56 protein-coding genes (2 of these 56 cut by a window edge) are annotated in these 55866 nt (G+C 62.9%); 24 read left to right on the top strand and 32 right to left on the bottom strand.

The annotated features are described in order from the left end of the window. The 3 genes in view from ACXAEK_RS20700 to folD are tightly spaced (at most 60 nt apart) and all read left to right on the top strand, a layout consistent with a single transcriptional unit that may run on beyond the window. A protein-coding gene (locus ACXAEK_RS20700) for a formate--tetrahydrofolate ligase (RefSeq protein ID WP_475039697.1) crosses the window boundary here: on the top strand, positions 1–1153 show its 3' portion. Its footprint begins 524 nt before the window's first position; only the last 1153 of its 1677 coding nucleotides appear in the window; the start codon falls outside the window, past its left edge; its stop codon occupies positions 1151–1153. A gap of 60 nt (positions 1154–1213) precedes the next feature. Further along, a complete protein-coding gene (locus ACXAEK_RS20695; protein ID WP_475039695.1) occupies positions 1214–1519 on the top strand; it encodes a chorismate mutase in 306 nt (101 codons plus the stop codon). Between the two features lie 37 nt (positions 1520–1556). After that, complete coding sequence (gene folD / locus ACXAEK_RS20690; protein ID WP_475039693.1) at positions 1557–2447, top strand: bifunctional methylenetetrahydrofolate dehydrogenase/methenyltetrahydrofolate cyclohydrolase FolD; 891 nt, start codon at positions 1557–1559, stop codon at positions 2445–2447. Between the two features lie 87 nt (positions 2448–2534). On the opposite strand, the gene ACXAEK_RS20685 is transcribed toward folD, so the two are convergent. The 4 genes from ACXAEK_RS20685 to ACXAEK_RS20670 all read right to left on the bottom strand — a co-directional run bounded on the left by ACXAEK_RS20685 (position 2535) and on the right by ACXAEK_RS20670 (position 6538). Next, complete coding sequence (locus tag ACXAEK_RS20685) at positions 2535–2942, bottom strand: PaaI family thioesterase (protein WP_475044812.1); 408 nt, start codon at positions 2940–2942, stop codon at positions 2535–2537. Between the two features lie 74 nt (positions 2943–3016). After that, entirely contained in the window at positions 3017–3667 is a 651-nt protein-coding gene (gene pdeM, locus ACXAEK_RS20680) for a ligase-associated DNA damage response endonuclease PdeM (RefSeq protein WP_475044811.1), read from the bottom strand. A 37-nt stretch (positions 3668–3704) separates the two neighbouring features. Next, complete coding sequence (locus ACXAEK_RS20675; RefSeq protein ID WP_475044809.1) at positions 3705–6131, bottom strand: ligase-associated DNA damage response DEXH box helicase; 2427 nt, start codon at positions 6129–6131, stop codon at positions 3705–3707. A 38-nt stretch (positions 6132–6169) separates the two neighbouring features. Then, positions 6170–6538, bottom strand: a complete 369-nt coding sequence (locus ACXAEK_RS20670; RefSeq protein WP_475044807.1) for a winged helix-turn-helix transcriptional regulator — start codon at positions 6536–6538, stop codon at positions 6170–6172. Between the two features lie 91 nt (positions 6539–6629). Between ACXAEK_RS20670 and ACXAEK_RS20665 the strand changes: the two genes are divergently transcribed. Further along, positions 6630–7400 carry a nuclear transport factor 2 family protein gene (locus ACXAEK_RS20665; RefSeq protein WP_475044805.1) on the top strand — a complete coding sequence of 257 codons (771 nt, stop codon included), beginning with the start codon at positions 6630–6632 and terminating at the stop codon, positions 7398–7400. A 41-nt stretch (positions 7401–7441) separates the two neighbouring features. On the opposite strand, the gene ACXAEK_RS20660 is transcribed toward ACXAEK_RS20665, so the two are convergent. The 14 genes from ACXAEK_RS20660 to ACXAEK_RS20595 all read right to left on the bottom strand — a co-directional run bounded on the left by ACXAEK_RS20660 (position 7442) and on the right by ACXAEK_RS20595 (position 20073). Continuing rightward, positions 7442–8749 (bottom strand): ATPase, encoded by a 1308-nt coding sequence (locus ACXAEK_RS20660; RefSeq protein WP_475044804.1) that lies wholly within the window; start codon positions 8747–8749, stop codon positions 7442–7444. Positions 8750–8884: 135 nt separating this feature from the next. After that, positions 8885–9397 carry a prepilin peptidase gene (locus ACXAEK_RS20655; RefSeq protein WP_475044803.1) on the bottom strand — a complete coding sequence of 171 codons (513 nt, stop codon included), beginning with the start codon at positions 9395–9397 and terminating at the stop codon, positions 8885–8887. 3 nt (positions 9398–9400) lie between these two features. Beyond that, positions 9401–10249: a tetratricopeptide repeat protein gene (locus ACXAEK_RS20650; protein WP_475044801.1), complete on the bottom strand. Its 849-nt coding sequence runs from the start codon at positions 10247–10249 to the stop codon at positions 9401–9403. Between the two features lie 29 nt (positions 10250–10278). Beyond that, on the bottom strand, positions 10279–10869 hold the full coding sequence (locus ACXAEK_RS20645) for a tetratricopeptide repeat protein (protein ID WP_475044800.1): 591 nt from the start codon (positions 10867–10869) through the stop codon (positions 10279–10281). Next, complete coding sequence (locus ACXAEK_RS20640; RefSeq protein ID WP_475044798.1) at positions 10869–11852, bottom strand: type II secretion system F family protein; 984 nt, start codon at positions 11850–11852, stop codon at positions 10869–10871. Before ACXAEK_RS20640 ends, ACXAEK_RS20645 begins: the two co-directional genes overlap by 1 nt. A 10-nt stretch (positions 11853–11862) precedes the next feature. Then, positions 11863–12831: a type II secretion system F family protein gene (locus ACXAEK_RS20635; protein ID WP_475044796.1), complete on the bottom strand. Its 969-nt coding sequence runs from the start codon at positions 12829–12831 to the stop codon at positions 11863–11865. Beyond that, positions 12831–14264 (bottom strand): CpaF family protein, encoded by a 1434-nt coding sequence (locus ACXAEK_RS20630; protein ID WP_475044795.1) that lies wholly within the window; start codon positions 14262–14264, stop codon positions 12831–12833. Before ACXAEK_RS20630 ends, ACXAEK_RS20635 begins: the two co-directional genes overlap by 1 nt. A gap of 23 nt (positions 14265–14287) precedes the next feature. After that, positions 14288–15517, bottom strand: coding sequence for a CpaE/TadZ family protein (locus ACXAEK_RS20625; protein ID WP_475044793.1), 1230 nt, complete (start codon positions 15515–15517; stop codon positions 14288–14290). A gap of 154 nt (positions 15518–15671) precedes the next feature. Further along, positions 15672–16301, bottom strand: coding sequence for an OmpA family protein (locus ACXAEK_RS20620; RefSeq protein WP_475044791.1), 630 nt, complete (start codon positions 16299–16301; stop codon positions 15672–15674). Positions 16302–16316: 15 nt separating this feature from the next. Continuing rightward, entirely contained in the window at positions 16317–17723 is a 1407-nt protein-coding gene (locus ACXAEK_RS20615; protein ID WP_475044790.1) for a type II and III secretion system protein family protein, read from the bottom strand. Between the two features lie 215 nt (positions 17724–17938). Further along, complete coding sequence (cpaB, locus tag ACXAEK_RS20610) at positions 17939–18796, bottom strand: Flp pilus assembly protein CpaB (protein WP_475044789.1); 858 nt, start codon at positions 18794–18796, stop codon at positions 17939–17941. Positions 18797–18920: 124 nt separating this feature from the next. After that, positions 18921–19097 carry a hypothetical protein gene (locus tag ACXAEK_RS20605; protein ID WP_475044788.1) on the bottom strand — a complete coding sequence of 59 codons (177 nt, stop codon included), beginning with the start codon at positions 19095–19097 and terminating at the stop codon, positions 18921–18923. Between the two features lie 251 nt (positions 19098–19348). Then, positions 19349–19549: a hypothetical protein gene (locus ACXAEK_RS20600; protein ID WP_475044786.1), complete on the bottom strand. Its 201-nt coding sequence runs from the start codon at positions 19547–19549 to the stop codon at positions 19349–19351. 323 nt (positions 19550–19872) lie between these two features. After that, positions 19873–20073 (bottom strand): hypothetical protein, encoded by a 201-nt coding sequence (locus ACXAEK_RS20595; RefSeq protein WP_475044785.1) that lies wholly within the window; start codon positions 20071–20073, stop codon positions 19873–19875. 356 nt (positions 20074–20429) lie between these two features. Between ACXAEK_RS20595 and ACXAEK_RS20590 the strand changes: the two genes are divergently transcribed. After that, on the top strand, positions 20430–21239 hold the full coding sequence (locus ACXAEK_RS20590) for a lytic transglycosylase domain-containing protein (RefSeq protein WP_475044784.1): 810 nt from the start codon (positions 20430–20432) through the stop codon (positions 21237–21239). 10 nt (positions 21240–21249) lie between these two features. Here the strand turns inward: ACXAEK_RS20590 and ACXAEK_RS20585 are convergent, their stop codons facing one another. Continuing rightward, on the bottom strand, positions 21250–21816 hold the full coding sequence (locus ACXAEK_RS20585) for a TetR/AcrR family transcriptional regulator (RefSeq protein ID WP_475044783.1): 567 nt from the start codon (positions 21814–21816) through the stop codon (positions 21250–21252). A 723-nt stretch (positions 21817–22539) separates the two neighbouring features. On the opposite strand from ACXAEK_RS20585, the gene ACXAEK_RS20580 reads away from it, so the two are divergent. Next, positions 22540–23022, top strand: coding sequence for a hypothetical protein (locus ACXAEK_RS20580; protein ID WP_475044781.1), 483 nt, complete (start codon positions 22540–22542; stop codon positions 23020–23022). A gap of 53 nt (positions 23023–23075) precedes the next feature. Here ACXAEK_RS20580 and ACXAEK_RS20575 read toward each other — a convergent pair whose 3' ends face one another. From ACXAEK_RS20575 to tldD, 5 genes are all read right to left on the bottom strand, one after another. Beyond that, positions 23076–23705, bottom strand: a complete 630-nt coding sequence (locus tag ACXAEK_RS20575) for a 3-oxoacid CoA-transferase subunit B (RefSeq protein ID WP_475044779.1) — start codon at positions 23703–23705, stop codon at positions 23076–23078. Beyond that, positions 23705–24430, bottom strand: coding sequence for a CoA transferase subunit A (locus tag ACXAEK_RS20570; protein WP_019298342.1), 726 nt, complete (start codon positions 24428–24430; stop codon positions 23705–23707). Before ACXAEK_RS20570 ends, ACXAEK_RS20575 begins: the two co-directional genes overlap by 1 nt. A 427-nt stretch (positions 24431–24857) precedes the next feature. Continuing rightward, positions 24858–27506 carry a type I DNA topoisomerase gene (gene topA / locus ACXAEK_RS20565; protein ID WP_475044777.1) on the bottom strand — a complete coding sequence of 883 codons (2649 nt, stop codon included), beginning with the start codon at positions 27504–27506 and terminating at the stop codon, positions 24858–24860. Between the two features lie 157 nt (positions 27507–27663). After that, positions 27664–28842, bottom strand: coding sequence for a DNA-processing protein DprA (gene dprA / locus ACXAEK_RS20560; RefSeq protein WP_475044776.1), 1179 nt, complete (start codon positions 28840–28842; stop codon positions 27664–27666). Between the two features lie 238 nt (positions 28843–29080). Then, complete coding sequence (gene tldD / locus ACXAEK_RS20555) at positions 29081–30502, bottom strand: metalloprotease TldD (protein WP_475044775.1); 1422 nt, start codon at positions 30500–30502, stop codon at positions 29081–29083. A 194-nt stretch (positions 30503–30696) separates the two neighbouring features. Here tldD and coxB point away from each other — a divergent pair, with 194 nt between their 5' ends. From coxB to ACXAEK_RS20500, 11 genes are all read left to right on the top strand, one after another. Continuing rightward, the gene (gene coxB, locus ACXAEK_RS20550; RefSeq protein WP_475044774.1) at positions 30697–31542 is read left to right on the top strand and encodes a cytochrome c oxidase subunit II; all 846 of its coding nucleotides are present in this window, start codon (positions 30697–30699) and stop codon (positions 31540–31542) included. Positions 31543–31639: 97 nt separating this feature from the next. Beyond that, positions 31640–32581 (top strand): heme o synthase, encoded by a 942-nt coding sequence (gene cyoE / locus ACXAEK_RS20545; protein ID WP_475044772.1) that lies wholly within the window; start codon positions 31640–31642, stop codon positions 32579–32581. Position 32582: 1 nt separating this feature from the next. Beyond that, complete coding sequence (locus tag ACXAEK_RS20540; protein ID WP_475044770.1) at positions 32583–32747, top strand: cytochrome C oxidase assembly protein; 165 nt, start codon at positions 32583–32585, stop codon at positions 32745–32747. After that, positions 32747–33334: a cytochrome c oxidase assembly protein gene (locus tag ACXAEK_RS20535; protein WP_475044768.1), complete on the top strand. Its 588-nt coding sequence runs from the start codon at positions 32747–32749 to the stop codon at positions 33332–33334. Before ACXAEK_RS20540 ends, ACXAEK_RS20535 begins: the two co-directional genes overlap by 1 nt. 23 nt (positions 33335–33357) lie before the next feature. Next, complete coding sequence (locus tag ACXAEK_RS20530; protein ID WP_475044767.1) at positions 33358–34167, top strand: cytochrome c oxidase subunit 3; 810 nt, start codon at positions 33358–33360, stop codon at positions 34165–34167. 115 nt (positions 34168–34282) lie between these two features. Next, positions 34283–34945, top strand: coding sequence for an SURF1 family protein (locus tag ACXAEK_RS20525; RefSeq protein ID WP_475044766.1), 663 nt, complete (start codon positions 34283–34285; stop codon positions 34943–34945). A gap of 20 nt (positions 34946–34965) precedes the next feature. Continuing rightward, positions 34966–36354 carry a threonine synthase gene (gene thrC / locus ACXAEK_RS20520; protein WP_475044765.1) on the top strand — a complete coding sequence of 463 codons (1389 nt, stop codon included), beginning with the start codon at positions 34966–34968 and terminating at the stop codon, positions 36352–36354. Continuing rightward, complete coding sequence (locus ACXAEK_RS20515) at positions 36351–37613, top strand: M16 family metallopeptidase (RefSeq protein ID WP_475044763.1); 1263 nt, start codon at positions 36351–36353, stop codon at positions 37611–37613. Before thrC ends, ACXAEK_RS20515 begins: the two co-directional genes overlap by 4 nt. Beyond that, positions 37613–38203 carry a GNAT family N-acetyltransferase gene (locus ACXAEK_RS20510; RefSeq protein WP_475044761.1) on the top strand — a complete coding sequence of 197 codons (591 nt, stop codon included), beginning with the start codon at positions 37613–37615 and terminating at the stop codon, positions 38201–38203. The genes ACXAEK_RS20515 and ACXAEK_RS20510 overlap by 1 nt, the downstream gene beginning before the upstream one ends. A gap of 258 nt (positions 38204–38461) precedes the next feature. Next, on the top strand, positions 38462–39286 hold the full coding sequence (locus tag ACXAEK_RS20505) for an MBL fold metallo-hydrolase (protein ID WP_475044759.1): 825 nt from the start codon (positions 38462–38464) through the stop codon (positions 39284–39286). A gap of 41 nt (positions 39287–39327) precedes the next feature. Further along, a complete protein-coding gene (locus ACXAEK_RS20500; RefSeq protein ID WP_475044757.1) occupies positions 39328–40746 on the top strand; it encodes an FAD-binding oxidoreductase in 1419 nt (472 codons plus the stop codon). 220 nt (positions 40747–40966) lie between these two features. Here the strand turns inward: ACXAEK_RS20500 and ACXAEK_RS20495 are convergent, their stop codons facing one another. The 5 genes from ACXAEK_RS20495 to ACXAEK_RS20475 form a co-directional block, all read right to left on the bottom strand. Then, positions 40967–41506: an adenine phosphoribosyltransferase gene (locus tag ACXAEK_RS20495; RefSeq protein WP_008556837.1), complete on the bottom strand. Its 540-nt coding sequence runs from the start codon at positions 41504–41506 to the stop codon at positions 40967–40969. 144 nt (positions 41507–41650) lie between these two features. After that, positions 41651–42280, bottom strand: a complete 630-nt coding sequence (locus ACXAEK_RS20490; protein WP_475044755.1) for a LysE family translocator — start codon at positions 42278–42280, stop codon at positions 41651–41653. A gap of 65 nt (positions 42281–42345) precedes the next feature. Next, positions 42346–43356, bottom strand: a complete 1011-nt coding sequence (locus ACXAEK_RS20485) for a DUF418 domain-containing protein (protein WP_475044754.1) — start codon at positions 43354–43356, stop codon at positions 42346–42348. A 118-nt stretch (positions 43357–43474) separates the two neighbouring features. Further along, complete coding sequence (locus tag ACXAEK_RS20480) at positions 43475–44338, bottom strand: S-methyl-5'-thioadenosine phosphorylase (protein ID WP_475045329.1); 864 nt, start codon at positions 44336–44338, stop codon at positions 43475–43477. 199 nt (positions 44339–44537) lie between these two features. After that, positions 44538–46082, bottom strand: coding sequence for a hypothetical protein (locus ACXAEK_RS20475; protein ID WP_475044753.1), 1545 nt, complete (start codon positions 46080–46082; stop codon positions 44538–44540). 132 nt (positions 46083–46214) lie between these two features. Here ACXAEK_RS20475 and ACXAEK_RS20470 point away from each other — a divergent pair, with 132 nt between their 5' ends. Next, the gene (locus tag ACXAEK_RS20470; RefSeq protein ID WP_475044751.1) at positions 46215–47858 is read left to right on the top strand and encodes a SulP family inorganic anion transporter; all 1644 of its coding nucleotides are present in this window, start codon (positions 46215–46217) and stop codon (positions 47856–47858) included. A 291-nt stretch (positions 47859–48149) separates the two neighbouring features. Here ACXAEK_RS20470 and ACXAEK_RS20465 read toward each other — a convergent pair whose 3' ends face one another. After that, positions 48150–48791, bottom strand: coding sequence for a CatB-related O-acetyltransferase (locus ACXAEK_RS20465; RefSeq protein ID WP_475044750.1), 642 nt, complete (start codon positions 48789–48791; stop codon positions 48150–48152). A gap of 8 nt (positions 48792–48799) precedes the next feature. Then, complete coding sequence (locus ACXAEK_RS20460; RefSeq protein WP_475044748.1) at positions 48800–49405, bottom strand: flavin reductase family protein; 606 nt, start codon at positions 49403–49405, stop codon at positions 48800–48802. A 123-nt stretch (positions 49406–49528) separates the two neighbouring features. Here ACXAEK_RS20460 and ACXAEK_RS20455 point away from each other — a divergent pair, with 123 nt between their 5' ends. The 4 genes from ACXAEK_RS20455 (at position 49529) to ACXAEK_RS20440 (ending at position 52087) form a co-directional block, all read left to right on the top strand. Continuing rightward, the gene (locus ACXAEK_RS20455; protein WP_475044747.1) at positions 49529–50017 is read left to right on the top strand and encodes a GNAT family N-acetyltransferase; all 489 of its coding nucleotides are present in this window, start codon (positions 49529–49531) and stop codon (positions 50015–50017) included. A 46-nt stretch (positions 50018–50063) separates the two neighbouring features. Continuing rightward, positions 50064–50837, top strand: a complete 774-nt coding sequence (locus ACXAEK_RS20450) for an EcsC family protein (protein WP_475044745.1) — start codon at positions 50064–50066, stop codon at positions 50835–50837. 68 nt (positions 50838–50905) lie between these two features. Further along, the gene (locus ACXAEK_RS20445) at positions 50906–51418 is read left to right on the top strand and encodes a DUF1178 family protein (RefSeq protein WP_475044744.1); all 513 of its coding nucleotides are present in this window, start codon (positions 50906–50908) and stop codon (positions 51416–51418) included. A gap of 27 nt (positions 51419–51445) precedes the next feature. Next, positions 51446–52087, top strand: coding sequence for an SDR family oxidoreductase (locus ACXAEK_RS20440; RefSeq protein WP_475044743.1), 642 nt, complete (start codon positions 51446–51448; stop codon positions 52085–52087). Between the two features lie 307 nt (positions 52088–52394). On the opposite strand, the gene ACXAEK_RS20435 is transcribed toward ACXAEK_RS20440, so the two are convergent. Continuing rightward, complete coding sequence (locus ACXAEK_RS20435) at positions 52395–54161, bottom strand: trypsin-like peptidase domain-containing protein (RefSeq protein WP_475044741.1); 1767 nt, start codon at positions 54159–54161, stop codon at positions 52395–52397. 255 nt (positions 54162–54416) lie between these two features. Here ACXAEK_RS20435 and ACXAEK_RS20430 point away from each other — a divergent pair, with 255 nt between their 5' ends. Continuing rightward, positions 54417–55358, top strand: a complete 942-nt coding sequence (locus ACXAEK_RS20430) for a glycine--tRNA ligase subunit alpha (RefSeq protein ID WP_475044740.1) — start codon at positions 54417–54419, stop codon at positions 55356–55358. A 17-nt stretch (positions 55359–55375) separates the two neighbouring features. Next, positions 55376–55866, top strand: partial view of a DUF6446 family protein gene (locus tag ACXAEK_RS20425; protein ID WP_475044738.1) — the 5' portion only. 43 nt of this gene lie beyond the right edge of the window; only the first 491 of its 534 coding nucleotides appear in the window; the start codon lies at positions 55376–55378; its stop codon lies beyond the right edge, outside the window.

Here is a 55866-nt window from a genome sequence, read left to right as displayed (position 1 = left end):
CCTGCGCACCATCACCGCGTCCCTGGGCGGTGTGTCCAACGGCTTCCCGCGCGAAGCCGGCTTTGACATCACCGTGGCCTCCGAAGTGATGGCGATCCTGTGCCTGGCGAACGACCTCAAGGACCTGGAAAAGCGCCTGGGCGACATCATCGTGGCCTACCGCCGCGACAAGACCCCGGTCTACTGCCGCGACATCAAGGCAGAGGGCGCAATGACCGTTCTGCTGAAAGACGCGATGCAGCCGAACCTGGTGCAGACCCTGGAAAACAACCCGGCCTTCGTGCACGGCGGCCCGTTCGCCAACATCGCACACGGCTGTAACTCGGTGATCGCCACCAAGACCGCGCTGAAAGTGGCCGACTATGTCGTGACCGAAGCCGGCTTCGGCGCTGACCTCGGCGCCGAGAAGTTCATGAACATCAAATGCCGCAAGGCAGGCATCGCACCCTCCGCAGTGGTGCTGGTGGCCACCGTGCGCGCGATGAAGATGAACGGCGGCGTGGCCAAGGCAGACCTTGGTGCCGAGAACGTCGAGGCGGTGAACTCCGGCTGCGCCAACCTCGGCCGCCACATCGAGAACGTCAAATCCTTCGGCGTGCCGGTTGTGGTTGCGATCAACCACTTCGTGACCGACACCGATGCGGAAGTGGACGCGGTCAAAGCCTATTGCGCCAACCACGGCGTTGAGGCAGTTCTTTCGCGCCACTGGGAGCTGGGCTCAGAAGGCTCCGCGCCGCTGGCCGAGAAAGTGGTTGAGGTCGTCGATGCGGGCCAGGCCAACTTTGCGCCGATCTACCCGGACGACATGCCGCTGTTCGAAAAGATCGAAACCATCGCCAAGCGCATCTACCGCGCCGACGAGGTGCTGGCGGACAACAAGATCCGCAACCAGCTGAAGGAATGGGAAGACGCGGGTTACGGCAACCTGCCGGTCTGCATGGCGAAGACCCAGTACTCCTTCTCGACCGACCCGTCCCTGCGCGGCGCGCCGACCGGCCATTCGGTTCCGGTGCGTGAGGTCCGCCTGTCTGCGGGCGCCGGCTTCATCGTTGCGGTCTGCGGCGAGATCATGACCATGCCGGGCCTGCCGCGCAAACCGGCGGCGGAAACCATCCGCCTGAACGAGGACGGCCAGATCGAAGGCTTGTTCTAAGACGCAAAATGCGCTTTTTGCGGCCCGGGGGAGCACCCCGGGCCGCAAGAGTTTTAAGACATGAGCACAGAAACACCGCCGCAGGACTGCCAGTCGATGGCAGAGGTGCGGGCCCAGATTGACCGGCTCGACCGGGACCTGATCGCCCTGCTGGCCGTCCGCGCCGGCTATATCGACCGGGCCACCGAACTGAAGCAGCTCAATGGCTGGCCGGCGCGGATCCCTAGCCGGGTTGAGGAAGTGGTCATGAATGCCCGCGCCGCCGCGCAAGGGGAGGGGCTGGACCCCGATCTGATCGAAGGCCTGTGGCGGCAGCTGGTGGACTGGTCGATCGCCCGCGAGGCGCGGGTTATTCGTGAGGAATAGGCAGGCTTCCGGCCTGCGGCAAAAAGGAAGAGATCAAATGGCAGCAACTCTGATTGACGGCAAGGCCTTTGCGGCCAAGGTGCGCGGCCAGGTGGCGGAGCACGTCGCCCGGCTGAAAGAAGAAAACGGCATCACCCCGGGCCTGGCGGTGGTTCTGGTCGGCGAGGACCCGGCGTCCCAGGTTTACGTGCGCTCCAAGGGCAAGCAGACCGTCGAGGTCGGCATGAACTCCTATGAGCACAAGCTGGAGGCGGACACCTCGGAAGCCGACCTGCTGGCGCTGATCGATCAGCTGAACAACGACGCATCGGTGCATGGCATCCTGGTGCAGCTGCCGCTGCCGAAACACCTGGACGAGGATCTGGTGATCAACTCGATCGCGCCGGAGAAGGACGTGGACGGCTTCCACATCTCCAACGTGGGCCTTCTGGGCACCGGCCAGAAATCGATGGTGCCCTGCACGCCGCTGGGCTGCCTGATGATGCTGCGCGACCACCACGGCAGCCTCTCGGGCATGGATGCGGTTGTGATCGGCCGCTCCAACATCGTCGGCAAGCCGATGGCGCAGCTTCTGCTGGGCGACAGCTGCACCGTGACCATCGCGCATTCGCGCACCAAGGACCTTCCGGATGTGGTGCGCCGCGCCGACATCGTGGTTGCTGCGGTGGGCCGCCCGGAAATGGTGCCGGGCGACTGGATCAAGGAAGGCGCCACCGTCATCGACGTGGGCATCAACCGCATCGAGCGCGACGGCAAGAACGTGCTGGTCGGCGACGTCGACTTCGCCTCCGCGGCTGAGCGCGCCGGCGCCATCACCCCGGTGCCGGGCGGCGTCGGTCCGATGACCATCGCTTGCCTGCTCGCGAACACCGTCACCGCCTGCTGCCGCGCCAACAACCTCCCCGAGCCTGAAGGCCTCACCGCCTGAAGCGCAGACCGTTGAGGTCCGAACAAATCTGCCCCGCCGGAAACCCTCCGGCGGGGCTTTGCGTTTGCGAATTTGAAAGGGAATGTGTCAAGCGGACACGGGCACCATGGTCCCCTGCAGGAGGGCAACCAGCTTTTCCTCTTCGCCTGTAACCGCGTGGACCTCTGCTGTGACGATCACCAGACGCCGACCCGGTTTAATGACTTTGCCTGTGGCTCGCAGATAGTCCCCTGCGCCCGGGGCTAGCAGGTTGATCTTCATCTCCGCCGTCATCACTTCGCTGCTCTCAGGCATCATGGACAGCGCCGCATAGCCGGCCGCCGTGTCGCCGATGGCAAAGCTGAGGGCCGCATGGGCCACATCGTGCTGCTGGCGGCTGCCGGGCAGGATCGGGGCGGTGATCACCACTTCGCCCGGCGCGACGCTGGCGACCTCCGCGCCCAGTGTCTGCATCATGCTTTGCTTGGCGAAACTGCGGCGGATGCGGTCGTCCATCTATGCTGTCCTTCTGTTGCTGGTGCCCAGCATAGAGACGGCACAGCCGCATTGAGCCTGTGACGCTGCGCCACTTAGCGGGGCATGGGCACCGGCAGCGCCTTAGGTCCAGTCAGGATCGCCAGCGCGTCCCTTTCCATCAGCGCGGTGAGCGCGGGGTCGGTGCTGCGCAGGCCGCCGGTATAGGTGCCGAAGGCCGGCAGGATCAGCCGCGACTGGTCCAGGAGAAAACAGGGGCGGGAAGTGCTGCGCAACCGCGCCTTGGGGTGATAGTGGCCGGAGACCTCTGCCACTGCCAGGGGATTGGCGATATGGCGGAAGGTGAGCGGAGCAAGATGCAGCTCTGCCATCTGTTCGCCGCCCAGATCCACAGGCGCCGGGTCGTGATTTCCGGTGATCCAGATCCAGCGGCGGTTCTGCATCAGGGAGGACAGCTGGGATTTCTCTGCTTCCGGCAAGGCCTTCGAGGCGGTGTCATCGTCGAAACTGTCACCGAGGCAGACCACCGTTTCCGGCTGCAGTGCAGTCACCAGTTCAGCAAGGCGCGCGAGCGTGTCCAGGGTCTCATAGGGCGGCAAGGCGGTTCCGCCGCGCCGGATGTGGCGTTCTGATTTCCCCAGATGCAGGTCGGAAACGCAAAGCAGGCGCTGCTCTGCCCACCAGAGCCCGCCAGAGCCGAGGGCAGTGAGGCAGGCGCCTGCGAGGGTGAAGTCAAATCCGGTCATGGCTTGGGTCTATCTGTCCCGATGGCACAGGCAAGGGTTATTGCAGCCGGTCCAGCCCGGACTGCCGCATCAGCGCCGCGGCTTCCTGCTGCAACAGTTTCTCCTCCGCCGCGCCCTTGACCGGCACCTTGCCAACCTCCAGCAGCAGGGGCGCCGCGAGGGGGGAAATCCGTTCCAGCCGCCGCAGCGTGATGCGGCCGCGGGTCCGCTCCAGCATCTCCTCAATGCGGCCGAAATCCACCAGACCGCGCAGGGCTTCCTCGCGGGTGATGTCCATCAGCAGGTGATCCGGATCGTATTTCCTGAGCGTGTCATAGAGGATATCGGAGGAGAACGTCGCCTGCCGCCCGTTCTTGCGTGCCCCCGGGGTGTTGCGTTCGATCAGGCCCGCAATGGTGGCCGCACCGCGGAAGGCGCGTTTCATCACAGCATTGCCGGCCAGCCAGCCCTCCAGCCCGTCGCGCAAGGCGTCCGGGTCGAACAGCGGGGCCGGGTCAGTGACTTCCTGCAGGCCCCAAATCAGGGTGGCGTAGTCTGTGGCGACAAAGCCCAGGGGATCAAGCCCCAGTTCCTCCATCCGCTTGGTCAGTAGAAGGCCCAGGGTTTGCTGGGCGTTGCGGCCGGCGAAGCCGTAGATGCAGATGTGCTCGCGGCCGTCATGCGGGAAGCTTTCGATCAGCAATTGGCCTGCGCGGGGCAGTTCGGAGACCTCCCGTTGCAGCTCCAGCCACTCGGCGGTGTGGCCAGGCAGGGCGGGCCAGCTGTCCTGTTTGAACATCTTCAGGATACGCGCGCTGAGCTGGGTGGAGGTGGCGAATTTGGTGCCGGAGAACACCGCGATCTTGGGCTTTCGGCCGGGGTTGCGGGTGACCTCCACGGTCATTTCGCGCAATCCCTCGTAACGAACGGTTTGGCCGCCGATCAGGAAGGTGTCGCCGGGGGTCAGGGTGGCGGCAAAGGCCTCCTCGACCTCGCCCAAAGGTTTGCCGCCGCGACTGCGTTTCAGGCGGACCTTGATCAGGTCAGCGTCCTGAATGGTGCCGAGGTTCATGCGGATGCGGGCGGCGGCACGCGGGTCGCGCAGCTGCCATTTGCCGTCCGGGCGTTGCAGCAGGCGCTGCCATTGATCGTATGCTTTCAGCGCGTAGCCGCCCGTGGCGCAGAACTCGAGACAGGCGTCGAACTCCGCGCGGGGCAGGGCGGTATAGGCCCCGGCCCGGGTCATTTCGGCATAAAGGTCATCTGCGTCAAACGGGCCTGCGCAGGCAGCAATCAGGATGTGCTGGCACAGCACGTCACGGGGGCCGGGCCCGCGCGGCGCGCCGTCCAGATCGTTTTCGCGCACGGCCTCCAGCGCGGCGCGGCACTCAACCACCTCGAACCGGTTGGCAGGCACCAAGAGTGCCTTGGACGGCGCGTTATAGCGGTGGTTGGCGCGGCCGATGCGCTGCACCAGGCGTTTGACGTTCTTGGGCGCGCCGATCTGGATCACCAGATCCACGTCGCCCCAGTCGATGCCGAGGTCCAGCGAGCCGGTGCAGACGATCGCGCGCAGCTCTCCCCGCACCATCGCTGCCTCCACCCGCTCACGCTGAACCCGGTCAAGCGAGCCGTGGTGAATGCCGATTGGCAGCGCGTCCTCGTTGGCAAGCCAGAGGTTGTGAAAGAAGATTTCCGCCTGGGCGCGGGTGTTGTGGAATATCAGGGTGGTCTTGTGCGCCTTGATCTGTTCCATCACGGCGGGGATCGCATAGGCCGCGCCGCCGCCGGCCCAGGGCGGGGCCTCTTCGGTTTCCAGCATCCGGATGTCCGGCGCAGGACCGGGATCGGCCAGCACGATGTCGCAGGGGTCCGGATGGCGGGCCAGGTAGCTGGCGATGGCCAGCGGGTCGTCCACCGTGGCGGACAGGCCGACCCGGCGCAGGTCCGGGCACAGCGTCTGCAGCCGCGCCAGCGCCAGCATCAGCTGGTCGCCGCGCTTGCTTTCGGCCAGCGCGTGGATCTCATCCACTACCACTCGCTTCAGCCCCTTGAAGGTCCGCGCGGCGTCCGCGTAGGAGGTGAGCAGCGCCAGGCTCTCGGGCGTGGTCAGCAGGATATGCGGCGGGTCGGCGCGCTGCCGCTTCTTGCGGGAGGCAGGCGTGTCGCCGGTGCGGTCATCTATGCGGACCGGCAGGCCGATCTCCTCAACCGGCGTGCGTAGGTTGCGCTTGATATCTGCGGCCAGTGCCTTGAGCGGCGAGATATAAAGCGTGTGCAGCCCGTCGTGTGTCCCATCGGCCAGCTCCGCCAGTGTTGGCAGGAAACCCGCCATGGTCTTGCCGCCGCCGGTGGGGGCGATCAGCAGGGTGCAGGGCGCCCCGGCCCGGGCCAGCATGGCGTGCTGATGCGGGTGGATGGTCCAGCCGCGGACGGCGAACCAGTTCTCAAGCGCTTCAGGCAAGGCGGGGGCGGTGTCACTCATCCTGCGGAATGTGGGAGGCTTTGCCGGTCATTGCAACGTCATTTGCTGTCATAAACGGTCCGCGCCTGCAGCACCTGCTGATGCCGCCCGGCGGCCCAGATGGTCAGGGATTTCATGTGCTCCAGCAATTCCTGCCCCAAGGGAGTGAGCGCATAGGACACTGCCACCGGCGGGCCGGGATCGACGCTGCGGGTGATATAGCCGTCACGCTCCAGCTTGCGCAGGTTTTCGGTCAGCACCCGCTGGGTCACATCGCCGATGGTGCGCCGCAGCGCGCCGAACCGCAGCGCGCCGTCCTCCAGCACCAGCACGATCAGCATCTGCCATTTGCCTGTCACCTGCGACAGAACCTGCCGTATCGGGCAGTCCTCTGCCTGTTCCTTGGAGAGGGCGGTTACTGGAAGCATACCTGGTTCCTATATAGTGCGTAATTGATATCAGGTGCAAAAAGAATACCACATTGGGGCGTCACGACAATGCGATTCGAAAGGACATCCGATGAGTGCGAAAGAAATCGTTCTGAATGCCGTAGCGGCGATTTTCACCGCGTTTGACCCGGAGGCGGCAGAGCAGTTGCTGGCACCGGGTTACATCCAGCACAACCCGATGGTGCCAACCGGGGCTGCGCCCATTATCGGTTTCATTCCGGCGCTGAAGGAAAGCGGTGTCACGATGGAGGTCCACCGGGTGATTGCCGAGGGCGACATGGTGGTGCTGCACAGCACCTACGATAATGCGCAGGCCTTTGGCGCGGAGACACTGGTGGCCTTCGACGTGTTCCGAGTCGAGGGCGGGAAAGTGGCCGAACACTGGGACAACCTGCAGCCGCCCGCCGCGCCGAACGCCTCTGGCCGCACCTTGACCGACGGCCCGGCCGAGGTCACGGATCTGGACAAGACGGCGGAGAACAAGGCGCTGGTGCAGGGGTTTGTGACTGACGTCCTGCACGGCAAGGCGCCGGAGAAGATCACCAGCTACGTCTCGACGGAAACCTACCTGCAGCACAACCCGAATATCGGCGACGGGCTGGAGGCCCTTGGCGGAATGATCCAGCATCTGGCGGAAACCGGCCAGGCGCTGGCTTATACCAGCACCCCGATTGTGGTGGCCGAGGGGAACTTTGTCTTCACCGCCTCAGAGGGCAGCCTGGGAGAAACACCGATGGCGTTCTTTGATCTTTTCCGGGTGGAGGACGGCAAGATCGTCGAGCATTGGGATACCGTCAGCCCGATCCCGGCAGAGATGGCGCACGACAACGGCAAGTTCTGATAGCACTCAGCGAAAAGGGCGGGGATGATCCCGCCCTTTTTTTACTTCACGATGTGCTCGTCCTTGACGAACATATTGGCCCAGGCGCGGTCGATCAGTTCCGGCGACATCTGGTAGGGGATGCCTTCGAACTCGCAGATCGAAATCATCTGGTCGATCAGAAACACCGGCTGGTAGTTGGCGTAGATGTTGTTGATCGTCGGGTATTTCTTTTTCAGCAGATGCACCAGCGCGGCCTCGTCCAGCGGCATGCCCTTCTTGCGGGCCACCATGGCAAAGATCTTGAGGAAGTTCTCCTGGTTCGGGCCGTCGATCTTGATCTTGAAGAAGATCCGGCGCAGCGCCGCCTGGTCGAAAATCTCATTCGGGTGGAAGTTGGTGGAGAAGATCACCAGCGTGTCAAACGGCACCTCGAACTTCTCACCCGATTGCAGCGCCAGGATATCCTTGCTTTCTTCCAGCGGCACGATCCAACGGTTGACCAGGGACTGCGGCGGTTCCGCCTGACGGCCAAGGTCGTCGACGATGAAGATGCCGCCAGTGGATTTCAGCTGCAGCGGCGCCTGATAGGTACGTGCAGTGGGGTTGTAGACCAGGTCCAGCATGTCCAGCGACAGTTCGCCGCCGGTGATCACGGTGGGGCGCTCGCACATCACGTACCGCTCGTCAAAGCGGCGGCGGCGGCGCAGGGCGTTGGGATCTTCCGCTTCCTGTTCAACCGCGGTGTGCACGATCGGGTCATAGACGGTTATCACCTGGCCTGCGTATTCGATGGCGCGCGGCACATAGACATGATCCCCCAGCGCATCGCGGATGCCGTTGGAGATCGAGGATTTACCGTTGCCCGGCGGGCCGTACATCAGGATCGAACGACCGGCGCTGACTGCGGGGCCGAGGTGATCCAGCAGGCTGTTGGGCAGCACCAGATGCCCCATCGCATTGGTCAGCTGGTCGCGGGTCACCTGGATGTTGCGGATCGACTGGCGCTTCACCTGCTCGCGGTAGACTGCCAGCGGAACCGGCATGGCGCCGAAATATTCCGACTGGCTGAGCGCATCCTGGGCGCGGGACTTGCCGGCGTCAGTCAGCTGGTAGCCCATTTCGTTGCCGCTGTTGGCGTTCAGCGTGCCGGTGGCCTCCAGCAGCTTCTGCTCGCGGGCCATGTCCACCAGCTCCTGGGTGACGGAGGAGGGCAGGCAGATCGCCTCGGCGATCTCGCTTACGTTTTCCACGTTTTTACGGAAAATCGTTTTGAGCAGAATGTCCCGCATCATCACCAGCGGCAGCTGCATCTGTTCCAGCCCCTTGGGGGCGGGTGGGGCCACAACGGTGAGGTTCTGCATGTTCATGGCGGTGCCTGTCCCTGAAATCCATATCTGGCCCCGGCGGGCGGGGCGCTCCTGGAAACAGACTATTCAGGACTGTGGCAACAGCGGGGCAGAGCTGCAGCATTTCCGCGGAGGCGGCAGAAATCAGGGAGAGTTTTACAGGCCCGCGGGCTGGCTGCCGAACAGCGCTGCCAGGATCAGGTAGAGCGCCAGAGTGCCGCCCAGGCACAGGCCCATGGGAAAGCTCTTGCCGGTTTCCCAGCTTTGCCAATCGGGCGCCAACCGCCGCAAGGGAGTGTATTTGGCGATCCTGTGGGCGGTGAACCCTGCCAGCAGGGTTGCGGCAAAGATGATCATCAGAAGCCGCAGATCGCCAAGGGCAAAAAACGGGGCAGCGGCGCCGGCGAATTTGGCGTCGCCTGCACCGACGGCGCCGGCAGAGTAGAACAGGAAGCCCAGGGCGATGCCCGCCGGCAGATGCAAAATGTGCCAGCCATAGTCCGCCCAGCTGGGCATCACCAGCGCCCCAACAGTGACATAGATCACTGCCAGAACATCGACCGCCCAATTAGGGATGCGCATGCCGCGCAGGTCCGTCAGCGCAACTGTATAGCACAGCGGCAGCACAAAGGGCAGGAACCACAGGGCAGCATGGGCCGGGAATTGCATGGATCAGCCGTTCTCCAGGGCCGCCAGCGAGCGGGAGGCTTCCTCGAAATGCTGCGGGTGGGTGTCGATCGCCTCGCGCAGGAGGTTTTCGCCGATGGCGACGTCGCCTTGCTTGACTGCCGACAACGCCAGCGTGTGCAGCAGCAGGGCGCGTTCGGTTTGATCCAGCGGGATCACCGGCAGGGTGTAATTGCGTTGCGCACCGCGGGCCAGCACCAGGTTGTTCTTGGCCGTGAACAGGCCCTGATCCTGACGGATCGCCTCGCCGAACAGGCGCTCTGCGCCGGCAAAGTCGCCGCGGGTCAGTTTGGAATAGCCCCAGTTGTTCATTACCTTGGCAGGTTTGGTGGTCAGACCGGCTGCGATTTCATAGAAGCTGTCGGCGCGCTTCCAATCCTTGCCGGCATCCGCGACCACGGCCTCCAGCCGGTAGCGTTCATAGGTCTCATGCGTCGGGGGCACCTGATCGAGCTGTGCCTTGGCTGCATCCCATTCGCCGCTGCGCACCAGTGCGCCGGCCAGTTGCACGTGATCTTGGCTGGTGGCGCCCTTCATCGTCACCACCTTTTTCCAGGCGGCGGTGCCCTCGGTGTTGCGCTTGGCGCGGATCAAGGAATGGGCAAGGCCGCGCTGCAGCTCAATCCGCTCCGGGTCGTTCTTGAGCGTGCGCTGGAAATGGGCAACTGCCTCATTCGGGTCGGCCACGGTCAGCATGACATCGTTGAGATTGCTCTCGTCGATGACATTCACTTCCTGGAAAGCCCGTTCAACGGTTTCATCGCCTTTCTCCGCGCAGGCCGACAGGACCAGCGCCCCTGCAAGAGAAGCGGATAGAAAAATCTGCTGGCGCATTGGTGCGTCCTTTTTACTGCTCTGCCTCTTTATGGTGCTTGGCGAATCAGGTAGCTGCCGCTGCCTTGCCGCACCAATTTGTAGTCTTGTTTTTGAGGCTCAGTATGCGCAGGATTTTCCAGTTTTGCGAGTGCCAGGCGTAAATTATCGCGGATTGCGTCACTTTCGCCATTGTCAAGCGCATAGGCACGCTGGAACACCTGCACCGCTTCGGCGGTTTTGCCGCGTTCCATCAGCGCCACGCCCAGGTTGTTCATCGGTTCCGGCCAGGACGGGTCGGCATCCACCGCCTGGCGCAGCAGCTCCTCTGCCTGGCCCAGCCGCCTGAGACCCAGTTTGGCCGAGCCCATGCCGGACAGCACCTCGGCGGTCAGCCCGTGGTCAAGTGCTGCGCGGGTAAAGGCCTGCAGCGCCAGTTCGTGTTCGCCTGCGGCCATCAGCCGGTTGCCGACCACCAGCCCGTCTTCGGCCTGGCCGCGCGTATCATCGCCCGGCGCCCAGGGGCTGCTCTTGTCCTGTTTCAGCCCGCCCGGCGCGCAAGCTGCCGCCAGCGCGAGGGCGCTGGCGGCGGCGGTGGCCTTCAGCAGACGGGCAGCGGCTGCCCGTAGCGTTTTGGTCATTACTGGGGTCCTGCGTTGCCCATATTCATGATGCCCTGTACCGACGGGCCGACCAGGATGATCAGCAAGGGCGGAACCGTCAGCCCCATTGTGGCAAGGGTCATCTTTACGGGCAACTTGTTTGCGGCCTCTTCGGCGCGCATCACGCGCTTGTCACGCATTTCCCCGGCATAAACCCGCAAGGCGTCGGCGATCGAGGTGCCGAAACTGGAGGACTGGATCATCACGGTGACAAAGGAGGACACGTCCTGCACGCCGCAGCGGGTGCCCATGTCGCGCAGCACCTTGTCCTTTTCCTTGCCCGCCTTCATTTCATAGGCGACGACTTCGAATTCCTCGGCCAGCTCCGGGAAGGAGGCGTGCAGTTCCTTTGCAACGCGGACGATTGCCTGGTCCAGCGACTGGCCCGCCTCGACGCAGACCAGCATCATGTCCAAGGCGTCCGGGAACCCTTCGGTGATCTTCTGCTTGCGCTCCTCGATGCGGCGGGTGATCCAGTATTTTGGCAGCAAATAGCCTGCAGCGCCCGGACCGATGATGCGGATGGCCATCTGCTGGCTGTCATAGTCCGTGTCGGCCTTCAGAACGTAGACAAAGAACAGACCGGCCAGCAGGCCGACAATGCCCAGGGCAAACTGCGCGAAATGGAACAGGCGCACCGAGTCCTTGGAGTGATAGCCTGCCTGACGCAGCTTCAGCTCCATGGCTGAGAGTTCTTCCTCGTTCTGCGGTTCCAGGAAGCCTGCGAATTTCTGCAACTGCTCGTTGCGGTTGCCCTGACGCAGCCGCTCCTTCTTGGGTGTGTTCCGGGTTTCCGGCGCCATGTTTTTTTGCAGCTTTTTCAGCGGGTCCTCGGGCTGATTGAGCAGCAGGGGGATCGCCAGCAGGATCATGAACAGCCCGGCGATGCCCAGCACCAGGAGCGGGCCGAATTCGCCAAGCTGCGACGTCAGAAAGCTGTCTATGCCGGTCAGAAAATCCACGGTCGCCTCCTTAGACTTTGATGTTTGTCAGCATGCGCATGACAAAGAGGTTGGCTGTCAGCATTGCGCCGACTGCGAAACAGGCCGGGATAAACCAGGGATGGTCCAGCACGTTGTCGTAGTAGTTGGGATCCTTGACCAGGATGCCGATCAGGCAGAACAGCGGGAAACCCGACAGGAACTTGCCCGACCACTGCGCCTCGGCGGTGATCGCCTTGACCCGGCGGAACAGGCGGAAGCGGGCACGGATCACCTTGGCGAGACCGGCCAGAACCTCGGCCAGGTTACCGCCCGATTGCTGCTGGATGGTCACGGCAACGGCGAGGAAGCGCATGTCCTGCATGTCCAGGCGTTCGGCCATTTCCTTGAGTGCCTCGCCGACATCGCGGCCATAGGCGCATTCGTCGGAGATGATGCCGAACTCCGTGGCCAGCGGGTCCTCAACCTCATTCGCGACGATCTGCACCGCAGAGGTGAACGGGTGGCCGACGCGCAGGGAGCGCACCATCAGTTCCACTGCGTCCGGCAGCTGCTCCTCAATCATTGCCATCCGCTTGGCGGCTTTTTTGTTGACCCAGAAAAACACCGCGCCGATGCCGATAATAACTGAGCCCAGCACGCGGACGGGCAGGGGGGCAGAGGTGCCGATGCTGAGACCGACAAAGGCAACTGCGGCTAACCCGGCCATAATCAGGATCAGCTGTTTTGGCGAAAAGGCGATCGCAGCCTTCTGCGCGCGCTCGGAAAGCAGCGAATAGAGCGGGATCGACTGCGACTTGGCATGCTGGCCCAGCTCCTTGCGCAACTGCTCCAGCACCTGCTCGCGGTTGCTGCCCTTCTCCATCATCTCCAGCCGGCGGTTGACCTTGCTGTTGAGGCTGATGGATTTGCCGAAGGTAAATAGATACAGGCCTTCAACCAGGGCCAGAACCCCAAAGAAGATCAAGCCATAGATAAGCGGTTCAGCACTCAGTTGCATCAGCGCGGCTCCATCACGGTGGGTTCATAAATCGACGGCGGCAGGTCATAGCCCCACAGGCGGAAACGCTCCGAATAGTGGCTGCGGACACCAGTGGCAGTAAAATGACCGATGATCTTGTTGTCCGGCGTCAGCCCGACGCGCTGGAACCGGAAGATTTCCTGCATCGAGATCACATCGCCTTCCATACCGGTGATCTCAGTGATCGACGTCATCCGGCGCGAGCCGTCCTGCAGGCGTGAGGCTTGCACGATCAGGTTCACCGCCGAGGAGATCTGGCTGCGCACCGCCTTGATCGGCATTTCAATGCCCGCCATGGCAATCATGTTTTCCAGACGCGAGATACCGTCCCGGGCAGAGTTGGCGTGGATCGTGGTCATCGAGCCGTCGTGACCGGTGTTCATGGCCTGCAGCATGTCGATCACTTCCTCGCCGCGGGTCTCGCCGACGATGATGCGGTCGGGGCGCATCCGCAGAGCGTTCTTCAGACAGTCGCGCGGCGATACCTCGCCCTTGCCTTCGACGTTGGGCGGGCGGCTTTCCATGCGGCCCACATGGGTCTGCTGCAGCTGAAGTTCCGCCGTATCCTCGATAGTCAGGATGCGCTCAGCGTTGTCGATGAAGGACGACAGCGCGTTCAGCGTGGTTGTCTTGCCCGAACCGGTGCCGCCAGAGACGATCACGTTCAGGCGGGTTGAGACAGCAGCCTGCAGATAGGCGGCCATTTCCTCGGTGAAGGCGCCGAAATTCACCAGGTCGTCAATGCCCAGCTTGTCCTTTTTGAATTTCCGGATCGACACCAGCGAACCGTCTACCGCGATCGGCGGCACCATCGCGTTGAAACGCGAGCCATCGGCCAGCCGGGCGTCTACATAGGGATTGCTCTCATCGACACGGCGTCCCACGGCAGAGACGATTTTGTCGATGATCCGCATCAGATGCTTCTCATCTTTGAAGGCAATGTCGGAAAGCTCAAGCTTGCCGCTGCGCTCCACAAAGATCTGCTGCGGGCCGTTGACCAGAATGTCGCTGACGGTGTCATCCTGAAGCAAGGCTTCCAGCGGACCGAGGCCGGTGACCTCGTCGTAGAGTTCCTTGTTCAGCTGCTGCCGGTCTTCGCGGTTCAGAACGATGCTCTTCTCGGCCAGGATTTCGGTCGCGATATTGGCAATCTCAGAACGCAGCTCTGCTTCGCCCGCGCGTTCCAGGGCCGCGAGGTTCAGGTTTTCCAGAAGCTCCCGGTGCAGCTGGATCTTGATTTCGCTCAGGCGTTCCTTGCGCTTGCGCTCCTTGTCCATCGGCTGGGCCTCGGCCGCCTTGCGCTGGACCGGCTTACGCAATGATGCCGCAGGCTTGGCGGCGGCTGCCGCCGCCGCTGGTTCAGGTGCGGGAGCGGCAGGTTTGGCCGCTTGCTTTTTGTACTTGGAAAACATCAACTCACCCCAGTTCAAGCCGCTCAGGCGGCTTCTGCTTCTCTCCGGCCCAGCTCATGAAGTGAGGCCGCGAGCTTGGCGATTTCCTTGCGCAAGGGATTCTTTGCTGCCGAAACGGCCAGCGGCAGCCCATGGTCGCAGCTCTGCAGAACCTGCTTGCCGCCATCGGGCAGTTGCAGGTCGATAGAGATGCTGAGCGATTCCGCCATCCGCTTGACCCGGCTTTTGCCGGCGAGGTCGGTAAATTTCGGGGCCCGGTTCAGGGCAAAGCGCAGCTTTTCGAAGGGCAGGTCCTCCGACTGAAGCGCCCGTTTCATGCGCAGGGCATTTTGCGCGGAGCGCATGTCCAGCTCGATCATCGCGAAATAGACATGGGCCATGTTCAGCACGGTTTCCGACCATTGCACCAGAGTGTGGGGCAGGTCGATGACAACAAAGTCGAAGTGGCTGCGCGCCATTTCCACCACCCGGGTGATGTCTTCCGGCGACAGGATGTCCAAGGGCACCAGCTCCGACGGCGCGGTCAGAACCTGCAGGCGCTCCTGGAACGGCAGCAGGGCCTGGCCGAACAGGTCTGCATCCATGCTTTCGGTTTCGCTCAGCATTTCCATTACCGCCTCGCGGCGGGGCAGGTCCAAATAGGTTGAGACCGAGCCGTGCTGCAGATCCAGATCGAGCAGGCAGACACTGGGTTCATCATGCTCGCTGAGGGCGGCAAGCTCCCACGCCAGGTTAACAGCCATGGTGGTGGAGCCGGTACCGCCGGCCAGCCCGTGGCACACGATCACGGCGCCCTCGCGCTGGCTGCCGGATTGCAGCTGATGCGGGTTCTGCGCCACCTCCGGTTCAGGTGCTTGCAGCCGGTCGATTGCGGACTGCAGCTCCTGTTCCGGCAAGGGGTAGGGGACAAATTCATCGGCCCCTTGGCGCAGCAGCGTGTGCAGCGCCGCGGGCGTCACGTCCTCGGCTATCAGGATCACCTTGATGCCGCGTGATTTCGCCTGGGTGATGATCTCACCCAAAAGCGGCAGGTCGCCCTCATCCGCGCTGTCGATGGCCAAGGCGACAAATTGCAGCGGCTCTGCCCCGGACTGGCCGAAAAAGGCCAGCGCCTCGGTAAAGCCCAGATCACCCCAGGCCTCTCCCAGAGCGGCTTCCATGTCTTCGATCAAAAGATCGAAATTCTGCACGTCGCGGCTGATCGTGCAGGCAACAATCGCAGGTGTCTCTGTTTGCGGCATTCCGCTGCTCATCGCCATCATCCTTGTTCCCACCGGCGGTCCGGACACAGGTCACAGTCCGCCTCTAGGAAACAATTTCGGTGGCAATCTAGGCGATATTGGGGCCAAAAATCCCCAAATGTGGGGAATTGTTACTAGTTCGTAACCGCTGGGCCGCGAAAACCGCTTACTGCAGGGCGCGCTCGATCGACTTCTGCTCGGTCAGGGTGGTGGCCGGAACTGCGCTTTCCAGATATTCGCGGTAGATGATCTGGGCGTATTTCCCGTCCAGCACCGAGGGATGGCGCTTGAGGAAGCCGCTGACCTCAGTCACGGTGCGGCGGTTGCGGCGTTCGCGCTCCGGCGTCGGGATCAGCGGCTGGGTTTCGCCGTGGGAGACCACGGCCTCCAGCCGGTTGCGGCTGATACCGCGCGAGACCAGGTAGTTGACCGCGGCACGGGCCCTGCGCAGGCCAAGCGACTTATTGTAGGCATTGCTGCCGACCGCGTCGGTATGGCCGAAGACGCGGAAGCGCACTTCGGGGAATTGCTTGATCCAGCGCGCCTGCTGATCCAGCGCACTGCGGGCTGCCGCATCCAGGCGGGAGCTGTCAAAGTCGAAATTAATGGTGCTGGGCACCTCTTTGGCGAACCTGCTGGCCAACTGGATCGCATAGCTGCGCTCGCCGCTCATCACCGCCGCGTTGTTGAAGGTGGCTTCACCGAAGGCGCCCTTGCGGTTCAGCTCTCGCCCGGCTTCCCGCTCGCAGGCAGCTGCGGTCAGGAGAAGGCCGAGAATTGCAGCGGTTCTGATCATCTGTGCCACTCCTTATCAGTCCAGCACGTAGCCGTAAGAGCCATTGAAGTCCTGCTTGGCCACCTCGGCAGCCGGGCCGTTCTTGGTGCGGGCCGTGCGGCCGAACAGGAACAGGTCCTTTTCGCTGGGCGGGGCCACCCGGTCGGTCGGCAGGGTCAGCGCTTCGCCGCGGGTCGGAGTGACCAGATGCGCGCTGACGATAATCACCAGCTCGGTCTGCTCGCGCTGATAGTCGGCGCTGCGGAACAGCGCGCCCAGAACCGGCACATCGCCCAGCCAGGGCAGCTGCGCGGAGTTGTCGAGGAATTCATCGCGGATCAGTCCGGCAATCGCAAAGCTCTCGCCATCGCGCATTTCCACCGTGGTTGACGTTTCCCGGCGCGAAAAGGCGTCGATGGTCAGGCCGTTCAGCTCCAGCGAGTTGGTCGGGTCGATCGCCGACACCGCAGCGTTCAGTTCGAGATTGATAAGATCGCCGTCGACCACCCGTGGGATGAAGTTCAGCTCAATGCCGAAGGGCTTGAATTCAATGGTGATCACGCCGTCTTCCTGCGCGACCGGAACTGGGTATTCGCCGCCGGCCAGGAACTTCGCTTCCTGTCCCGACAGGGCAGACAGGTTGGGTTCAGCCAGGGTGCGGACCACGCCTTTTTGCTCCAGCGCTTCCAGCAGCAGGCTGACCTGGACGGAGCCTGCGTTGAAGCCGAACAGGAAGGCACCGGTGTTGGCATTGGCGGCGGGGATGTTGCCGGCCAGCGAGTTGGCCAGCGCGCCGGAGGTGTTCAGGGTGTTATAGCCGCCGGTGCGGCCATTGCCGGTGCCGCCGTTGAATCCCAGCGAGGCGCTGAGGGATTTCGAAACCGAGCGCTGCATTTCGGCAAAGCGGACCTTGAGCATGACCTGCTGCACGCCGCCGACCGACATCAGGTTACTGACCCGCTCAGGTGCGTAGCGTTCGGCCAGATCCAGAGCCCGCTGAAGGCGTGCGGCGCTGGACACGGTGCCGGACAGCACAATGCCGTCATTGGCGGTGCGCACCTCGATCTTCTCGTTTGGCAGGATCTGGCGCAGGCGTTCCTTGAATTCGGTCACATCCGCAGCCACCCGCACGTTCACGTTGGTGATCAGCCGGCCGGAGCCATCAAGCAGCGTCAGGGTGGTCAGGCCAGGCGATTTGCCCAGCACATAGATGGTGCGGTCTGAGAGGGAGGAAATATCCGCAATACTGGGGTTTGCGATGCTCAGCTCTGCAAAGGGTGTTTCGCTTTCCACAACCACAGCGCGGTTCATTGGCACGTCCAGCGTTGCCGCCGTGCCCTTCTTCACCACCCGCAGAGATTGCGCCGATGCCCCATCCGCCTGCGGCATGCCAATTAGCGATAGCCCCATAAGGGCCGCCGCCACGAACCGTTTAATTGCCATGTGACCTGCCTTTCCGATCACGCCTCAAAATCCGGGTCTTTTTGCCCGCTCTTTGGGCCACTGTGGTGCAGATCCCGAATTATTGCAAGAATCAATGGCTTCGGCGCCGTTCCTGAGGGGTTTGCATTGTGGGGCAAGCGCAACAGGCAAAACAACCGCCCTTCGAAGTGAAAGGGCGGCTGAACCTGTTAACGGTCTGCAAGGAAATGATATTCCTAGTTGGTGCAAGGGATCGGGATTTCCACAACCTCAGCGCCGCGGCGGGTCCTGATGGTGCAGACTTTTTCCTTTTCTACTTCCTGAGGGGCTTCCAGCGCACCCAGTCCCAGCAATGTGCGCTGGTCCACTTCAACCACCGAAGCGATGGTGTCGTCGCCTGCACCGACCAGCGCCAGGGACAGGCGCCCGGTGGTCTGCGCCTGCGCCAGCGCCGCCACCTGTTTGGGCAGGGCCGCAACCGTAACGGTGCGGGCGATGATGGCTTCACTGATGTCGCCGCCGGCGCTCTGGTCCACGGCAACCAGCTCCACATTGGTCTCAATCAGCCGGGTGACTTCGCCGTGGGTTCCGCTGGAACCCGGCATCATGCCGGTCCAATAGACATCGACCTTGTCGCCTGGACGCAAGAAACCCGAAACGCCCGAGGACACATCAACCTTGATCGCAAAGGCCCGCATGCCGCGCTGCAGCCGGGAGGTGATGCCGGCATCCTCGCCAGGCGCGGTCACCTTGACCGCCATGATGGCCTCGTCCTTTTCCATCGCGCGCAGTACCACGCGCAGCTTGTCGCCGCTTTGCGGCGGGAAAAGGGTGTCCAGAGCGGTAAAGGCGCCATCGGGAATGGCGTTCTCCGGCCAGCGCACGGCGCGTACGGCTTCCTTGGACAGGCGTTCGCCGTACTTCAGGGGTTTGGTGGCGACAAAGACATCGACCGTCGGGACCGTTTCAGCCCGGGCGGCGCGTTCGCGGGCCAGTTCGTTCTGATAGGCCGAAATGTATTTCTTGGCCATCATGACCGCGCCGCCCGCGAGGGCGACACCGACAATCAGCACAAGTCCGAAAACTGCACGCATTGTGTTACCTCTCATCAACCGAAGCCGGGTGTCCGCGGGGCGGTTCCGGCCAACGGATTTTTAAACATCTGCGGACTTTGGCCAGGGCAGCGGCGGATGGCAGCCACCCGTCAGGCAGCGTGCCTTAGCCAAAGTTCCAGTTGCTCATGTAGGCCGCCAGCGCATCCGCCAGCCCCAGGGCGCCGTCCTGCATCAGGCCGGCGATCAACGCGGCCAGTCCGGCCACGGCGGCTGCCAGAATAACCCAGTCCACTGTGATTGCGCCATCTTCGCTGGCAATAAATGACCTAAACTTCTTCATGTCGCGGACCTCGCTGCCCTAATTGATCAGCTGCGGTTCCGCTTGCTGCAAGCAGCTCCGCCCACTGTTAAGGTTATTAAGCTTTATGAATGGGGCCTTAATTGGGCGCAAACCTGTGCATTTCGCCCTAAAAGCCTGGTATTTGATAGACTTTTCAAATTGTTTCTTCAGCCCCGGCTGCTGCGTTTGGCTGGCAAAGGAAAGGCCGCCCTCCGAAGAGGGCGGCCAATCTTGCGATCAAGCAGTGCGGCTTAGGTGGTGCCGCCGGTGCTGGACGACGGAGCCTGGTCGGACAGGAAGTCGCCAGTGCTGCTGGTTAGGTCGGATGCGCCGTCCTGGATGGCGGTGTAGACAACACCGGCCAGAGCTGCGACGGCAGCGGTCAGAACAACCCAGTCGACGGTCACGGCGCCGGATTCTTCCTTGCGGAAATTCTTGAAGAATTTGATCATGGTTGGTCCCTCCAAAGGATCTCAGAAATTGTCGTGTCCCGCCGTCTCGCCAGGGTCTGCACTCTCACCTGCTTGGCCCCTGTCCGGCTTGGATGAGTACATATAGCCAGCGGAGAATGGCAGGAATTAGGCCGAAATCCGGAATTGCCGCCCAATTTTTACTTTTTGGCAAGAAAATTTGCAGCCAAGGGCAGAGGTGCATTGAAGCCGTTGAAAAAACAGTTCCGGCCTGAGACTTGCAAACCTCTCAGGCAGCGGGGGCTGGCAATAGAAAAGGCCGCCCTCCGAAGAGGGCGGCCAATCTTGCGATCAAGCAGTGCGGCTTAGGTGGTGCCGCCGGTGCTGGACGAAGGTGCCTGGTCGGACAGGAAGTCGCCGGTGCTGCTGGTCAGGTCGGATGCGCCGTCCTGGATGGCGGTGTAGACAACGCCGGCCAGAGCTGCGACGGCAGCGGTCAGAACAACCCAGTCGACGGTCACGGCGCCGGATTCGTCTTTGCGGAAGTTTTTGAAGAATTTGATCATGGTTGGTCCCTCCAAAGGATCTCAGAATTTTCGTCATCCCGCCATCTCGCCAGGGTTTGCACTCTCACCTGCTTGGTCCCTGTCCGGCTTGGATGAGTACATATAGCCAGTGCAGCGTGGCAGGATTTGGGCCGAAACCCGGAAATTCCCGCCTAATTTTTACTTTTCGGCAATGATTTCTGTACGGCATTGATTTTGCTGGGTTAAAATTCAGTTACCTGCTCGTGTCCCGTGGTAATTCGGCGCCAGTCAGAGCGAAATAAGGCGGTTGCGCCAGATTCTGGGGCGCAAAAGCTGGTGTTCGGGCTCTAAGTTTTTCATTTTGAAGCAAGCAGAAACCAGAGGCAGGCAAAGAAATGCCGTTTCGCAACGCAGTATTGGCCCTGGCGGCCTGCGCAGTGCCGTTTGCCGCGGCGGGGCAGCAGGTGCCGCCCCGGCCTTTCCCTGAATTCGAAGCCAAGCGTATAAAGCCGCCAGCACCTGGAGCAGGCAAGCGAATAACCGTGCAGATTGAGCCGCAAGCCGTGCAGGAGCCCCCGGCCTCTGATGCAGAGACGGCAGACGGAACATCACCTTTGCCAGAGGGGCGTTACGGCTGGTTCTGGGACAAGATTGCCGCTGGTCTGGAGGACAGCGGACCTGGGCGGCTGGATGACGCGCTGCAAGCGCTGCGCGGCTCCAAGGAGCTGACGGGGCCGCGGCTGCAGCTGTTGCAGGAGATTGTTCAGGAACGCGGAATACAGATCCTGACAGAGAGTGTTGGCACAGAGGTCTCACCAGCGCTGGTGCTGGCCGTGATCGCCGTCGAATCTGCGGGCCGCGCCGATGCCGTCAGCGCAGCGGGGGCGCAAGGGCTGATGCAGCTGATGCCTGATACGGCTGCCCGGTTCGGCGTGAGCGACGCGCTGGAAGCGCAGCAGAATATTTCCGGCGGTGTGAAATACCTGGACTGGCTGATGGGAGAGTTCGGCGGCGACCCTATCCTGGTGCTGGCAGGGTATAATGCAGGCGAAGGCGCGGTACGCGCCCATCAAGGGGTGCCGCCTTTTGCCGAGACCCGCGATTACGTGCCTAAGGTGCTGGCCGCCTATCAGGTCGCGCGGGGCCTATGCATGACTCCGCCGCAGTTCCTGTCTGACGGCTGCGTGTTCCGGACCGCCAAATAGGGGCGGTTCGTCATTCCAGCAGAGCGTCGGTAAGCAGCAGCCTTGCGGTATTCAGCGCGTCTTCTGCAGGGGCGGGGGTGACGGACATGGCTGCCAGGATGATCGCGCCTTCCTTCAGCATGAGCAGTTTACGGGCCAGGGCTGCTGGATCCGCAGCACCTGCTGACTCTGCCAGACGGGTGAAATGATCCAGCAGAAGCTGCTTATGTTCTGTGGATTGCCGGTACACTGGATGGCTGCGGTCCTGGAACTCCGAACTGGCCTTAACAAACATGCAGCCGGCAAACTCGGGCTTTGCGAACCATTCTTCCAGTGCCGTGAACATCGCAAGAAGCTGCCCGGCCGGGTCCGGTGACAGAGCCTCCATCCGCCGGTAAAGCCAGTTCCGGAAGTTTTCATCCCGCAGCCGCAACACTGCGATGATGAGCTCATCCTTGGTGCGGAAATGCTTGTACATGGATGTCTTCGAGACACCGGTTTCCTTGACCAGCGTATCCATGCCCGTCGCGTGAAAGCCGCTGCGGTAGAAAACCTCCAGGGCCTTTCGGACCAGTTCATCTCGTTTGTTCGGGCGCATGATTCGTCCTTTTGCGTACTGATCTGTACATATGTTTGCCGGTCTGCCGCCGCAAATAAAAAGTTTTTGTGCGCAAAAACAATGTGAAGCGAGGCAAGCTGTCTTTATTCTACAGCACTCTGCCTTTGGTTTTGAATTGGTTTACAGATCGGTACATACATGTAATGTAAGTTAACAGATTGGTACACTTTTAATCAGGGAGATTGTCATGAGACGCCTCTTCAAGCCAATGGCCTCGCCGCTCGGGCCGGTAATCCTGGCATCCTGCATCGCCGCAGCATTGACTGTTCCAGCGGAAGGAACCCAGCCCGTCAGCCCTGCCGGGTTGTGTTCGAAGGTGATTTCAGACGAGAGCAAGGCATGACCTGCCTGCCGGGACCGGGAAGACCAGGACCGGAGGGGCTGCAATGAAACGTGACGTGCTTCTCGCTGTATGCGCCGCGGTACTCGCCGGCGGAGCGTTGCTGCCAGTGACACTCCCGCGGGCGCAAGGAGGCGCAGAGGCTGTGCAGAGCTTGGCGGCAGAGCAGCGCTAGACTGTGCACAGAGGAGCCGCTTTGCCTGTAAAAGCCAGCAGCCGTTGCGGGGCTAGGCCTCTCTCCGGCTGCTGGTGCCGTGAATTTCGGGACATTTTTCGGAAGCTTCGCTCTGAAACCATCTTTTTGCCTGATTTTATTGATTTTCACCACCTGATTTAGACCATTATGTCATTGGAGGCAGGTATTGGACTTAGGGATTGATCCAACGGCAGTGGCCGCGGGCTCGCAAGAATTGACCGGCAATATCGTCTTGATCGGAACAATTGCGTTTGTCGGGTTCTTCGGCAGGTTGGTTTTTGTGGCCTTTGCACCGGGCATCGCCAAGGCTAGCCCGTTCCGCAACTTTTCGGCCCCCGGTTTTCTTGTGCTGGCGGCGGTATTGTTTGGCGGCGGGCTGTATGTGTCCGGTAAGATGGTCAAGGCCCAGGTTCTGTTCAACCGGCATGTAGTTGACCCCGTCATTGTCACTTGGCTGGACCGTGACAGCTGCGACCCGGCGGACGGCAGCTATTGCGTGGTTGTCTTTGAAGATGGACAAGAGAAGATCGTCAACTGGTACGACAAGCAAGTCTATATGTGGGAGATCGTCAACCCGCCGGAGGGCGCCGTATGGACCGCGCTGCGTCCCAGGATGCGGCCGGGAGAGAGCCTGCCAGCTGGAGTTTGAAAAAAAGCCCGCCTGAAACTGGCGGGCTTTTTCATATGCGGTTTTACCGGGGATCAGTCGGCGATTGTGGCCTGGGTTGCCGCCCGCAGCTCGTCCTCGCTGACGCCCTCGGCCAGCTCGACAATCTTCAAGCCGCCGTCCACGACGTCCAAAACGCCGAGGTTGGTGATAATCCGGTCCACTACACCCTTGCCGGTCAGCGGCAGGGTGCATTCCTTCAGCACCTTGCTGTCGCCGTGCTTGTTGGTGTGGTCCATCACCACCACCACACGGCCGACGCCCGCAACCAGGTCCATGGCGCCGCCCATGCCCTTCACGAGCTTGCCCGGGATCATCCAGTTCGCCAGGTCGCCGTTCTCGGCCACTTCCATTGCACCCAGGATCGCCATCGCGATCTTGCCGCCGCGGATCATCGCAAACGACTGCGCCGAGTCGAAATAGGCGGTCTGCGGCAGTTCGGTGATGGTCTGCTTGCCGGCGTTGATCAGGTCGGCATCCTCTTCGCCTTCATAGGGGAAGGGGCCCATGCCCAGCATGCCGTTCTCCGACTGCAGGGTCACTTCCACACCTTCGGGGATGTAGTTGGAGACCAGCGTCGGAATGCCGATGCCAAGGTTCACATACCACCCGTCCTGCAGTTCCTGTGCGGCGCGCGCCGCCATCTGATTGCGGTCCCAAGGCATTATGCTTGCTCCTTCTTCTGACGGACGGTGCGCTGTTCGATGCGTTTCTCGTGGTCGCCCTTGATGATGCGGTGCACGTAGATGCCGGGCAGGTGGATCGAGTCCGGGTCCAGCGAGCCGGTGGGCACGATTTCCTCAACCTCAACCACGCAGACCTTGCCGCAGGTGGCGGCCGGCGCATTGAAATTGCGGGCAGTCTTGCGGAACACCAGGTTGCCGGTCTCATCCGCTTTCCAGGCCTTGACGATGGCGAGGTCGGCAAAAATGCCTTCCTCCATGATGTAATCCTCCATGGCACCGTCCGGCCCGGTGGGGAACTGCTTTTCCATCTTGCCTTCGGCAATCACGGTGCCAACGCCGGTCTTGGTGAAGAAGCCCGGGATGCCCGCGCCGCCGGCGCGCATCCGCTCCGCCAGGGTGCCTTGCGGGTTGAATTCCAGCTCCAGCTCGCCGCTTAGGTACTGGCGCATGAATTCGGCGTTTTCCCCCACGTAGGAGGAGATCATCTTCTTCACCTGCCGCGTTTGCAGCAGGATGCCGATGCCGAAATCATCGACGCCCGCGTTGTTGGAGGCGAAGGTCAGGTCCTTGGTGCCTGCGTCCTTGATCGCCTGCAACAGCAGTTCGGGGATGCCGCAGAGGCCAAAGCCGCCTGCGGCGATGAACATGCCGTCGTGAAGCAGCCCGTCGAGCGCTTCAGCGGCGCTGGAATATACCTTTTTCATGGAGATCTCCCATTATGCCGGTTGCGCTGAGTTCTGGCCCTCTGCCGGTTCGGAGTCAATGAATACGGAGAAGGATGCGTATTTCTACGGAAGGCAGGCAGAGTGGGGCTCCCGCGCCTTTCAGGCTCAATTGCCAGCAGCAATGGAGCCAGCAGGCTTGGGCCTGGCGCCGCTTCGCGGCGCAAGAAAGGGTTTGCTGAGAAGCCCTTCAAGGGCAGGTCTGCCCTTGAAGGGCGTTTGCCAGTGTGTCCTAATTTCCCAGCGCCTCAAGGGCAAGCCGCTGGCGCGGCGGCTGCGCCGCCCTTGACCCGCTGCGAAACGGAGGGCGGGGTACCCGGCCTGCGCCGCACCAGCGGCGCCGGGCCCAACGGGTCAGGGCGCATGGCAATGCTCCCGGAGTTGGCGGGAGATCCCCGCCGGCGCCCAGTCACTCCTTGGCGGCAGCTTTCTTCGGTGCAGCCTTCTTCTTGGCGGCGGGCTTCTTCGCCGCCGTCTTCTTTTTACCGCCCTTGGAGGACTTCTCGGCAATCAGCTGCACCGCCATTTCCATGGTCACGTCCTTGGGCTCCACGTCCTTGGGCAGGGTGGCGTTCACCTTCTCCCATTTGACGTAAGGCCCGTACCGCCCGTCCATGATGTTGATGGCACCGCCGCTGTCAGGGTGTTCGCCAAGCTCCTTCAGCGGTTTGGCTGCAGCCCGGCTGCCGCGGCGGCCCGGGTTGGCGCGTTTCTCGGCCAGCATCTCCACCGCGCGGTTCATGCCAATCTCAAAGACGTCCAGCGTCTCCTTGAGGTTCACGTAAACCGGCTTTTCCTCATCCGGCAGCTGGTGTGCGATATAAGGCCCGAAGCGGCCCAGGTTGGACTGGATCGCGCCGCCGTCCGGGTGCTGGCCGATCTCGCGCGGCAGGGTCAAGAGGGTTAGCGCCTGCTCCAGGGTGATCTCATTCGGGCCCCAGCCGGGCAGGAAATCCTTGCCCTGCTTGGGCAGCGAGGAGCGCGGCGGCTTCTTGTTCTCGGGCGTCGCCTCGCCGCGCTGGACATAGGGTCCAAAACGGCCGGATTTCAGGTGGATCTCGTCGCCGTCGTCCTCACCCAGAATACGCTCATAGCCCTCGGCGCCTTCACCGGAAATCGGCCGGGTGTAGTTGCACTCAGGATAGTTGCCGCAGCCGACAAAGCCGCCGGTGCGCGAGGTCTTGAGGTGCAGCTGGCCTGCGCCGCATTTCGGGCAGGTGCGCGGGTCTGAGCCGTCTTCACGCGGCGGATAAAGCTGCGGTGCCAGCGCGTCGTCCAGCACGTCCAGCACCTCGGTGATGCGCAGCTCGGAAGTTTCGGCTATGGCGGCAGAGAAATCCCGCCAGAATTTGCCCAGAAGCTCCTTGTAGTCGCCGTCGCCGGCGCTCACGTCATCCAGTTCTTCCTCCAGATTGGCGGTGAACTCGTAACCGACGTATTTGCGGAAGAAGTTCAGCAGGAAGATGGTGACGATCCGGCCTTTATCCTCGGGGAACAGGCGGTTCTTTTCCTTGCGGACGTATTCCCGGTCCTGGATCGTGGTGATCACGGAGGCATAGGTGGAGGGGCGTCCAATGCCCAGCTCTTCCATCCGCTTGACCAGCGTTGCCTCGGTATAGCGGGGCGGCGGCTGGGTGTGGTGCTGCAGCGCCAGCACAGCGCCGTCTTCGGACAGAACCGAGGCGTCCTTGCCGGCCTTCTCAGCCTGCGCCGCCAGCGAGGACGCGAATTTCAGCGCCTCGCCCTGCATGATCTGCGGCAGGCGCTTGTCGTCCTCATCCGCCACGTCGTCGCGGCCTTCCTCGTAAACGCGCATGAAGCCGTCAAACAGCACCACCTGACCGGTGGCGCGCAGCACGACCTGCTGGTCACTGGAGCCGATATCGACGGTGGTGCGCTCCAGCCGGGCGCCTTCCATCTGGCAGGACAGGGTCCGCTTCCAGATCAGGTCATAAAGCTTGCGCTGATCGTCGTCGCTGACCTTCAGGCTGGCGGCATCGCGGCTCATGTCGGTGGGGCGGATACACTCGTGCGCTTCCTGGGCGTTCTTCGCCTTGTTCTTGTAGATTCGCGGCGAGGACGGCACGTATTCGGCGCCATAGCGTTTTTCGATCTCGGCGCGGGCTTCCTGCACCGCCTCCGGCGCCATGTCGATGCCGTCGGTCCGCATATAGGTGATGAGGCCGGCCTCATAAAGCCGCTGCGCCGCGTTCATGGTCTGGCGCGCACCCATGCCGAACTTGCGGCTGGCTTCCTGTTGCAGGGTCGAGGTCATGAAGGGGGCAGAGGGGTTGCGGGCCGCGGGCTTTGCCTCCACCGACAGCACCGACAGCTTGCGCGAGGCTACGGCCTGCACCGCCATTTCAGCAGAGGTGGAGTTTTTCAGGCTGTATTTGTCGAGCTTGTCGCCGCCCATGACGGTCAGACGGGCCTCAAACTCCTGGCCGCGGGGGGTGGCCAGCTGGGCGCGCACGGACCAGTATTCCTGCGGGTTGAAGGCCTCGATCTCCATCTCGCGCTCGACGATCAGGCGCAGGCAGACGGATTGCACCCGGCCGGCTGAACGCGCACCGGGAAGCTTGCGCCACAAGACCGGCGACAGGTTGAAGCCCACGAGGTAATCGAGTGCGCGCCGGGCCAGATAGGCCTCCACCAGCGGCATGTCGACCTGGCGCGGGTTCTGCATCGCCTCAGTCACCGCTTCCCTGGTGATCGCGTTGAAGGTCACCCGGCTGACGGCGGTGTCCTTCTTGATCGAGCGCCGCTTGGTCAGTGCCTCCTGCAGGTGCCAGCTGATCGCCTCTCCCTCGCGGTCGGGGTCAGTGGCGAGAATCAGCGCATTGTCCTCTTTCAGCGCGTCGGCGATGGCCTTCACGTGTTTGCGGGAATCGTTGGCGACCTCCCAGGTCATGCCGAAATCATTGTCGGTATCGACCGATCCGTCCTTGGGCGGCAGGTCGCGCACATGCCCGTAAGACGCCAGAACCGTATAGTCGGGGCCAAGGTACTTATTGATTGTTTTTGCTTTGGCCGGGGATTCGACAACAACAACTGGCATAAATTCTGATACCTCTTCGGACCGCTTTGCCGGGTTCTATGGCGGGGCAAGATGTGGGGTGCAAGGGGAGATTGTCAATCCGGGTATAATGGCCGCGGCACCGGAGGGGCCGCATTTGCTGCTTTTTGCCGGGGCGGATTGGACTGCGCTGCCGGGTTCAACCGTCCTCCTCGGGGAGTGCCTTGGACAGCAAGCCGCCAGGCTGCCGGCGGATGGCGCCTTCCAGCTCCAGATCGGTCAAGGCCGGGACGACCTGCTGCGGCGGCAGCGACAGATCGCGGATCAATTCTGTTTGTGTTGTCGGGGAGGGGCCCAGCCTGCCAAGGATCTGCTGATGCAGCGCGTGGGTTTCGGCAAGGCTGCGACGCTGGGGCGGCGGCGGCGGCAAGTCTGCCATTGCCTGCTGCAGTGTTTCCGGTGCGAATGGAACTGCCGTCGCGGCTTGCGGCGGCAGTGCGGCCAGAACATCAGCGGCATCCCTGACCAGCAGGGCGCCGTCCCGGATCAGCCGGTTGCAACCGGAACTGCGGGCGTCAAACGGATGGCCAGGCACCGCCAGCACCTCGCGGCCGTAATCCAGTGCGTCCTGGGCAGTGATCAGGCTGCCGGATTTCGCAGCCGCCTCCACCACCACTACGGCGCGGGCCATGCCGGCGATGATCCGGTTGCGCTTGGGAAAGTCGCGGGCCTGGGGGGTGAGGCCCATTGGCTGTTCAGAAAGGCGCAGCCCGGTTTCGCTGATTTGCTGCGCCAGCTTGGCGTTTTCTGCCGGGTAAATCACATCGGCGCCGCCGGCCAGCACGGCAATTGTGCCGCTGCCCAGGGCGGCCTGGTGCACGGCGGTATCAATGCCGCGGGCCATGCCGGAGACCACTGCGAAACCGGCTTCTCCCAGGTTCTGCGCCAATGACCGCGCCATCCTCAGCCCGAGGGACGAGGCATTGCGTGCACCGACCATGGAAACCATCGGGCGCTTCAGAATTGACAGGTCGCCAATTGCCCATAGCAGAGGGGGCGCGTCCTTCAGCCCGGCGAGGAGTTCGGGATACTCGGGATCCAAAAAGCACAAAAGCCGCGCTTTGGCGGCTTTTGCGGCCTTAATTTCGGCGTCCACCGCTTTGGCAGGGCATGTTTCATACCCCTTGATGCCTGCGGAGCGTGCCACTTCGGGCAGCGCATCCAGCGCGTTCTGCGCTGAACCATATTCGGCGAGCAGCCGGTGAAACGTCACCGGTCCTACCCGCTTGGAGCGCAACAGACGAAGCCAGGAATACTGCGTATCTTCCGTGGTGGGTGGGAGTGGGGGGTGAGTGGAAGAATGTGCTTCTTCAGTCATCCGCAGCTCCGCCTGTTTGCAGGATTAGGATTAACCCTAAGGCGGTTAACAGTTGGTGAACGTGCGGCGGTTTTTGGTCAAAGCCATGAAAATTTTCATAAGTGTAGAAAATAATTGGAAAATTGCTGGCCTCGCGGGAAGCTGAGGCCTCACGGGGCAGCAAAACGAGCCGGAAGTATTGGCTTCCGGCCCGTTTTTTACGGCAAAATCATGGTTTTGCAGCGAAATTGCGTTTCCTTCAGGCTGCCGAACCGCCCACGGTCAGACCGCCCATCAGCACAGAGGGCTGGCCAACACCGACCGGTACCCATTGGCCGGCCTTGCCGCAATTGCCCATTCCGGGGTCCAGCGCCATGTCATTCCCAAGGCCGCGAATCTGCTTAAGCGCGGTCGCGCCGTCGCCGATCAGAGTGGCGCCCTTAACCGGTTCACCAACTTTTCCGTTCCTCACCCGGTAGGCCTCGGTGCAGGAAAACACGAACTTGCCATTGGTGATATCCACCTGGCCGCCGCCAAAGCCCACCGCCCAGATGCCGTCCCTGATGCCCGCGACAAGTTCGCCGGGATCAGCCTCGCCGCCCAGCATGTAGGTATTGGTCATCCTCGGCATCGGCGCATGGGCATAGCTTTGGCGCCGGCCGTTGCCGGTGGGAGAGACCCCCATCAGCCGGGCGTTCTGACGGTCCTGCATAAATCCGACCAGCACGCCGTCCTCGATCAGCGTCGTCTTCTGGCTCGGCGTGCCCTCGTCGTCGACAGTGATCGAGCCGCGCCGGTCCGGGATGGTGCCGTCATCCAGCACAGTGACGCCCTTGGCGGCGATCTGCTGGCCCATCAGGCCCGCAAAGGCGGAAGATCCCTTGCGGTTGAAATCGCCCTCCAGCCCGTGGCCGATTGCCTCGTGCAGCAGGATGCCGGGCCAGCCGGGGCCAAGCACTACGTCCATTTCGCCAGCCGGGGCTGGAACCGCATCAAGGTTAACCAGAGCGATGCGCAGCGCCTCCTGCACCTGGGCTTGCCAGTGTGCGGGATCGACCAGGCCATCAAGGCCCAGCCGCCCGCCGCCGCCAGCCGAGCCGCTCTCGCGGCGGCCGTCCTTTTCGACGATGACGGACACGTTCAGCCGCGCCATCGGGCGAATGTCGCTGACCCGCACGCCATCAGCGCGCAGGATCTCCACCTCCTGCAGCGAGGCCGCCAGTGACGCAGAGACCTGCACCACGCGTTGATCCAGATCACGTGCATAGGCATCAATTTCGCGCAGCGTCTCCACCTTGACCGGGAACGGCATGGCGCTGATCGGGTCGGCGTCGGTGTATAGCTTTTTGTTGGTGGCCTGGGGCGCGTCTGCATAGGTGCCGCCGCCGCCGCCAACCGCCAGCTTTGCGGTTTCCGCGGCTCGTTTCAGCGACCCAATAGAGACATCAGTAGAATGCGCGTAACCGGCCACATCGCCGTTCACAGCCCGCAAGCCGAAGCCTTCAGAGGCATCGTAGCTGGCACTGCGCAGGCGGCCGTCATCAAAGGACAGCGCCTCCGATTTGCGGCGCTCGGCAAAGATCTCTCCATCCTCCGCACCGTTCAGCGCATCGCGCAGGGTGGCCAGCGCCTCATCCTCCGGAAGCGCGGTTTCAAAGGGACGGAAGGCTGGGTTTTCCATGGCACGGTCCTCAGATTTTTTTGATCTAAATCAAGAAAGCGACGGTTTGACGCTTGGCTGCCTCTTTATCTGTACGCCCGAATATGATTTTAAGCAGCGTCAAAGACAACGGGGCAGGTGCGTTTTGTGGAATCATTGATTACCGTATTTCGTGCTGCCGCAGGAACAATGCGATCAACCGATCAGGACAGAACATGAAAAACGCTTTGATGCTTTCGGGCCTTTTCGCCGGCCTTTCGAGCCTTCCAGCCACAGCGCAAGAAGGCCTGAAAACCATTGGTAAGCCGGTCGACGGCGGCCTGAACTTCCAGCCGGCGGCAACGTCGCTGATGGACGGGATCCACCGGCTGGATTGGATGATCCTGGTGATCATTACTGTGATTTGCGTTTTTGTGGCCGGTCTGCTGCTTTGGGCGATCCTGCGTTTCAACAAGCGCGCCAACCCGACCCCGGCAAAGTTCACACACAACACCCCGATCGAAATCGCCTGGACCGTGATCCCGATCCTGGTGCTGGTGTTCATCGGCTCCTTCTCGCTGCCGCAATTGTTTGCCCAGCAGGAAATTCCCGAGGGCGACATCAACATCAAAGTAACCGGGTACCAATGGTATTGGGGTTACGAGTACACCGACCATGAGTTCGGCTTCGAAAGCTTCCTGCTGCCCAAGGACCAGCTGGCGGCAAACGGCTATGCCGAAGATGAGTACCTGCTGGCCACCGACACCGCGGTTGTTGTGCCCTCGGGCAAGACCATCGTGATGAACGTGACCGCAGCGGACGTGATCCATTCCTGGACCATCCCCGCCTTTGGCGTGAAGCAGGACGGCGTTCCCGGCCGTCTGGCACAGCTGTGGTTTAACGTCGACGAGGGCAAGGAAGGCATCTACTTCGGCCAGTGCTCTGAGCTGTGCGGCAAGGACCACGCCTATATGCCGATCACCGTCAAGGTCGTGACCCAGGAAGAATATGATGCCTGGCTGAAAGGTGCGATCGACGAATTCGCGGGCGTCCCGCAGACCTATCAGGTCGCCTCCAACTGATAGCTGTCTATATGGGGCTCCAAAGGAGCACCATATAGATCAGAAAGAAGACCGGGGTGCGCAGGAATGCGCACCTGTTGCCGCCAAAGGACCCAAGATGAGCGACGCAAGCATCAACGCAAGCCGGGCATATGAGGACGAGGCCAGCTTTGGCGATTATTTCGCCCTGCTGAAACCGCGCGTGATGTCCCTGGTGGTGTTCACAGCACTGGTTGGCCTGCTGGCGGCGCCGGTTGGCGTGCATCCCGTTGTCGGCTTCTGCGCCATCCTGTTCATCGCCATCGGCGGCGGCGCATCCGGTGCGCTGAACATGTGGTGGGATGCCGATATCGACAAGGTGATGAAACGCACCAAGGGCCGCCCGATTCCGGCCGGCAAGGTTGAGCCGGGCGAGGCGCTGGCTCTGGGCCTGGCACTGTCGGGCCTGTCGGTGATCATGCTGGCACTGGCCGCCAATGTTTTTGCGGGCGCTTTCCTGGCTTTCACCATCTTCTTCTACGTGGTGATCTACACCATGTGGCTGAAGCGGGCGACGCCGCAGAACATCGTCATTGGCGGCGCCGCGGGCGCCTTCCCGCCGGTAATCGGCTGGATTGCGGCCACCGGCACCATGTCGGTGGAACCCTGGCTGATGTTCCTGCTCACCTTCATGTGGACGCCGCCGCATTTCTGGGCGCTGGCGCTGTTCATGCGCTCCGATTATGACGACGCGGGCGTGCCGATGCTGACCGTGACCCACGGCCGCCGCTCTACCCGGATCCACATTCTGGCCTATACCGTGCTGCTGGCCGTGCTGGCTGTTGGCACCGCGTTCTCCGGCATTGGCGGACCGATTTACCTGGCCGCGGCATTGGTGATGAACGCGCTGTTCCTGCACGGCGCCTGGAAGATCACCCGCCGCAATGAAGACGATTCCGAGGCCGACAATTTCAAGGTGGAGCGCAGCTTCTTCAAACTGTCGCTGCTCTACCTGTTCCTGCACTTCGGCGCGATCCTGGCTGAAGCCCTGCTAAAGCCCTATGGCCTGGGAGGCTGGTAATATGGCTTTGCGCAAGGATCATGAAATCCACAAACGCCGCTCCGGCCTGAACCTGGGTGTCGGCATCCTGCTCGCGGCCTTCGTGGTGCTGATCATGGCGCTGACCATGGTCAAGGTGACGTCAGCCAGCTTCAAATTCCCCGGCGCACAGGAGGAACAGAACTGATGGCACTGCAGGGTCCCCGGAAAACCGTGGTCCAACTGGTGGGCGTGGTTGTCCTGATGGGCGGCCTGTCATGGGCTTCTGTTCCGTTTTACGACTGGTTTTGCCGGGTGACCGGCTTTGGCGGCGTCACCCAAGTTGCCAACGGCGGCTCTGATACCGTTCTGGACCAAACCATCAAGGTGCGTTTCGACGGCTCCAAACAGCGCGGCATGCCGTGGGAGTTCAAGCCGGTGGTGCGCGAGATGGAGGTCAAGCTGGGCGAAACCGGGCTGGCTTTCTATGAGGCTTACAACCCGACCGACCGCCCCGTCGCGGGCCAGGCGTCTTACAATGTGGCGCCCTATCAGGCCGGTTACTTCTTCGAAAAAATCGACTGCTTCTGCTTTACCGAGCAGGTGCTTCAGCCTGGGGAACGGGTGCAGATGCCCGTGACCTTCTATGTTGACCCGGAAATCATTGACGACCGGGACGCAAAATACGTGCATACGATCACGCTTTCGTACACGTTCCATGAAATCGATCTGCCCGAGGGCTATGCCGCTCTCGACACCGGGGATAACACCGGGGCAGGCACAACCACGAACTAGGCCGCTAGGTGAGGGACACTTAAATGGCGCACGCTAAAAATCACGATTTTCACATTCTGCCGCCGTCGATCTGGCCGCTGGCTGCTTCAGTCGGCACCTTTGTCATGCTGGTTGGTGCCGTTCTTTGGATGAAAGACATGACGGCCTGGCCGTTCTGGATCGGCTTTGTGGCGGTTCTTTACACCGCCTTTGCCTGGTGGTCCGAAGTTGTTGCTGAAAGCAAGGTCGGCGACCATACCCCGGTTGTCCGCATCGGCCTGCGTTATGGCTTCATCCTGTTTGTGATGTCCGAGGTGATGTTCTTCTTCGCCTGGTTCTGGTCGTTCTTCAAACACGCCATGTACCCGATGGAGACCTATGTCGGCACCGAATATGTGGCGCCTGAAATCTACGCGGTGGACCCGTTCCACCTGCCGCTGATCAACACTCTGATCCTGCTGCTGTCCGGCTGTGCCGTGACCTGGGCGCACCACGCTCTGGTTCACAACAACGACCGCAAGGCGCTGATCCAGGGCCTGGCCATCGGTATCGCCTTCGGCGTCGCCTTCACCTTCCTGCAGGGCTATGAATACGCCCACCTGCTGCACGAAGGCTGGAAGTTCGGCGAAGACGAGTTCTACTCGAACTTCTTCATGGCCACCGGTTTCCACGGCTTCCACGTTGTGATCGGCACCATCTTCCTGACCGTCTGCCTGATCCGCGCGATGAAGGGCGACTTCACCCCCGAGCAGCACGTCGGTTTTGAGGCCGCGGCCTGGTACTGGCACTTTGTGGACGTCGTCTGGCTGTTCCTGTTCGTGGCCGTGTACATCTGGGGCACTTCCGGTCTGTAACCGGCAGTTTGTATTGGTTACACGTTTGCGGTTGATTATCCGCAGGCATAAAGCCACACACGGGGCGCGCAAGGGACACCTTGCGCGCCCTGAACTTTGAAGCGGAGCAGCGTCGATGCGGCGTGTCATCTTCCTGTTGATCATCGGAGGCGCTGGCCTGGCCATTTTGATCGGCCTCGGCACCTGGCAGCTGCAACGCAAGGCCTGGAAGCAAGACCTGCTGCAAACGATTGAGGCCAACATCAAAGCTGTTCCTGCAGGTTTGCCCCAAAACCCGGTCAAAGAACGCGACCGTTACCTGGCCGTCACCGCTGAAGGTGAGATTGAGGAAAACGAACTGCACGTGTTCTGGGTCACCAAAGACGCTGAGACGGGATACCGGGTCATTGCCCCTTTCGTGACCACCGATGGCCGGCGTGTCCTCGTAGACCGCGGTTTCATTCCAGCCGCTGAAAAGAACACTCCGCTCACCTACGGAGCGGCTTCGGTAACAGGCAATCTTCTCTGGCCGGATGAGGGAGACTGGACGACGCCCGCGCCGGAAATGGACACCAATATCCTCTATGCCCGGGACGTGGCCTATATGGCAGAGTTCCTGAACACCGAACCCGTTTTGATTGTCGCCCGCAGCACAACGCCTGAGGCCGCGATCACTCCGCATGCCGTGACAACTTCGGGCATCCCGAACAACCACTTGCAATATGCGATCACCTGGTTTTCGCTGGCCCTGATCTGGACCGCGATGACCGCCTACTTCCTGCGGCGCAGCCGCCCCTGAACCCGAAAGAGCTGAAGGCGATGAAATATATCTCGACCCGGGGCCAAGCGCCCGAGCTGACCTTTGAAGACGCAATGCTGACCGGCCTCGCGCGTGACGGCGGCCTCTATGTGCCGGCCGAAATCCCGCAGATTTCCAAGGAGGAGATCGCGGCGCTGGCGGGGCTGTCCTATGAGGAAACCGCCTTCCGCGTCATGCGCCCCTTCCTCGGCGACTGCTTCACCGATGGCGAGTTCCGCGGCATCATCGCCCGCGCCTATGAGGGTTTCGGTCATGCCGCCCGCGCGCCACTGAAGCAGCTGGCGCCCAACCATTTCCTGCTGGAGCTGTTCCACGGCCCGACGTTGGCGTTCAAGGATTTTGCGATGCAGCTGATCGGCCAGCTGTTCCAGGCCGCTTTGGAACGCCGCGGCGACCGGGTGACCATTGCAGGCGCCACCTCCGGCGACACTGGATCGGCGGCAATGGAGGCCTTCCGTGGCCTGAACAACGTCGACGTCTTCATCCTCTACCCGCATGGCCGCGTGTCTGAGGTGCAGCGCCGCCAGATGACAACGCCGCAGGATGCCAATGTCCACGCGCTGGCCGTCGATGGCGACTTTGACGACTGCCAGGCGCGCGTCAAAGACATGTTCAACGACTTCGACTTCCGCGATGGCGTGAAGCTGGCGGGTGTGAACTCGATCAACATCGCGCGTGTTCTGGCGCAGGTGGTCTATTACTTCTCCGCCGCTGTGAGCCTCGGCGCACCGCAGCGCAAGGTGAGCTTTACCGTGCCCACCGGAAATTTCGGCGACATCTTTGCAGGCTTCATCGCCAAGCAGATGGGCCTGCCCATCGGCCAGCTGGTGGTCGCCACGAACCAGAACGACATCCTGCACCGCTGCCTGTCGGGGCAGGGGTATTACAAGGGCGACACCCAGCCCTCGATCTCGCCGTCGATGGATATTCAGGTGTCGTCGAACTTTGAGCGCGCGCTGTTCTATGCCTATGGCAAAGATGCCAAGGCCATTGCCCAGCTGATGGATGAGCTGAAGAATGGCGGCTTTGACGTCTCCCAAGGCGCGATGCAGGCGCTGGCCGAGAATTACAAATCCGGCCGCACCTCCGAAGAGGAAACGCTCGCCACCATCAAGTCTGAGCTGGCATCATCGGGTGAGCTGATCTGCCCGCATGGCGCGGTAGCGGTGAAAGTAGCAAATGAGCATCGCAAGGCGGAGGTTCCGATGATCACGCTGGCAACCGCGCACCCGGCGAAATTCCCGGCGGCGGTGGAAGACGCCAGCGGCATTCATCCGCCCTTGCCGCCGCGCATGTCCGACCTGTATGAGAGGCCGGAACGGGTCACCCGGATCGCCAATGATCTGGCTGCCCTTGAGGATCACATCAGAAAGAACATCGCGAATTGACAGTTCAGCAGCACACACTCGCCAACGGGTTCCGCATCGTCTCCGAGCATATGCCGGGGCTGGAATCCGCGGCGGTCGGGATCTGGGTGAGCGCCGGCGGCCGCCACGAGCGGATTGAGCAGAACGGCATCGCCCATTTCCTGGAGCACATGGCCTTTAAGGGCACCAAGCGGCGCTCGGCCCTGCAAATCGCCGAGGAGATCGAGGATGTGGGCGGCTACATAAACGCCTACACCTCGCGCGAGGTGACGGCCTATTACGCCCGGGTGCTGAAGGATGACGTGCCGCTGGCGGTGGATGTGATCGGGGATATCCTGCTCAATCCGGTGTTCGACCAGCGCGAGATCGAGGTTGAGCGCGGGGTGATCCTGCAGGAGATCGGCCAGTCGCTGGACACGCCGGACGACGTGATCTTTGACTGGCTGCAGGAGGAAAGCTACCGCGGGCAGCCGCTGGGGCGGACTATCCTGGGGCCTGCGGAACGTGTGCGCAGTTTCAGCCGCGAGGATCTGCAGGGCTTTGTCGGTGAACATTACGGCCCCGGCCAGATGATCCTGGCTGCAGCCGGGGGCGTCGATCACGACGCGCTGGTCAAACTGGCAGAGCAGATGTTCGGCCATATGGAGGCCAAGCCGGAGTTCACCGCCGAAGGCGCGCAGTTCACCGGCGGCGAGGCACGGCAGGTGAAGGATCTGGAGCAGGCGCATTTCGCGCTGGCCTTTGAGGCGCCCAGCTACCGCGACCAGTCGATGTATACCGCGCAAATCTATGCCAGTGCACTTGGCGGCGGCATGTCCTCGCGGCTGTTCCAGGAGGTGCGCGAAAAGCGCGGCCTCTGCTACACGATCTTCTCGCAGGCGGGGTCTTATGCCGATACCGGCTCAATGACTGTCTATGCGGGCACCTCCGGTGAACAGCTGGCAGAGCTGGCGGGCATCACCATCGACGAGATGAAGCGCGCGGCGGATGACATGAGCGACGCCGAGGTCGAGCGCGCCCGCGCCCAGATGAAGGCGGGGATGCTGATGGGGCTGGAAAGCCCGTCGAACCGGGCCGAACGGCTGGCACGGCTGGTGCAGATCTGGGGCAAGGTGCCGTCACTAGAGCGCACGGTGGACCGGATCAACGCTGTGACCACCAAGGATGTGCGCGAACTGGCGGAGACCATGGCGGTTACTGCCCCGGCGGCGCTGGCGCTCTATGGCCCGGTCGATGGTGCGCCGGCGCTGGAGAGGCTGCAGGAGAGGCGCGCCGCCTGATGCTGCTCAACCGCCGCAAGGTTCGTATTGAAACTGAGCGCCTGACCCTCAGGCCGCCGGTGCATGCGGATTTTCACGGCTGGGCGGCGCTCAGGCTGCAGAGCCAGCCCTACCTGACCCCGTGGGAACCCAGCTGGGCGGCGGATCACCTCAGCCGCAAGAGCTTTACCAACCGGGTCTACTGGGCGCGGCGGTCGGTATCCGGCGGCACCGCGCTGCCGCTGTTTCTGGTCCGCCGGTCGGACAACATGCTGGTCGGCGCCATTACCCTGGACAACATCCGCCGCGGCCCGGCGCAGGCGGGCACGCTGGGATATTGGACCGGACTGCCCTTTGCCCGCCAGGGTTACATGCGCGAGGCGATCGGCGCAGTGGTGCACCACGCGTTCAGCAAGCTGGACCTGAGCCGGATCGAGGCCGCCTGCCTGCCGGAAAACCAGGCCTCGCGCGGGCTGTTGGAGAAATCCGGCTTCAAATACGAGGGCGTGGCCCAGTCCTACCTGCAGATCAACGGCCGCTGGCGCACCCATGTGCTCTATGCCTCTCTGCGCCACGACCGCCGCGGCAAGACGCTGGCGGGGCAGGCCTAGGCCGGACGCTCTTCAAAGGAGGCTCTCCCGCCCGTCGCAGGCGCATCAGGCGATGCGCCGCTCCCGTTGGGCCGGGCACCTCCGCTGCGGTGCGGCGCAGCGTCCGTGGCAGGCGGTGCCGCGCTCTGCGCCAGCAGGGCGCCGCGCCCAACTGCGACGCAGAATTACCAATTCTGACGGAGCAGGCGGGAGCATTTGCAGCCGGAATTTTCTGTGATCAGGGCTGACAACGCGCGTTTGCGCCCTAGAACCTGCCTCATGCGCGCGTTTGCCTCTCTTCTTTGCTTCCTGCTGTGTTCCGCTGCCCTTCAGGCGCAGGAGCGGCGGCAGAGCCATTGCATTGCGCTGGCCCGGTCCGCGCCCGGTCTGGAGTACCTGCAGCAGGCCAGCTGGCGGGACCCGGTTGCCGAGGACAGCGTGCAGATCCGCTATATCGCCCATGCCTCTTTCCTGCTGCGCACCGCAGGCGGGCTGAATGTGGTCACTGATTTCACCGGCTTCACCGGCGCTGCGCCGCTGATCCCGGATGTGGTCACCATGAACCACGCCCATGAGACCCATTGGACCGCCCATCCCGACCCGGCGATCCCGCATGTGCTGGAGGGCTGGGGGCCGTCTGGCCAAGGTATCGACCACCATCTGGACCTTGGCGAGATGCTGATCCGCAATGTGCCCACAGACATCCGCAACATGTTCGGCGGGGTGGAGGAACGCGGGAATTCTATTTTTGTCTTCGAGGCCGCGGGCCTGTGCATCGGCCATCTGGGGCACCTGCACCATGTGCCGACACCGGAGCAATTTGCGGCGCTGGGGCGGCTTGATGTGGTGATGGCGGCGGTGGACGGCGGCATCACCCTGCCGCTGGATCAGATGCTGGAGGTGCTGGGGCGGCTGCGCTCTTCTGTGATCATCCCGATGCACTGGTTCAGCGACTACTCGTTGCAGAGTTTCCTGTCCCGGATCGGCCCGGAATTTGATGTGGTGGATGAAGGCAACAGCGCGCTGTCGGTGTCCCTGCGCAGCCTGCCCAGCCGCCCGACCATCCATGTGCTGCGGCCCAAGTACCTGCTGGACGCGGAGTGAGCCGCCTTGCCAGCCACGGGGCCTTGCGGCATGGATAGGGCATGACGCTGAACCCTGCCGATCCCGCCTTTGCCGCCCGCCTTGCAACCCTGCTGCCTAAGGGCGTGCTTCGGCCTGCTGAACCGCGGTATCTGGAAGAGCCGCGCGGCCGGTACCGGGGGCAGGCGGGGCTGCTGGCGCTGCCGCGCAACGTGGAGGAAGTGTCCATTCTGGTCCGCGAAGCCAATGCCGCGCGGGTGGCTGTGGTGCCTTATGGCGGCGGCACCGGGCTGGTGGGTGGCCAGGTGAAGCCGGACGGGGTGGCGCCGCTGGTGATCTCGCTGGAGCGGATGGCAGCGATCCGGGCGGTTCATGCCCGGGAGAACGTGCTGATCGCAGAAGCGGGCGCCATTCTGGCCGATGTGCAGGCGGCAGCGCAGGAAGCCGGGCGCCTGTTCCCGCTGTCGCTGGCGGCAGAAGGCTCGGCCCGGATCGGCGGCAATCTTTCGACCAATGCCGGCGGCGTCAACGTGCTGCGCTACGGCAATGCCCGCGACCTCTGCCTGGGGCTGGAGGCGGTGCTGCCCACGGGCGAGGTCTGGCACGGGCTGTCGCGGCTGAGGAAAGACAACACCGGCTATGACCTTCGCAATCTCTTGATCGGGGCCGAGGGCACATTGGGGGTGATCACCGCTGCGGCGCTGAAATTGTCGCCGGTCCCGGCGTCGCAGGGCACCGCGGTCTTTACCGTGGCGGACCCGCAGGCCGCCATTGATCTGCTGGCCCTGGCCCGGGATCACGCGGGCGAGGGTGTCAGCGCCTTTGAACTGATCCACCGGCAGGGGCTGGAATTCCTGGCGGAAACATTGCCGCAGGTCCGCCAGCCCTTTGGTAAGGCGCCGGAGTGGTGCGTGCTGATCGAGCTGGGCCTGCCGCGGGGGCTGGAGGCGGAAGACACCCTTGCTGCGCTGTTTGAAGCCGCTGAGGCGGCAGGGCTTGCCAGCGACGGGGTGATTGCCCAGTCGGACAGCCAGCGGCAGATGATGTGGGCCGTGCGCGAGCATATCCCGTTGGCCAACAAGGCCATCGGATCGGTGTCCAGCCATGACATTTCGGTACCCATATCGGACATCCCGGCCTTCATCGAACAGGGCAGAGCGGTGGTGGCCGGGCTTGGCGATTTCCGCATCAATTGCTTTGGCCACCTGGGCGACGGTAATCTGCACTACAATGTGTTTCCGGCCAAGGGCCGCAAGCGGGAGGAGTACGACGACTTGCGCGGTGCGGTGAAAGAAGCGGTGCATGATCTGGTCCACGCCTTCGGCGGCTCCTTCAGTGCCGAGCACGGGGTAGGGCGGATGAAGACAGGCGATCTGGAGCGCTATGGCGATCCGGCCAAGCTGGCCGCGATGCGGGCCATCAAACAGGCGCTGGACCCCAATGGCATCATGAACCCGGGTGCGGTACTGCGCACGGAGTGATTTGGTTTAGTGTCTTTGGAGGGCTCCCGCACCCGCGGCTGCCCGGCTGTGCCGGACCGCCTGGCGGCTTTGGGCCCGGCGCCGCGCATCCGCGCGGCGCGCCCCTTCCGGCCCTAGGGGCCTGAAGGGGCCATGCCCAACGGGAACAGCCTTTCCCTGGAAAGGCGCCTGACCGGCGGGAGTGCCCGGGCTGGCAGCCTAGACGGTCAGGAGAGAAGCTTCAGAGGCCCTCGAACTCGCACAGTACATGGACATCCATCCCCATGCTCTCCAGCAGCTTGCGGCCGCCCAGCTCCGGCAGGTCGACAATGAAGGAGCAGGAGACGATCTCGCCGCCCAAGCGCTCGATCAGTTTGATGCCCGCCCCCGCGGTGCCGCCGGTGGCCAGCAGGTCGTCCACCACCAGGATCTTCTCACCCGGCTTGATCGCGTCGTCGTGGATTTCAACAATCGCCTCGCCGTATTCCAGCTTGTACTCCTGGCTGATGGTGGTGCCGGGCAGCTTGCCCTTCTTGCGGATCGGCACAAAGCCGACGCTCAGCTGGTGCGCGATCGCACCGCCGAGGATGAAGCCGCGCGCCTCAAGCCCTACCACCTTGTCGATCTGCTCGCCGGCATAGGGGTGCAGCATCTGGTCAATTGCCATGCGGAAGCCGCGCGGATCGGCAAACAGGGTGGTCACGTCGCGGAACATGATCCCTTCATGCGGGAAGTCGACGATGGTGCGGATGTAATCCTTGACGGCGGTCTTCTTAGGCATCGGCTTGGCTCTCTTTGACGCAGCGTTGATGGCAGCCAGGCAGAAGGCCGGGCCACGGGCGGTTTCGCCCATGCGGCGCTGTCTTGCAAGGGTCAAGACGGCGCGGATCTCTGCCGGAACGGTCTGAAACGGCGCTGCCGCACGTCATACGGGGCGCCGCAGCAGCGCGGTTGCAGCCCCCATGCCGATCAAAGCCAAACCGCCGGTGCGCGTCACTGCTGCAGCCGCGGCGGGTTTGGCGATCCAGCGGCGCAGCCGGTCAGCCAGCAGCGCATAGGCCAGAGCGTTCAGCGCCGCCAGCCCCACAAAGGTTGCAGTCAGGATGGCAAACTGCGGCAGGACCGGTGCTTCGGGCCGGATGAACTGCGGCACAAAAGCGATGAAGAAAGCGATTGATTTCGGGTTCAAGGCCGTGACGGCAGCTGTATGCCCGAACACGCCGCGTGCCTTGACGCCGGCCTCCGGCTGCAACTGCGCCAGAGCCGCGGATGGCGCGCTGCGCCAGAGTTTGATGCCGAGCCACACAAGATAGGCCGCGCCAATCCACTTGAGCGCTGTAAACAGCGTAGCCGAAGCCATCACCAGCGCGCCGAGCCCGGCCAGGGATGCACTCATTGCTATCAGGTCGCCAGTTGCCACCCCAAGTGCCGAGGCAACAGCGACCTGCCGCCCCTTGGTCAGGGCATAGCTTAGCACCAGCAGCACAGTCGGGCCGGGGATCAGCAGCAGGGCGGTCGAGGCAGCGGCAAAAGCCAGCCAGAGGTTCAGATCCATAGGTTTCTCCTTGCGGCTCACGTGCCGAAGGGAGCCTTAGAATTGCAGTGCAGTCAACAGCGGTGTCAGCGGGCTGAACCGGTGCTCCAGCGCATCAGCGCTTCCAGTGGTCCGTGCCTGGCAAAGATGTTCCAGACCCGCACCAGCAGCATCGACAGCGCACAGAACCCCAGCGAGAAGCCAAAGATCTGCTGCACGCCCAATGAGCCGTCGAGCCGGCCCATGGCCTCCAGCGTGCCCATTCCCAGCAGGATATGCGCCGCATAAAGGCTGAGCGCCTGCCGCCCGGGGGCTGCCAGCCACCCGGCCAGCCCCGCCTTGGCAAGGGCCGGGCCGATGGCCAGCATCAGCCCGGTTGCCATCAGCGCGCTGCCAGAGGCCGCGATGACATAGAAAGGACCCGGCGGGATGGCGCTGGTGTTCAGGAGATCAATCAGCTCCGGATCCTGCACCAGCGCACCGGGCAGCGCCCCAAGGCCGGCGGCCACTGCCCCCCAGAGGATCAGGCGCATCTGAACAGCGCGGCTGGCCAGGTCCAGACGGCCTGCCCACATGCCCAGGAGCAGGAAGGCGGCCCAGGGAAACACCGGGTGCCAGCCGTTGAAGAAGGAATGCCGCAGGAAGCCCTCAAGGGTCCAGAAATCCGCATATTCGAGAGTTTCCCAGTTCCAATGCGCCTCATACTCCAGCGCCAGCAGGCTTATGAACCCGATGATCAGAATGGCCGCAGCGGCCCGCAGAAGCGCCCCGCTGGAGACGGTCAGAAATGGCAGTGCCACCAGGAAATAAAGCGCGTAGAAATGCAGGATATCGGCCTCGAAGATGGTCAGGTTCACAAGGCCGATTGCGAACAGGAACAGGGCGCGGCGGAACAAGACTGCCCGGCTGGGTTTGCCTAGCGACAGCCCGATCCCGGCCAGCACCACAAACAGTGCGGCGGCCCGGCCCTCCAGGCTGCTGGTGAACACAGATATGGCATCGGTTCCGGGTGTTACCTGGGCCGCAATGCGGAAGTTGACCAGGACCATGCCGCAAAACGCAAGGAAACGGGCAATGTCCAAACCATGAAGGCGCATGGGAAAATCCTGAAACCAGAAGCTGTATCTGCTGTTTGATAAAGGAACCGGGATGTGCAACGAAAAGGGCGGCACCCTGCGGCCCGCCCTAATTGTCTCAATCTGTTGCTGTCCGGTGTCAGCCCAGTATCCGGCCCGCCACGGCGTCCAGTTTTGCCAGCAGCGCCGGATCGCGTTTCTCCGGGGCGGTCATGATCGCATATTCCAGCGCCTTGTCGCAGCCATGCGGACAGTCCGCGCGTCCGGTGCCAAGCAGACCGGGGAGGCGGCTGACCAGCGCCCGGGCATTGGCGGAGTTGCCCTGCAAAGTCGCAATGATTTCAGTGATTTCCACTGCGCCATGCTCTGGATGCCAGCTGTCGTAGTCAGTGACCATTGCGATGGAGGCATAGCACAGCTCTGCCTCGCGGGCGAGTTTGGCCTCGGGCATATTGGTCATGCCGATCACATCGCAGCCCCATTGCTCGCGGTAGAGTTTGCTTTCCGCCATCGAGGAGAACTGCGGCCCTTCCATGCACAGGTAGGTGCCGCCGCGGTGGATCTTGATCCCGGCGTCCTTGCCTGCAGCCTCCGCCGCGTCCGACAGGCGTTCGCAGATCGGATGCGCCACGCTCACATGGGCGACGCAGCCGGTGCCAAAGAAGCTTTTGTCGCGCGCGAAGGTGCGGTCAATGAATTGATCCACAACAACAAAATCGCCCGGCGCCATCTCCTCGCGGAAGGAGCCGCAGGCAGAGACCGAGAACACATCCGTCACCCCCAGCCGCTTCAGCGCGTCGATATTGGCGCGGTAGGGGACCTCGGTCGGGGAATGCACATGGCCGCGGCCGTGGCGGGGCAGGAAGGCCATTTTGACGCCGTCCAGGGAGCCGGTCAGGATCTGATCCGAGGGCGCCCCCCAAGGGGTTTCGACAGAGACCCATTCGGCGCCTTCCAGCCCGTCGATCTCATAAATACCCGAGCCGCCGATCACGGCAATCATGGTTTCCTTGGTCAATCTCTGCCCTCCTGATGCTGCTGGACCCGGATATGCGCAAGGGAGGGCGGTTTTGGCAAGAGCAAGGTGATAAACAGGGGGTGACATGCGTGCACCCCCTGTGCACCACCCGTGCACCGGAGGGGTGCCGCACGGTCGGGTTTTGCCTTCGGCAAGAGTATTTGGGAAAGATGAAAAGGCGGGGCTATTCGCGCCGGATGATCCCGGTCAGCGCCGCGGCGCCGAGGGCGGTGACGATCCAGCCCGCCAGTGTGAAGAGCCAGCGCGCCCACCAGAGGAACACGCCGGCCGGGCCGCGGGCGGTTGAGGGCGCCCAGGCGTCGGTCTGGCCGAAGTCGATGATGGGGATCACCACGTCTGCAGCATAAGCGATAGAATTAAAGCTGTCCCAATCGCGTCCGGGAATAGTGTTTTCGCTCCAATCACCCGCGGGGTTAGTCGGTTCAGGCTGGTCGTCTTTGACATCGTATTCTGCCCAGTCTTCGGAAGTCAGGACGATGCTGGAGTTGGGTGCAAAGTCTCCGGCGTGCCATGCGCCTAAGGTCAGGACCCAGAAGGCGGCGATCAGGCCGGTGAGAACTGCAAGACTGCGGAAAGGTTTGTAGCCGTAACCGACAGCCCAGCGCAGCAGGGCGCCGGAGATATGCTCGCTGCCTAGCAAAAGGCTTTTGGCAATGGCGAGGCCCATTCGCGGGGTGGATTGGCCTGCTTCGATTATCTCACGGCGCAACTCTTTGCGCCTATGCTCACCGAGTTTGCGGGCGAGCGTGTAAAGTACTTCACGAGTGTCTGCATCTTGCCCAATCTGGTGCAGAAAGTTTGCAAGCTGTTTGTAAGGCTGCGGATAAAACTGACCTTTCCAAGTGTCCTTATCCGAAAGCCAGACGAGTCTTTCTTTGGCACGAAGTGGCGACGACCCAGTAATACGTCCATATGTGAACCCATCTAAGGCCACGCTGTGGTCAGACGGCCAACAGCCTACGTCGTCTACAAGCTCGCCGACTGTTGCTGCACTGATGTTCATATCTCCTGAAATCTTGACATTGTTTCGTAGAAAGAAACCCTCAGCGATGGTCACGTTTTGCATACATAGCGCAAAACTCTTTCCTTGCTGGAAGTGCGCGCCTTCACAGTCCATTTGCCCGCCGACTTTCATGCTGGTTAGGATCGCATCACCTTCAATTATTGCCTTCGCAAGGGAAAGACTTCCGCCAATTGCTGTGCGCTGCAGGTCTAGTGCGCGACCGTCGGGGTTTTGAAATTTCGAGCCTATGAAGTCCGCTGTTCCGCGAATGGTTGCGCCATTCGCTGTGAGAGGAGGAAGCCCACTAAAGCCTGTGAGAAAACAATTCTTTAGCCAGAGTTCACCTTTCCAGCGCGCGCGGGAGGCCGCAATAGGGTATTGAAACCGGCAGTTCTCCAGCTGCATATTGGCAGTTATCGTTGAATCTGTAAGGTCTAGTGGACCTTTGATAAGAGCGCCTTTTAGGGCCACACCTGCGTCTGTGCCAATGCAATCCGGCCCACCGCCTAACAAAAAGAAATTCAATACCTCTGCGCGAATGCTACGGGCTTTACTTGCGCAATTCCAGTTTGCGGGCTCCACTGGACAGGTTCCGCTGCCTAAACAGCAAATTGAACCACTTACGAAGGCCCCCTTCAGTTTCTTTTCCGCTGAAGTGGCCGAGGGCCAGATATCAGCCCAAGTGGTGTAGCGCCCAAAAGTCATTCTTTTAAGTATGCTTCTGGTTGGATTGCAGGTCCAGCACAACGTCCAAGCACTTCCACACCCTTGCCCCAAGGGCCCATTTCCGCTAGGGGCGGGCTGCGGACACTCCCCTTCCAAGCACAGGTACATTTTATGAGACGCGCAGCCGTGGCTTTGCTGGCCAAGCAGATTTCCCCGCCCAATCTTTCGATCATGCAGGACGAGGGCTTTACTGTGTCCCGCGTGCGCACTGAGCTGCTCTCCGGCCTAACAGTGGCGCTGGCGCTGGTGCCGGAGGCCGTCGCCTTTGCCTTTGTCGCGGGGGTGCATCCGCTGGTGGGGCTTTATGCGGCCTTCATGGTGGGGCTGATCACCGCGGTGTTCGGCGGCCGGCCGGGGATGATCTCGGGTGCCACGGGTGCCTTGGCGGTGGTGATGGTGGCGCTGGTGGCGCAGCACGGGGTGGAATACCTGTTTGCCACCGTGGTCCTGATGGGGATCTTGCAGATCATTGCCGGTGTGATGCATTGGGGCAAGTTCATTCGGCTGGTGCCGCATCCGGTGATGCTGGGCTTTGTGAATGGCCTTGCTATCGTGATCTTCCTGGCGCAGCTGACGCAGTTCAAGGTGCCGGGTTCGGGCGGTGAAGAGTGGTTGAGCGGGATGCAGCTGTACATGATGCTGGGGCTGGTTGGCCTCACCATGCTGATCATCTGGGGGATGCCGAAGATCACCTCCGTGATCCCGGCGCCGCTGGCAGGGATCGGTGTTGTGGCGGTTCTGGTCATTGCGCTGAACATCGACGTGCCGACCGTTGGCGATATGGCCTCAATCAAGGGCGGGTTCCCGAGCTTCCACAACCCGTTTGGCACGGGTGAGGGGCTTTATGGCACAGCGCTGGCGCCGTTCACGCTGGAGACGCTGTGGATCATCCTGCCCTATGCGGTGATCCTGGCAGCGATCGGCCTGATCGAGAGCCTGCTGACGCTGAACCTGGTGGGCGAGATCACCGGCAAGCGCGGCGGCGCCAGCCAGGAGTGCATTGCGCAGGGCGCGTCCAATGTGGTGACCGGTTTCTTTGGCGGCATGGGCGGCTGTGCGATGATCGGCCAGTCGATGATCAACGTGAAATCCGGCGGCCGGACGCGGATTGCGGGCATTGCCGCGGCGCTGTTCCTGCTGGTGTTCATCGTGGTGGCCTCGCCCTTGATCGAACAGATCCCGCTGGCCGCGCTGGTGGGCGTGATGTTCATGGTGGTGATCGGGACGTTCGCGTGGAACAGCCTCAAGATCATGACCAAGGTGCCGATGATGGACGCCTTTGTGATCGTGCTGGTGACCGTGGTGACGGTGATGACCGACCTGGCGATTGCGGTGGTTGTGGGCGTGATCGTCTCGGCGCTGGCCTATGCCTGGAACAACGCGCGCCGCATCCACGCCTATACCCGCGAGTCAGAAAGCGACAAGGGCGCCAAAGTCTATGAGATCGAGGGGCCGCTGTTCTTTGGCTCCACCGACGGCTTCATCGAGCTGTTTGATGTGGCAGGCGATCCGGATCATGTAATCGTGGACTTTGCCCGCAGCCGGGTGGTGGACCAGTCGGCGCTGCAGGCAATCGAGGCTGTGGCCGGCAAGTATGAGGCTGAAGGCAAGTCGCTGGTGCTGCGGCATCTGAGCCGCGATTGCCACCAGCTCTTGACCAAGGCGGGCCATCTGATGGTCGATAGCGATGACGACCCGGAATATGAGGTTGCGGTGGATTACTCGGTCAAGACCGGGGTGCTGGGCGGCCACTGACGCCTGGCCGGTGTTAGAAAATTGTCCGCGGTTCTGGCGAACCGCGGGCTTTTTTGTTTGTAGGGGTTTGTTTTTCGGGGGCTTCGGGCTCACCATACCAGCAAAAGCCGGCCCCGATCCTCCATCCCCTGATCCTTGCCTGCCACCCGGTCCCCGCCGCGCCAAGGAAAATAGCCGCCTCCCCGCCGGGGGCGGGGCCCCTCGGCGATTTGCCTTGTCCCGGCGAACCCCGCGTGGCCGTCCGGTCTCAGGCGACGGCGGCTCCGGACCAGCAAGGGCATGGGGGCAGGGTCAGTCGGGGGCGAGGGTTTCGAGCATGTCGAGATCGCCGGACAGCAGGGCGGGTTCGGCGCGGGTGATCAGCTCGGGCGGCCAGTCCCACCATTTGAGGCTGAGGAGCCGGGCGATCTGCGGTTTGGGGAAGCGGAAGCCTTGCACGGCACCGGGATTGCCGGTGACGATGGCATAGGGCGGCACCGTGCCGCGCACCACTGCGCCTGCGCCGATGATGGCGCCGTCGCCGATGCGGGCGCCGGGCAGGATCAGCGCGTTATAGCCGACCCAGACGTCATTGCCGACCACCGTGTCGCGGGTGTCGGGCTGAAAGCCCGCCATCTGGCCTGGGTCGAACACTGGGAAAGGATAGCAGCTGAGCCCGTCCTGGGCGTGGTTCGCGGAGGCGGTGATGAAGCGCGCGCCGTGGGCGATCTGGCAGAAGCGGCCAAGGATCAGACGTTCGCGGGCGCCGGGGAACAGGTAGGGGGCAAGGTGCTGCGCCCAGTTGTCCGGCGGGTTGAAGTCGGAGGCGTAAGTATAGTCTCCGGCCTGGATATTGGGGTGATCCAGCACCTGGGACAGCATCACCGTGCCTGCGTGGGGCGTGCCGTCCGGCAGGAGGATCGGATTGCGTTTGCGGGGATCTGGAAGCGGCATGGCGGGGCTTACTCGCCGGGGCGGGACAGGGAAAACAGGTCGCGCACTACTGAGTAGTCGCGGTAGCCAAGGCGGGCCAGCGGCTGGAAGGCGGTGACGTCGAAGGCGCCGTCGCGCAGGCAGTCGTCGCGCAGGTGCACGCCGGTCACCTCGCCGAACACCACCTTGTTGGCCTCGCCCGGCAGGGTGACGATTTGGGTGAGCCGGCATTCCAGCGCCGCGGGGGCAGCGGCGGCGCGGGAACAGGCGATGGTTTCGCATTCCACCGCCTCCAGGCCGGCATGGGCGAACTCATCCGCCTCCTTGGGCAGGGCGGCGGAGCTGGCGTTCATCGCGTCGCGCAGCGCGTAGGAGACCACGTTGACGCAGAAGACGCCGGTGGCCGCGATATTGGCAACCGAGTCCTTGGTGCCCTCCTGGTCCGGTTTGGCGCTGGTGGAGGCAAACATCACCTGCGGCGGCGTATAGGCCACTGCGTTGAAGAAGGAATAGGGCGCAAGATTGTTCACCCCGTCCGCCGAGCGCGAGGAGATCCAGCCGATGGGGCGCGGCGTGACGATGGCATTGAACGGGTTGTGGGGGAGGCCGTGGCCGTCCTCGGGGCGGTAGAACATGCGGGGGTCCTGCTCTGGTCTATAGGTGTTTGCCCAAGGCTTACGCCCGTGTTAGGCCAAACGCCAGCCTGCAGGGGAAATTGGCGGAGACTGCGGCGTGGTGAGGGGCGGAGACTTGGCGGCGTGATCGAGCTGACAGCGGAAACTGCGGACGACCGGTGGGAGGTCGAGGCGCTTTATGACCTGTGCTTTGCGCCGGGCCGCGAGGCGCTGTCATCCTACCGCCTGCGCGACGGGGTGCCGCCGGTGGCGGGCCTCAGCCAGGTGGCGCGCGACAGCGACGGCATTCTGGCTGCGGCGATCCGGTTCTGGCCGGTGCTGATCGGGGACGCGCCTGCGCTGCTCTTGGGGCCGGTGGCGGTGCACCCGACCCGGCAGGGCGAAGGGCTGGGCGGGTCGTTGATTCGCGACAGCCTGGCCAAGGCAGAGGAAACCGGCTGGGCGCGGGTGATGCTGGTGGGCGATGCGCCCTATTACCGGCGCTTTGGATTTACCAAGCTTTCCGGCGTCGAAATGCCGCCGCCGACCAACCCGGAGCGGGTGCTGGGGCTGGCGCTGGAAGACGGTGCCTGGCAGGGCATTCAAGGCCAGGTTGCCCGCTGGCAGGGTTGAAAATCCGCTGTCTGCTGCCGATGTTTAAACGGCAAAGGAGACAGTTTTGGCAGATGTTCTGACAGACGCGCGGAGCTACACCCCGCAGGAGATCGAATTCGAACTGGATAGGCTGGCGGAGCGGTACCGCGCCGCTGGCGGTACGGGGATCGACTTGCTGAACCGGCTGGGCGGCAGCGGCGAAAGCCTGCTGGAGCGGCTGCCGGCGCCGGTGCGGGCCGGGCTGACAGGCGCTGCGGAAACCGCGCTGCGGTTTGCCATGAAGGGCGCCAGCCGGTCGCGCCGCCTGGTGCCGGATCAGACAGCGGGCTTTGACCGCGTGCTGAGCGCCGCCATGGGCGCAGCCGGAGGCGCTGCCGGGCTGCCGGGGGCGCTGATTGAACTGCCTGCGACCACAGCCTTTTTGCTGCGCAGCATACAAAGCGCCGCGGTGGAAGAGGGGTTTGATCCGGAGGCTGAAAGCGTGACTTTCGACTGTATCCAGGTGTTTGCGGCAGCGGGTCCGCTGGCCGATGATGATGGGGCAGACCTTGGCTTTCTTTCGGTCCGGCTGGGGCTGCCCGGCGGGCTGCACAAGCTGATCGCGCAAGTGGCGCCGAAGCTAGGCGCGGTGCTGGGGCAGAAACTGGCGGCCCAGGCGGTGCCGATTGCAGGCGCCATGGCCGGGGCAACAGTAAACTATGTCTTTGCCGGGTATTACCGCGAGATGGCGCATGTGCATTTTGGCCTCAGGCGGCTGGCCGTGGAGGCAGATGTGCCACAGGAAGAGCTGGCGGCGAAGCTGCGTCAGCGGCTGCAGCGCCCGGATGCAGCAGGGTAGATGCAAGAGGCCTCTTGCGCTTGCCGGAAAGGGAGATTTAATCAGCCTTTCCTGCTAAGAGGGAAAGCATGATTCAATACAGCCTCAAATGTGCGGACGGCCATGCGTTCGACAGCTGGTTCCAGTCGGCGGCGGCGTTCGACAAGCTGGCAGCGGCCGGGATGGTCTCTTGCGCGGTCTGCGGCGGCACCAGCGTTGAGAAAGCTATTATGGCGCCGCGGGTGCGCCCCGGGCGCAAGGCAGTGTCCGGCGTGGGCGAGCCTGAACCGCAAGCGGCGGCGCCGGATGCACCAATGCCTGCGCCGGCCTCGGCGCCCGTGCCTGCTCCGGCAGGCCCGGGCATGCTGAGCAATCCCACCGGGGAGGTGGAAAAAGCCCTGGCGGAGCTGCGCAAGAAGGTTGAGGACAATTCCGATTATGTCGGGGACAGCTTTGTGCAGGAGGCCCGCGCGATGCATCTGGGCGAGGCGCCGGAGCGGGCCATTCATGGCGAGGCCCGGCTGGAAGACGCGCGCGAGCTGATCGAGGAAGGCGTGCCGGTGATGCCGCTGCCGTTCCGTCCGGGCCGGAAATCAAACTGACGTAATTCGAACTGAAGGGCCTGAGCCATGCATGCAGTTGTAACAGGAACCAGCCGCGGGATCGGCAAAGAGCTGGTGAAGCGGCTGCAGGAGGCGGGCTATGAGGTGACCGGCACCTCGCGCGACCATTCCTCCGGCGTGCGGCTGGATGTGTCGGATCCGGGCCAGCAGGCGCGCTTTGCCGCCCAGATCAAGGGGCGCCCGGTGGATCTCTTGGTCTGCAATGCAGGCGTTTATATCGACAAGGCGATGGGGCTGGAGGATTATTCCGCCGAGGTCTGGACCAAGACGCTGGCGGCCAATGTGACCGGCGTGTTCCTGACGGTGCAGGCGATGCTGCCGAACCTGCGGCTGGCGGAAAACCCCAGGATCGCCATCCTGTCGTCGCAGATGGCCAGCCAGTCCCGGGCGCCGGGCGGCAGCTATGCCTACCGCGCGTCCAAGGCGGCGGCCCTGAATATCGGGCGGAACCTGGCCACTGATCTGCAGCCCGAGGGGATTGCGGTGGGGATCTACCACCCGGGCTGGGTGCGCACCGATATGGGCGGCGATGAGGGTGACATCACGGTCGAGGAGTCGGTGGCCGGGCTGATCAATGAATTCGAGGTTCTGACGGTGGAGACTTCTGGCTGTTTCCACACCTGGGACGGCCGTATCCACCCTTATTGATACCCCCTGGGTGAACCGGCCTGCCTCGCCGCGGGCAGAAGGCTCCCGCACCCGCAGGTGCCTGGCTGCGCCAAACCCCTTGGCGGGTTTGGACCGGGCGCCGCGCGGATGCGCGGCATGGCACCGCACGCAGGTGCGGTGCCATGCCCAAGGGGGGAGGGCCTGGAAAGGTCCGAAGCCGGGCGGGAGCCCCCCGCCCGAGGCCAGGCGGCCCGGGGAAGCATTTGTCAGGCCCGCACAAAAAAGCCGGTGCGGGGAGCGCACCGGCTGATGTTTTTTGAAGCGCTTGGCCCTGCAGGCCTGGCGCTTACTCCCAGCAGCTAACCAGCACGGTCATGCCGGAGGCGAGCCGGGTGATTGCCGCGTTGGGCAGGCTGCCTGCGGAGGCGCTCTGTTCGGCGGCGCTGAGGCCTGCGGCGCTCAGCGCGGCGCGGATAGCTTCGGCATTCACGGCAAAGCTCACGCCTTCGGGCAGCTGCTTGCCTTCGATCTGGCGCGGCAGCAGCATGCCCAGCACCGCACCGGTGCTGTCCAGAACCGGGCCGCCGGCATCGCCGGGCTGTGCCGCCAGCTCCAGCCGGGCCACGCCGGTGTTGCCGTCCAGGCTTTTGACGTCGGCGATCTTGCCCCAGGTGAGGCTGGGGGCGCCCAGTACGCCCTCATAGGAGAAGCCGGAGACCGCGACCTCGGACTGCAGCCGCGGCGAAGAGGTGCTGAGGCCGGCAACCGCTGCAGGCGCCAGCGCCTGGGCGGGTTTCAGGATGGCGATGCCGTCGGCGGTGTTGTTGGCGGCAACCTCTGCCTGGTAGCCGTGGTCCAGGGTGATCCGGGTGCAGCCGGCCACCACGTCGGAGGTGGTCAGCACGCTGCCTTTGCCGTCCACGAAGAAGCCCGAACGCGACAGTTTCGGCTTGCGGATATCCAGGCCGGAGACCAGGTCGATGCTTTGCACGGCGTCGCCGCCCTCGGCCGGGTCCAGCACGCCGTCCAGACGGGTGAAACTGGCCTGCATTGCCGCCAGCACACGGGCGCGGCGGTCTTCGTCGCCTGCGGGCCAGATCAGGGTGAAGCCCTTCACTTCGCCGTTTTTCAGGCTGGCCTGGGTGAAGGAGACGATCTGGTTGTTGCGGCCTTCGATGGTGAAGCTGTCCTTGCCGCGCTGGCGCGGGCCTTCCAGCGGCACGATTTCCAGCGTTTGCAGGATGTCGTAGAGGCCGAACAGGGTGCGCTTGTCGCCGGGCTGGCTGATCAGCAGCACCTGGGCACCCAGGTCCCCTTTGCTGCTGTAGTGGGCAAAGGGCGATTCATAGCGGTCAAAGCCAACCTCACCCGCCGGGATCTGCATGGCGATGCCGGCCTTGGCGTCTTCAGCCCGGGCCATGCCGACAGAGATCAGCGGCGCGTTGTATTCATCCATCAGCACCTGGCGCTGGGCGGTTGTTAGAACGCCGGTCGGCTCAAAGCCGCGGGCCGCCTGCCAGTCGCTCATCGAGGCGCGGGTGCCGCGGCCGAAGGCGCCGTCGATCGAGGAAGTGTAGAACCCGGCCGCCTTCAGTGCCACCTGCAGCTCCATCCGCTGTTCACGGCTGAGCGCGCGTTCGCTGCGGCGGGCCTCTGCCGGGGTCTCATCGGGCAGGGTGGTCTGAATGGCCGCCTGCTGCTGCGGTTCCGGGTCTGTCTGCGCGGGTGCTGCCGGGGCGGGGGCCGGTTCTGCAGGCTGGGTGGCATCTGCCGCCACCGGATAGAACTGGCTGCGCAGGTTGCGGCGGAAGGCGATGAAGCTGTCGCGCGGGATCTGGCCTTCGGCACGGTAGACCTGCAGCACGCGTTCGGCGTCTTCACGGGCATAGGGGCCGATCACCACACCGTACCAGCCGCCGCCAAGCGCATAGCCCGAGACATCGGGCAGGCGGGCGGCATAGGTGCGGGCCTCTGTTTCGGCCTCGCGCAGGGAGGGCCGGGCGGCGATCTGGATCCAGACCGCATCGCGGCTGCTTTGCGCCGAAACAGGCGCCGTGAACGCAATGGCCAGCGCGATCAGCGGCAGCGCCAGAGCGGCAAACAGTTTTTTCATGTGTGGGCCTCGTATCCCGGAAGTACTCTTATTCTTTGCCGCGGAGGTTAAGCATTTTGCGGCACCAAAGGGAACTCCTCATGACAGGGGGAATTCCCGACCCGTTGCCGCATTTCCGCAATTTTGTTGCCAATGGAGTGCAAACGGCCGGCAGGGCGGTGCGGAACCGGGGGCCAGGGGCGTTGACCCTGCCGGCAGGCTTGCATAGGAAGATCCCCGCAATTGCTGCCTTAGCTGCCCCTAAAGGGATGAGAGATGACCGAGACCAACGGCGCGCCGCGCTCCTTCCAAGAGATTATCCTGAGGCTTCAGAATTACTGGGCCGCCAAGGGCTGCGCGGTGATGCAGCCCTATGACATGGAAGTCGGCGCCGGCACCTTCCACCCGGCGACCACGCTGCGCTCGCTGGGGACCAAGGCCTGGGCCGCGGCCTATGTGCAGCCCTCGCGCCGCCCGACCGACGGGCGCTATGGCGAGAACCCGAACCGGCTGCAGCATTACTACCAGTACCAGGTGCTGATCAAACCGTCGCCGCCGAACCTGCAGGAGCTGTATCTGGGCAGCCTTGAGGCGATTGGCGTTGATATGGCGATGCATGACATCCGCTTTGTGGAGGATGACTGGGAAAGCCCGACGCTCGGCGCCTGGGGGCTGGGCTGGGAGGTCTGGTGCGACGGTATGGAAGTCAGCCAGTTCACCTATTTCCAGCAGGTCGGCGGCCATGACTGCCACCCGGTGTCGGGGGAGCTGACCTATGGCCTGGAGCGTCTGGCGATGTATGTGCTGGGTGTCGACCATGTGATGGACATGCCCTTCAACGATCCGGACGCGATGATCCCTCTGACCTATGGCGATGTGTTCAAGCAGACCGAGGAAGAATACGCCCGCTGGAACTTTGACGTGGCCAACACCGAGGTGCTGCTGCGCCATTTCGAGGAGGCCGAGGCCGAATGTGCAGCGATCCTGGCGCAGGAGCATCTGGACCCGAAGACCGGCAAGCGCATCATCATGGCGCATCCCGCCTATGATCAGTGCATCAAGGCCAGCCACATCTTCAACCTGCTGGATGCGCGCGGGGTGATTTCGGTCACCGAGCGGCAGGCCTATATCGGCCGGGTGCGGGCGCTGGCCAAGCAGTGCGCCGATGCCTTTGTGCTGACCGAGGCCGGCGGCTACGCGCCCAAGAGCGCGGCCTGAGCAGGGGGCGGCACGTTATGGGGAAATTCCTTGCCCTGATCCTGATCGTCTCCGGCCTCGCGGCCGGAGGGGCGATGTATTATCTGCAAGTCTATGGCTTCTACGAAGACGTGGAACTGCAGCCGGGCCGCGACGTGGTGCTGGTGCCGCTGGACGGCGGCGAGGGGCAGCCGATTGCCTATGCGGATTTCGAGGCGATTGACGCCGGCAGCTCCCCGATCCGCTACCGCGCTTGCTTCAGCACCAAGATGACGCCGGACGCGCTGGCGCAGGTCTTTACCCTGTCGGACAAGACAGAGCCGCGCAATGCGCCGGACTGGTTCGAGTGTTTTGATGCGGCTGCCATCGGTGCCAAGCTGGCGGACGGCTCGGCCAAGCCGTTTCTGTCGGTCAAGAATATCTCTTACGGCGTCGACCGGATTGTCGCCGTCACCAATGAGGGCCGCGGCTATGTCTGGCATGAGCTGAATGACTGCGGCCAGAAAGCCTATGACGGCACCGTGGTGGG

It is taken from the genome of Leisingera sp. ABM4_101 (genome assembly GCF_056158725.1).
The sequence above is the reverse complement of the archived record's forward strand: the minus strand, read 5'-3'. Positions and strand labels throughout refer to the sequence as shown.

Coding starts and splice junctions, on each gene's coding strand:
- ACXAEK_RS20695 (WP_475039695.1), top strand. CDS start 1,214: ATGAGCACAGAAACACCGCCGCAGGACTGCCAGTCGATGGCAGAGGTG.
- folD (WP_475039693.1), top strand. CDS start 1,557: ATGGCAGCAACTCTGATTGACGGCAAGGCCTTTGCGGCCAAGGTGCGC.
- ACXAEK_RS20685 (WP_475044812.1), bottom strand. CDS start 2,942: ATGGACGACCGCATCCGCCGCAGTTTCGCCAAGCAAAGCATGATGCAG.
- pdeM (WP_475044811.1), bottom strand. CDS start 3,667: ATGACCGGATTTGACTTCACCCTCGCAGGCGCCTGCCTCACTGCCCTC.
- ACXAEK_RS20675 (WP_475044809.1), bottom strand. CDS start 6,131: ATGAGTGACACCGCCCCCGCCTTGCCTGAAGCGCTTGAGAACTGGTTC.
- ACXAEK_RS20670 (WP_475044807.1), bottom strand. CDS start 6,538: ATGCTTCCAGTAACCGCCCTCTCCAAGGAACAGGCAGAGGACTGCCCG.
- ACXAEK_RS20665 (WP_475044805.1), top strand. CDS start 6,630: ATGAGTGCGAAAGAAATCGTTCTGAATGCCGTAGCGGCGATTTTCACC.
- ACXAEK_RS20660 (WP_475044804.1), bottom strand. CDS start 8,749: ATGAACATGCAGAACCTCACCGTTGTGGCCCCACCCGCCCCCAAGGGG.
- ACXAEK_RS20655 (WP_475044803.1), bottom strand. CDS start 9,397: ATGCAATTCCCGGCCCATGCTGCCCTGTGGTTCCTGCCCTTTGTGCTG.
- ACXAEK_RS20650 (WP_475044801.1), bottom strand. CDS start 10,249: ATGCGCCAGCAGATTTTTCTATCCGCTTCTCTTGCAGGGGCGCTGGTC.
- ACXAEK_RS20645 (WP_475044800.1), bottom strand. CDS start 10,869: ATGACCAAAACGCTACGGGCAGCCGCTGCCCGTCTGCTGAAGGCCACC.
- ACXAEK_RS20635 (WP_475044796.1), bottom strand. CDS start 12,831: ATGCAACTGAGTGCTGAACCGCTTATCTATGGCTTGATCTTCTTTGGG.
- ACXAEK_RS20630 (WP_475044795.1), bottom strand. CDS start 14,264: ATGTTTTCCAAGTACAAAAAGCAAGCGGCCAAACCTGCCGCTCCCGCA.
- ACXAEK_RS20625 (WP_475044793.1), bottom strand. CDS start 15,517: ATGAGCAGCGGAATGCCGCAAACAGAGACACCTGCGATTGTTGCCTGC.
- ACXAEK_RS20620 (WP_475044791.1), bottom strand. CDS start 16,301: ATGATCAGAACCGCTGCAATTCTCGGCCTTCTCCTGACCGCAGCTGCC.
- ACXAEK_RS20615 (WP_475044790.1), bottom strand. CDS start 17,723: ATGGCAATTAAACGGTTCGTGGCGGCGGCCCTTATGGGGCTATCGCTA.
- cpaB (WP_475044789.1), bottom strand. CDS start 18,796: ATGCGTGCAGTTTTCGGACTTGTGCTGATTGTCGGTGTCGCCCTCGCG.
- ACXAEK_RS20605 (WP_475044788.1), bottom strand. CDS start 19,097: ATGAAGAAGTTTAGGTCATTTATTGCCAGCGAAGATGGCGCAATCACA.
- ACXAEK_RS20600 (WP_475044786.1), bottom strand. CDS start 19,549: ATGATCAAATTCTTCAAGAATTTCCGCAAGGAAGAATCCGGCGCCGTG.
- ACXAEK_RS20595 (WP_475044785.1), bottom strand. CDS start 20,073: ATGATCAAATTCTTCAAAAACTTCCGCAAAGACGAATCCGGCGCCGTG.
- ACXAEK_RS20590 (WP_475044784.1), top strand. CDS start 20,430: ATGCCGTTTCGCAACGCAGTATTGGCCCTGGCGGCCTGCGCAGTGCCG.
- ACXAEK_RS20585 (WP_475044783.1), bottom strand. CDS start 21,816: ATGCGCCCGAACAAACGAGATGAACTGGTCCGAAAGGCCCTGGAGGTT.
- ACXAEK_RS20575 (WP_475044779.1), bottom strand. CDS start 23,705: ATGCCTTGGGACCGCAATCAGATGGCGGCGCGCGCCGCACAGGAACTG.
- ACXAEK_RS20570 (WP_019298342.1), bottom strand. CDS start 24,430: ATGAAAAAGGTATATTCCAGCGCCGCTGAAGCGCTCGACGGGCTGCTT.
- topA (WP_475044777.1), bottom strand. CDS start 27,506: ATGCCAGTTGTTGTTGTCGAATCCCCGGCCAAAGCAAAAACAATCAAT.
- dprA (WP_475044776.1), bottom strand. CDS start 28,842: ATGACTGAAGAAGCACATTCTTCCACTCACCCCCCACTCCCACCCACC.
- tldD (WP_475044775.1), bottom strand. CDS start 30,502: ATGGAAAACCCAGCCTTCCGTCCCTTTGAAACCGCGCTTCCGGAGGAT.
- coxB (WP_475044774.1), top strand. CDS start 30,697: ATGAAAAACGCTTTGATGCTTTCGGGCCTTTTCGCCGGCCTTTCGAGC.
- cyoE (WP_475044772.1), top strand. CDS start 31,640: ATGAGCGACGCAAGCATCAACGCAAGCCGGGCATATGAGGACGAGGCC.
- ACXAEK_RS20540 (WP_475044770.1), top strand. CDS start 32,583: ATGGCTTTGCGCAAGGATCATGAAATCCACAAACGCCGCTCCGGCCTG.
- ACXAEK_RS20535 (WP_475044768.1), top strand. CDS start 32,747: ATGGCACTGCAGGGTCCCCGGAAAACCGTGGTCCAACTGGTGGGCGTG.
- ACXAEK_RS20530 (WP_475044767.1), top strand. CDS start 33,358: ATGGCGCACGCTAAAAATCACGATTTTCACATTCTGCCGCCGTCGATC.
- ACXAEK_RS20525 (WP_475044766.1), top strand. CDS start 34,283: ATGCGGCGTGTCATCTTCCTGTTGATCATCGGAGGCGCTGGCCTGGCC.
- thrC (WP_475044765.1), top strand. CDS start 34,966: ATGAAATATATCTCGACCCGGGGCCAAGCGCCCGAGCTGACCTTTGAA.
- ACXAEK_RS20510 (WP_475044761.1), top strand. CDS start 37,613: ATGCTGCTCAACCGCCGCAAGGTTCGTATTGAAACTGAGCGCCTGACC.
- ACXAEK_RS20505 (WP_475044759.1), top strand. CDS start 38,462: ATGCGCGCGTTTGCCTCTCTTCTTTGCTTCCTGCTGTGTTCCGCTGCC.
- ACXAEK_RS20500 (WP_475044757.1), top strand. CDS start 39,328: ATGACGCTGAACCCTGCCGATCCCGCCTTTGCCGCCCGCCTTGCAACC.
- ACXAEK_RS20495 (WP_008556837.1), bottom strand. CDS start 41,506: ATGCCTAAGAAGACCGCCGTCAAGGATTACATCCGCACCATCGTCGAC.
- ACXAEK_RS20490 (WP_475044755.1), bottom strand. CDS start 42,280: ATGGATCTGAACCTCTGGCTGGCTTTTGCCGCTGCCTCGACCGCCCTG.
- ACXAEK_RS20485 (WP_475044754.1), bottom strand. CDS start 43,356: ATGCGCCTTCATGGTTTGGACATTGCCCGTTTCCTTGCGTTTTGCGGC.
- ACXAEK_RS20480 (WP_475045329.1), bottom strand. CDS start 44,338: ATGATTGCCGTGATCGGCGGCTCGGGTATTTATGAGATCGACGGGCTG.
- ACXAEK_RS20475 (WP_475044753.1), bottom strand. CDS start 46,082: ATGACTTTTGGGCGCTACACCACTTGGGCTGATATCTGGCCCTCGGCC.
- ACXAEK_RS20470 (WP_475044751.1), top strand. CDS start 46,215: ATGAGACGCGCAGCCGTGGCTTTGCTGGCCAAGCAGATTTCCCCGCCC.
- ACXAEK_RS20465 (WP_475044750.1), bottom strand. CDS start 48,791: ATGCCGCTTCCAGATCCCCGCAAACGCAATCCGATCCTCCTGCCGGAC.
- ACXAEK_RS20460 (WP_475044748.1), bottom strand. CDS start 49,405: ATGTTCTACCGCCCCGAGGACGGCCACGGCCTCCCCCACAACCCGTTC.
- ACXAEK_RS20445 (WP_475044744.1), top strand. CDS start 50,906: ATGATTCAATACAGCCTCAAATGTGCGGACGGCCATGCGTTCGACAGC.
- ACXAEK_RS20440 (WP_475044743.1), top strand. CDS start 51,446: ATGCATGCAGTTGTAACAGGAACCAGCCGCGGGATCGGCAAAGAGCTG.
- ACXAEK_RS20435 (WP_475044741.1), bottom strand. CDS start 54,161: ATGAAAAAACTGTTTGCCGCTCTGGCGCTGCCGCTGATCGCGCTGGCC.
- ACXAEK_RS20430 (WP_475044740.1), top strand. CDS start 54,417: ATGACCGAGACCAACGGCGCGCCGCGCTCCTTCCAAGAGATTATCCTG.